The organism is Nocardia sp. NPDC058705 (genome assembly GCF_042749305.1).
Classification (GTDB): Bacteria; Actinomycetota; Actinomycetes; order Mycobacteriales; family Mycobacteriaceae; genus Nocardia.
Map to the genome: position 1 here is coordinate 56,708 of NZ_JBHYRN010000019.1, position 57,671 is coordinate 114,378.

At 67.5% G+C, this 57,671-nt stretch carries 52 protein-coding genes (2 of these 52 running past the window's edge); 30 read left to right on the forward strand and 22 right to left on the reverse strand.

Translation table 11 applies throughout. The annotated features are described in order from the left end of the window. The 5 genes from ftsW to ftsZ form a co-directional block, all read left to right on the forward strand. Positions 1 to 199, forward strand: partial view of a putative lipid II flippase FtsW gene (ftsW, locus tag ACFW6D_RS21305; RefSeq protein ID WP_379330751.1) — the 3' end only. It extends 1,217 nt beyond the left edge of the window; only the last 199 of its 1,416 coding nucleotides appear in the window; its start codon lies off the left edge, out of view; the stop codon is at positions 197 to 199. Then, positions 196 to 1,311 (forward strand): undecaprenyldiphospho-muramoylpentapeptide beta-N-acetylglucosaminyltransferase, encoded by a 1,116-nt coding sequence (gene murG, locus ACFW6D_RS21310; protein ID WP_379330623.1) that lies wholly within the window; start codon positions 196 to 198, stop codon positions 1,309 to 1,311. Before ftsW ends, murG begins: the two co-directional genes overlap by 4 nt. Next, positions 1,308 to 2,822 carry a UDP-N-acetylmuramate--L-alanine ligase gene (murC, locus tag ACFW6D_RS21315; RefSeq protein ID WP_379330624.1) on the forward strand — a complete coding sequence of 505 codons (1,515 nt, stop codon included), beginning with the start codon at positions 1,308 to 1,310 and terminating at the stop codon, positions 2,820 to 2,822. Before murG ends, murC begins: the two co-directional genes overlap by 4 nt. An 8-nt stretch (positions 2,823 to 2,830) precedes the next feature. Then, positions 2,831 to 3,508, forward strand: coding sequence for a cell division protein FtsQ/DivIB (locus tag ACFW6D_RS21320; protein ID WP_379330625.1), 678 nt, complete (start codon positions 2,831 to 2,833; stop codon positions 3,506 to 3,508). A gap of 131 nt (positions 3,509 to 3,639) precedes the next feature. Next, positions 3,640 to 4,902 (forward strand): cell division protein FtsZ, encoded by a 1,263-nt coding sequence (ftsZ, locus tag ACFW6D_RS21325; RefSeq protein WP_379330627.1) that lies wholly within the window; start codon positions 3,640 to 3,642, stop codon positions 4,900 to 4,902. A gap of 64 nt (positions 4,903 to 4,966) precedes the next feature. Here the strand turns inward: ftsZ and ACFW6D_RS21330 are convergent, their stop codons facing one another. Further along, on the reverse strand, positions 4,967 to 5,599 hold the full coding sequence (locus ACFW6D_RS21330) for a hypothetical protein (RefSeq protein ID WP_379330629.1): 633 nt from the start codon (positions 5,597 to 5,599) through the stop codon (positions 4,967 to 4,969). Between the two features lie 93 nt (positions 5,600 to 5,692). On the opposite strand from ACFW6D_RS21330, the gene ACFW6D_RS21335 reads away from it, so the two are divergent. From ACFW6D_RS21335 to ileS, 7 genes are all read left to right on the forward strand, one after another. Further along, positions 5,693 to 9,109 carry an AAA family ATPase gene (locus ACFW6D_RS21335; RefSeq protein ID WP_379330631.1) on the forward strand — a complete coding sequence of 1,139 codons (3,417 nt, stop codon included), beginning with the start codon at positions 5,693 to 5,695 and terminating at the stop codon, positions 9,107 to 9,109. A gap of 134 nt (positions 9,110 to 9,243) precedes the next feature. Further along, the gene (pgeF, locus tag ACFW6D_RS21340) at positions 9,244 to 9,975 is read left to right on the forward strand and encodes a peptidoglycan editing factor PgeF (RefSeq protein WP_379330633.1); all 732 of its coding nucleotides are present in this window, start codon (positions 9,244 to 9,246) and stop codon (positions 9,973 to 9,975) included. Between the two features lie 109 nt (positions 9,976 to 10,084). Further along, complete coding sequence (locus tag ACFW6D_RS21345) at positions 10,085 to 10,813, forward strand: YggS family pyridoxal phosphate-dependent enzyme (protein ID WP_379330635.1); 729 nt, start codon at positions 10,085 to 10,087, stop codon at positions 10,811 to 10,813. A 107-nt stretch (positions 10,814 to 10,920) separates the two neighbouring features. Continuing rightward, entirely contained in the window at positions 10,921 to 11,676 is a 756-nt protein-coding gene (locus tag ACFW6D_RS21350) for a cell division protein SepF (protein WP_379330637.1), read from the forward strand. Between the two features lie 90 nt (positions 11,677 to 11,766). Further along, complete coding sequence (locus tag ACFW6D_RS21355; protein ID WP_379330639.1) at positions 11,767 to 12,051, forward strand: YggT family protein; 285 nt, start codon at positions 11,767 to 11,769, stop codon at positions 12,049 to 12,051. A 78-nt stretch (positions 12,052 to 12,129) separates the two neighbouring features. After that, positions 12,130 to 12,987 carry a DivIVA domain-containing protein gene (locus ACFW6D_RS21360; protein ID WP_379330641.1) on the forward strand — a complete coding sequence of 286 codons (858 nt, stop codon included), beginning with the start codon at positions 12,130 to 12,132 and terminating at the stop codon, positions 12,985 to 12,987. Positions 12,988 to 13,555: 568 nt separating this feature from the next. Beyond that, positions 13,556 to 16,690 (forward strand): isoleucine--tRNA ligase, encoded by a 3,135-nt coding sequence (gene ileS / locus ACFW6D_RS21365; RefSeq protein ID WP_379330643.1) that lies wholly within the window; start codon positions 13,556 to 13,558, stop codon positions 16,688 to 16,690. A 58-nt stretch (positions 16,691 to 16,748) separates the two neighbouring features. On the opposite strand, the gene ACFW6D_RS21370 is transcribed toward ileS, so the two are convergent. Next, positions 16,749 to 17,162 carry an organic hydroperoxide resistance protein gene (locus tag ACFW6D_RS21370; protein WP_379235912.1) on the reverse strand — a complete coding sequence of 138 codons (414 nt, stop codon included), beginning with the start codon at positions 17,160 to 17,162 and terminating at the stop codon, positions 16,749 to 16,751. Positions 17,163 to 17,236: 74 nt separating this feature from the next. Here ACFW6D_RS21370 and ACFW6D_RS21375 point away from each other — a divergent pair, with 74 nt between their 5' ends. The 3 genes from ACFW6D_RS21375 (at position 17,237) to ACFW6D_RS21385 (ending at position 19,568) form a co-directional block, all read left to right on the forward strand. Beyond that, positions 17,237 to 17,770: a TetR/AcrR family transcriptional regulator gene (locus ACFW6D_RS21375; RefSeq protein WP_379330645.1), complete on the forward strand. Its 534-nt coding sequence runs from the start codon at positions 17,237 to 17,239 to the stop codon at positions 17,768 to 17,770. 105 nt (positions 17,771 to 17,875) lie between these two features. Continuing rightward, entirely contained in the window at positions 17,876 to 18,745 is an 870-nt protein-coding gene (locus tag ACFW6D_RS21380) for an alpha/beta fold hydrolase (protein WP_379330647.1), read from the forward strand. Between the two features lie 307 nt (positions 18,746 to 19,052). Then, positions 19,053 to 19,568, forward strand: a complete 516-nt coding sequence (locus tag ACFW6D_RS21385; RefSeq protein WP_379235918.1) for an NlpC/P60 family protein — start codon at positions 19,053 to 19,055, stop codon at positions 19,566 to 19,568. Between the two features lie 146 nt (positions 19,569 to 19,714). Here ACFW6D_RS21385 and ACFW6D_RS21390 read toward each other — a convergent pair whose 3' ends face one another. After that, the gene (locus tag ACFW6D_RS21390) at positions 19,715 to 20,590 is read right to left on the reverse strand and encodes a UTP--glucose-1-phosphate uridylyltransferase (RefSeq protein ID WP_379235920.1); all 876 of its coding nucleotides are present in this window, start codon (positions 20,588 to 20,590) and stop codon (positions 19,715 to 19,717) included. Between the two features lie 179 nt (positions 20,591 to 20,769). Here ACFW6D_RS21390 and ACFW6D_RS21395 point away from each other — a divergent pair, with 179 nt between their 5' ends. The 3 genes from ACFW6D_RS21395 (at position 20,770) to ACFW6D_RS21405 (ending at position 25,963) form a co-directional block, all read left to right on the forward strand. Beyond that, the gene (locus ACFW6D_RS21395; RefSeq protein WP_379330752.1) at positions 20,770 to 22,062 is read left to right on the forward strand and encodes a DNA polymerase IV; all 1,293 of its coding nucleotides are present in this window, start codon (positions 20,770 to 20,772) and stop codon (positions 22,060 to 22,062) included. Positions 22,063 to 22,120: 58 nt separating this feature from the next. Beyond that, on the forward strand, positions 22,121 to 22,618 hold the full coding sequence (locus ACFW6D_RS21400; RefSeq protein ID WP_379330649.1) for a hypothetical protein: 498 nt from the start codon (positions 22,121 to 22,123) through the stop codon (positions 22,616 to 22,618). 105 nt (positions 22,619 to 22,723) lie between these two features. Beyond that, on the forward strand, positions 22,724 to 25,963 hold the full coding sequence (locus tag ACFW6D_RS21405) for an arabinosyltransferase domain-containing protein (RefSeq protein ID WP_379330651.1): 3,240 nt from the start codon (positions 22,724 to 22,726) through the stop codon (positions 25,961 to 25,963). Between the two features lie 14 nt (positions 25,964 to 25,977). On the opposite strand, the gene ACFW6D_RS21410 is transcribed toward ACFW6D_RS21405, so the two are convergent. The 4 genes from ACFW6D_RS21410 to rarD all read right to left on the reverse strand — a co-directional run bounded on the left by ACFW6D_RS21410 (position 25,978) and on the right by rarD (position 28,988). Continuing rightward, positions 25,978 to 26,256, reverse strand: a complete 279-nt coding sequence (locus tag ACFW6D_RS21410; RefSeq protein WP_379330653.1) for an endonuclease domain-containing protein — start codon at positions 26,254 to 26,256, stop codon at positions 25,978 to 25,980. Between the two features lie 128 nt (positions 26,257 to 26,384). Then, entirely contained in the window at positions 26,385 to 26,837 is a 453-nt protein-coding gene (locus ACFW6D_RS21415) for a hypothetical protein (RefSeq protein ID WP_379330655.1), read from the reverse strand. A 206-nt stretch (positions 26,838 to 27,043) separates the two neighbouring features. Further along, on the reverse strand, positions 27,044 to 27,964 hold the full coding sequence (locus tag ACFW6D_RS21420; protein WP_379330656.1) for an ADP-ribosylglycohydrolase family protein: 921 nt from the start codon (positions 27,962 to 27,964) through the stop codon (positions 27,044 to 27,046). 106 nt (positions 27,965 to 28,070) lie between these two features. Next, entirely contained in the window at positions 28,071 to 28,988 is a 918-nt protein-coding gene (rarD, locus tag ACFW6D_RS21425; RefSeq protein ID WP_379330658.1) for an EamA family transporter RarD, read from the reverse strand. Between the two features lie 34 nt (positions 28,989 to 29,022). Between rarD and ACFW6D_RS21430 the strand changes: the two genes are divergently transcribed. Together ACFW6D_RS21430 and ACFW6D_RS21435 are read left to right on the forward strand one after the other, a co-directional pair. After that, positions 29,023 to 31,446, forward strand: a complete 2,424-nt coding sequence (locus ACFW6D_RS21430) for an HAD-IC family P-type ATPase (protein WP_379330660.1) — start codon at positions 29,023 to 29,025, stop codon at positions 31,444 to 31,446. Between the two features lie 98 nt (positions 31,447 to 31,544). Then, positions 31,545 to 31,736, forward strand: a complete 192-nt coding sequence (locus tag ACFW6D_RS21435) for a hypothetical protein (protein WP_379330662.1) — start codon at positions 31,545 to 31,547, stop codon at positions 31,734 to 31,736. A 111-nt stretch (positions 31,737 to 31,847) separates the two neighbouring features. On the opposite strand, the gene ACFW6D_RS21440 is transcribed toward ACFW6D_RS21435, so the two are convergent. From ACFW6D_RS21440 to lspA, 3 genes are all read right to left on the reverse strand, one after another. Further along, positions 31,848 to 32,564 (reverse strand): hypothetical protein, encoded by a 717-nt coding sequence (locus ACFW6D_RS21440; RefSeq protein WP_379330664.1) that lies wholly within the window; start codon positions 32,562 to 32,564, stop codon positions 31,848 to 31,850. An 82-nt stretch (positions 32,565 to 32,646) separates the two neighbouring features. Next, the gene (locus ACFW6D_RS21445) at positions 32,647 to 33,573 is read right to left on the reverse strand and encodes an RluA family pseudouridine synthase (RefSeq protein WP_379330666.1); all 927 of its coding nucleotides are present in this window, start codon (positions 33,571 to 33,573) and stop codon (positions 32,647 to 32,649) included. Next, a complete protein-coding gene (gene lspA, locus ACFW6D_RS21450; protein ID WP_379330668.1) occupies positions 33,570 to 34,187 on the reverse strand; it encodes a signal peptidase II in 618 nt (205 codons plus the stop codon). The genes ACFW6D_RS21445 and lspA overlap by 4 nt, the downstream gene beginning before the upstream one ends. Before the next feature lie 149 nt (positions 34,188 to 34,336). Here lspA and ACFW6D_RS21455 point away from each other — a divergent pair, with 149 nt between their 5' ends. Further along, on the forward strand, positions 34,337 to 35,227 hold the full coding sequence (locus ACFW6D_RS21455; RefSeq protein ID WP_379330670.1) for a hypothetical protein: 891 nt from the start codon (positions 34,337 to 34,339) through the stop codon (positions 35,225 to 35,227). After that, positions 35,224 to 35,946 carry a hypothetical protein gene (locus tag ACFW6D_RS21460; protein WP_379330672.1) on the forward strand — a complete coding sequence of 241 codons (723 nt, stop codon included), beginning with the start codon at positions 35,224 to 35,226 and terminating at the stop codon, positions 35,944 to 35,946. The genes ACFW6D_RS21455 and ACFW6D_RS21460 overlap by 4 nt, the downstream gene beginning before the upstream one ends. 13 nt (positions 35,947 to 35,959) lie before the next feature. Here ACFW6D_RS21460 and ACFW6D_RS21465 read toward each other — a convergent pair whose 3' ends face one another. After that, positions 35,960 to 36,808 (reverse strand): TIGR03619 family F420-dependent LLM class oxidoreductase, encoded by an 849-nt coding sequence (locus tag ACFW6D_RS21465; RefSeq protein ID WP_379330674.1) that lies wholly within the window; start codon positions 36,806 to 36,808, stop codon positions 35,960 to 35,962. A 173-nt stretch (positions 36,809 to 36,981) separates the two neighbouring features. Between ACFW6D_RS21465 and ACFW6D_RS21470 the strand changes: the two genes are divergently transcribed. After that, a complete protein-coding gene (locus ACFW6D_RS21470) occupies positions 36,982 to 37,449 on the forward strand; it encodes a VOC family protein (RefSeq protein ID WP_379330676.1) in 468 nt (155 codons plus the stop codon). Between the two features lie 43 nt (positions 37,450 to 37,492). Here the strand turns inward: ACFW6D_RS21470 and ACFW6D_RS21475 are convergent, their stop codons facing one another. After that, the gene (locus ACFW6D_RS21475) at positions 37,493 to 37,915 is read right to left on the reverse strand and encodes a ubiquinol-cytochrome c reductase iron-sulfur subunit (RefSeq protein WP_379330678.1); all 423 of its coding nucleotides are present in this window, start codon (positions 37,913 to 37,915) and stop codon (positions 37,493 to 37,495) included. 162 nt (positions 37,916 to 38,077) lie between these two features. Between ACFW6D_RS21475 and ACFW6D_RS21480 the strand changes: the two genes are divergently transcribed. After that, a complete protein-coding gene (locus ACFW6D_RS21480) occupies positions 38,078 to 39,340 on the forward strand; it encodes a Fic family protein (protein ID WP_379330680.1) in 1,263 nt (420 codons plus the stop codon). Positions 39,341 to 39,371: 31 nt separating this feature from the next. On the opposite strand, the gene ACFW6D_RS21485 is transcribed toward ACFW6D_RS21480, so the two are convergent. After that, on the reverse strand, positions 39,372 to 40,265 hold the full coding sequence (locus ACFW6D_RS21485) for a LysR family transcriptional regulator (RefSeq protein ID WP_379330682.1): 894 nt from the start codon (positions 40,263 to 40,265) through the stop codon (positions 39,372 to 39,374). Positions 40,266 to 40,458: 193 nt separating this feature from the next. Here ACFW6D_RS21485 and ACFW6D_RS21490 point away from each other — a divergent pair, with 193 nt between their 5' ends. The 4 genes from ACFW6D_RS21490 (at position 40,459) to ACFW6D_RS21505 (ending at position 43,941) form a co-directional block, all read left to right on the forward strand. Beyond that, positions 40,459 to 41,193: an SDR family NAD(P)-dependent oxidoreductase gene (locus ACFW6D_RS21490; RefSeq protein ID WP_379330684.1), complete on the forward strand. Its 735-nt coding sequence runs from the start codon at positions 40,459 to 40,461 to the stop codon at positions 41,191 to 41,193. 43 nt (positions 41,194 to 41,236) lie between these two features. Next, positions 41,237 to 41,860, forward strand: coding sequence for an NADPH-dependent F420 reductase (locus ACFW6D_RS21495; protein WP_379330686.1), 624 nt, complete (start codon positions 41,237 to 41,239; stop codon positions 41,858 to 41,860). A gap of 66 nt (positions 41,861 to 41,926) precedes the next feature. Continuing rightward, a complete protein-coding gene (locus ACFW6D_RS21500; RefSeq protein WP_379330688.1) occupies positions 41,927 to 42,859 on the forward strand; it encodes an SDR family oxidoreductase in 933 nt (310 codons plus the stop codon). A 95-nt stretch (positions 42,860 to 42,954) separates the two neighbouring features. Then, positions 42,955 to 43,941: an NAD(P)-dependent alcohol dehydrogenase gene (locus ACFW6D_RS21505; protein ID WP_379330690.1), complete on the forward strand. Its 987-nt coding sequence runs from the start codon at positions 42,955 to 42,957 to the stop codon at positions 43,939 to 43,941. A 227-nt stretch (positions 43,942 to 44,168) separates the two neighbouring features. On the opposite strand, the gene ACFW6D_RS21510 is transcribed toward ACFW6D_RS21505, so the two are convergent. The 7 genes from ACFW6D_RS21510 to ACFW6D_RS21540 all read right to left on the reverse strand — a co-directional run bounded on the left by ACFW6D_RS21510 (position 44,169) and on the right by ACFW6D_RS21540 (position 51,984). Next, positions 44,169 to 44,789, reverse strand: a complete 621-nt coding sequence (locus ACFW6D_RS21510; RefSeq protein WP_379330754.1) for an LON peptidase substrate-binding domain-containing protein — start codon at positions 44,787 to 44,789, stop codon at positions 44,169 to 44,171. Positions 44,790 to 44,949: 160 nt separating this feature from the next. Beyond that, positions 44,950 to 46,854 (reverse strand): acetate--CoA ligase, encoded by a 1,905-nt coding sequence (acs, locus tag ACFW6D_RS21515; protein ID WP_379330692.1) that lies wholly within the window; start codon positions 46,852 to 46,854, stop codon positions 44,950 to 44,952. A gap of 79 nt (positions 46,855 to 46,933) precedes the next feature. Further along, positions 46,934 to 48,568: a cation acetate symporter gene (locus ACFW6D_RS21520; protein ID WP_379330694.1), complete on the reverse strand. Its 1,635-nt coding sequence runs from the start codon at positions 48,566 to 48,568 to the stop codon at positions 46,934 to 46,936. Continuing rightward, the gene (locus ACFW6D_RS21525; RefSeq protein WP_379330696.1) at positions 48,565 to 48,918 is read right to left on the reverse strand and encodes a DUF485 domain-containing protein; all 354 of its coding nucleotides are present in this window, start codon (positions 48,916 to 48,918) and stop codon (positions 48,565 to 48,567) included. Before ACFW6D_RS21525 ends, ACFW6D_RS21520 begins: the two co-directional genes overlap by 4 nt. Before the next feature lie 152 nt (positions 48,919 to 49,070). Continuing rightward, positions 49,071 to 50,825 (reverse strand): cation acetate symporter, encoded by a 1,755-nt coding sequence (locus ACFW6D_RS21530; RefSeq protein WP_379330698.1) that lies wholly within the window; start codon positions 50,823 to 50,825, stop codon positions 49,071 to 49,073. Beyond that, positions 50,825 to 51,190: a hypothetical protein gene (locus ACFW6D_RS21535; protein ID WP_379330700.1), complete on the reverse strand. Its 366-nt coding sequence runs from the start codon at positions 51,188 to 51,190 to the stop codon at positions 50,825 to 50,827. Before ACFW6D_RS21535 ends, ACFW6D_RS21530 begins: the two co-directional genes overlap by 1 nt. Next, entirely contained in the window at positions 51,187 to 51,984 is a 798-nt protein-coding gene (locus ACFW6D_RS21540; RefSeq protein WP_379330702.1) for a LytR/AlgR family response regulator transcription factor, read from the reverse strand. The genes ACFW6D_RS21535 and ACFW6D_RS21540 overlap by 4 nt, the downstream gene beginning before the upstream one ends. A 217-nt stretch (positions 51,985 to 52,201) precedes the next feature. On the opposite strand from ACFW6D_RS21540, the gene ACFW6D_RS21545 reads away from it, so the two are divergent. Continuing rightward, positions 52,202 to 52,510: a hypothetical protein gene (locus ACFW6D_RS21545; RefSeq protein ID WP_379330704.1), complete on the forward strand. Its 309-nt coding sequence runs from the start codon at positions 52,202 to 52,204 to the stop codon at positions 52,508 to 52,510. A gap of 84 nt (positions 52,511 to 52,594) precedes the next feature. Here ACFW6D_RS21545 and ACFW6D_RS21550 read toward each other — a convergent pair whose 3' ends face one another. Continuing rightward, positions 52,595 to 53,773, reverse strand: a complete 1,179-nt coding sequence (locus tag ACFW6D_RS21550) for a sensor histidine kinase (RefSeq protein ID WP_379330756.1) — start codon at positions 53,771 to 53,773, stop codon at positions 52,595 to 52,597. 156 nt (positions 53,774 to 53,929) lie between these two features. Between ACFW6D_RS21550 and dnaE the strand changes: the two genes are divergently transcribed. After that, entirely contained in the window at positions 53,930 to 57,493 is a 3,564-nt protein-coding gene (gene dnaE / locus ACFW6D_RS21555) for a DNA polymerase III subunit alpha (protein ID WP_379330706.1), read from the forward strand. A 61-nt stretch (positions 57,494 to 57,554) separates the two neighbouring features. Here the strand turns inward: dnaE and ACFW6D_RS21560 are convergent, their stop codons facing one another. Next, a protein-coding gene (locus ACFW6D_RS21560; protein WP_379330708.1) for a Cmx/CmrA family chloramphenicol efflux MFS transporter crosses the window boundary here: on the reverse strand, positions 57,555 to 57,671 show its 3' portion. Its footprint extends 1,080 nt past the window's final position; 117 of the gene's 1,197 nt are visible here — the last part of the coding sequence; its start codon lies off the right edge, out of view; the stop codon is at positions 57,555 to 57,557.

Below are 57,671 nucleotides of genomic sequence, written 5' to 3' on the forward strand. Positions count from 1 at the left end.
CACCCCGCCGAGCGCGCCACGAAAGGCCGCGCCGCGCGCCAGAACCGAACGCCCACGTCAGGCCCCCCGCCGCCAGCCGCCCGCCGACCGTAGGCGACGCGCGCCGGAGAGCCGCGGCACGAGTTCGCTACGGTCGACTAGAGCATGGGAGCCGACTTATCCGATGCCACACGCGAAAGAACGAGGTAGATCCAGGTGAGTAACCCGCGATCCGGGTTGTCGGTGATCGTCGCAGGCGGAGGAACCGCAGGCCACATCGAACCCGCGTTGGCAGTAGCCGACGCGCTGCGCAGACTCGACGATTCGATCCGGGTGACGGCCTTGGGTACCGAACGTGGACTCGAGACGAAACTGGTGCCCGAACGCGGGTACCCACTGGAGCTGATCCCGCCGGTGCCGTTGCCGCGCAAGCCCTCCGCCGATCTGCTGCGGCTGCCCGGTCGGGTCCTCGCCTCGGTCAAGGCCACCAGGGCGGTGATCGACGACGTGCAGGCTGACGTGATCATCGGATTCGGCGGTTACGTCGCACTGCCCGCGTATCTGGCCGCGCGCGGTGGGCTGTTCGGCCGCAAGCGCAAGGTGCCGGTGATCGTGCACGAAGCCAACGCGAAGGCCGGCATCGCCAACAAGGTGGGCGCCAAGCTCGCGGCGAAGGTGCTTGCCGCCGTGCCCGATTCGGGGCTGGCCGGTGCCCAGGTCGTCGGAATTCCGGTGCGCGCCTCCATCACCGAGCTCGACCGTCCGGCGCTGCGGGCGCAGGCTCGCGCCCACTTCGGGCTGCCCGCCGAGGGACCGGTGCTGCTGGTGTTCGGCGGTTCGCAGGGCGCGCGCAGCCTCAACGAGGCCGTGTCCGGTGCCGCACCGCAACTCGCGGCCGCCGGCATCTCGGTGCTGCACGCGCACGGCCCCAAGAACAGCGTCGAGGTGAGCACCGCCGACGCGCCGGCGCCGTATGTGGCGGTGCCCTACCTGTCCCGCATGGACCTGGCCTACGCGGCCGCTGACGCGGTCGTGTGCCGCTCCGGTGCCATGACCGTGGCCGAGGTGTCGGCGGTCGGCCTACCGGCCTTCTACGTGCCGCTCCCGCACGGCAACGGCGAACAGGAATTCAACGCCAGACCGGTGGTGGCCCAAGGTGGTGGCACAATTGTGGCCGACGCCGAGCTGACCCCGAAATATGTGATCGATGAGGTGATTCCGCTGCTGCTCGACCCCGCCGCACTCGCGCACATGAGCCGCGCCGCCGCAGGCGCAGGCCATCGCGACGCTGCCGACACGGTGGCCAGGATCGTCACCGAGGTCGCCCGATGAGCGAGCCCGAGCGCGCTGGTTCGATCGCAGGCGATGCCGCCCTGCCGCCCGAGCTCGAGCGTGTGCACATGGTCGGCATCGGCGGTGCGGGCATGTCCGGCATCGCGCGCATCCTGCTCTCGCGAGGTGGCAAGGTGTCCGGCTCCGATGCCCGCGAGAGCCGCGGCGTGCTGTCGCTGCGGGCCCGCGGCGCCGAGGTGCGCATCGGCCACGCCGCCGAGGCGCTCGACCTGCTGCCCGGCGGCCCGACCGTGGTCGTCACCACCTACGCCGCCATCCCGAAGACCAATCCCGAACTGGTCGAAGCACATCGGCGCAATATCCCCGTCCTGATGCGGCCCACGGTGCTCGCCTCGCTGATGCGCGGGCACAAGACCCTGCTGGTGTCGGGCACCCACGGCAAGACCTCGACCACCTCGATGCTGATCGTCACGCTGCAGCACTGCGGCGCCGATCCGTCGTTCGCGGTCGGCGGCGAGCTCAACGAGGCGGGCACCAACGCCCACCACGGCAGCGGTGACATCTTCGTCGCCGAGGCCGACGAGTCCGACGGCTCACTGCTGCAATACGACCCGGACGTCGCCGTGGTCACCAATATCGAATCCGACCACCTCGACTACTTCGGCACCGACGAGGCCTACATCCAGGTCTTCGACGACTTCGCCGACCGCCTCGCCCCCGGCGGCCTGCTGGTGGTGTGCCTCGACGATCCCGGTTCGCTCGCGCTGGCCCAGCGGGTCGCACCGCGCATGGCCGAACGCGGAATCGCGGTCCTCGGTTATGGATCGGGCGATCTCACCGACGCGCCGGTGACCGTCGGCGCGCGGATGCTCGACTGGCAACCGCGTGACGTCGGCGGCATCGTCGAATTCCAGCTCGACGGCGAAACCACCCCGCGAACGGTGCGCCTGTCGGTGCCCGGCAGGCACATGGCGCTCAACGCGCTGGCCGCGCTGCTGGCCGCCCGTGCCACCGGCGCCGATATCGATGAGATCGTGCAGGGCCTGGAAGGATTCGGCGGCGTGCATCGCCGGTTCCAGTTCACCGGCCGCGAAAACGGCGTGCGCGTGTTCGACGACTACGCCCACCATCCCACCGAGGTCAGGGCCGTGCTCGAGGCCGCCGCGCAGCTCGTCGCCCAGGAAGCGCGCGACGGCGCCCGCACCCGCCAGAGCCGGGTGATCGTGGTGTTCCAGCCGCACCTGTACAGCCGCACCGCCACTTTCGCCACCGAGTTCGGCACCGCGCTGAGCCTGGCCGACGAGGTGGTCGTGCTCGACGTCTACGGCGCCCGCGAGGACCCGCTGCCCGGCGTCAACGGCGCGCTGGTTGCCCAGTCGGTGACCAAACCCGTGCATTTCCAACCCGATATGTCGAAGGTGGGCAAGCAGGTCGCCGGGCTCGCACACGATGGCGACGTCGTGATCACCATGGGCGCGGGCGATGTCACCATGCTCGGCACCCAGATCCTCGACAGCCTGCGGGCCAGGCCGCAACAGGGCGGCCGGTGAGGTTGCCGATGCCCGCCGCGCGCGGGTGGCACGGCTACCGACTCTGGACGGTGGTCGCAGTGGTCGTGGTGAGCCTGCTGGTGGTGCTGGCCTGGTTCACCCCGGCGCTGTCGGTGCGCACCGTGCAGGTCGACGGTCTGTCCGCGGTGCCGGAGGCCGAGGTGCGCGGTCTGCTCGAAATTCCGGACGGCCGTTCGATGTTGCGCATCGACACCACCGCGATCGCCCAGCGCGTCGCCGCGATCCCGAAGGTGCGCTCGGTCCGGGTGCAACGTAAATTCCCCTCGACAGTGCTGGTCACCGTCGTGGAGCGAACACCGGTGGTGTACTTCGACGCACCGGACGGCGCGCACCTGATCGACGCGGAGAGTGTCGAATTCGCGATCGAGCCCGAACCGCCCATCGGCGTGCCGAAACTGCTCACCGAGGGCTCGTTCACCGGGCCCGCGGCGGCACGGGCCGCGGTGGACGTGCTGGTCACCCTGCCGCCCGCACTGTCGGTGCAGGTGGGTGAGGTTGTCGCACGGTCGATTTCGGACGTCTCACTGAGCCTGCGCGACGGACGGAAGGTAGTGTGGGGCGGCACGGGCGACGGCGAGCGCAAAGCCGCTGTCGTATTACCGCTTCTGACCCGTGAGGGGACCGTGTTCGACGTATCGAGTCCGAATCTGGTCACGGTAAAGTGAGCGAAACTACGGCGCGCCTGCGCCGGGATCGCAGTGGCTGCGAATAGCGTTCCGCAGCAGTCGGATACTTGACATAACGCCAACCCTATGGTTGAGGTTGAGGGTTTAAGATCGAAGGAAGGCGAGAGCCCATGACGCCCCCGCACAACTACCTTGCAGTGATCAAGGTCGTCGGTATCGGCGGCGGCGGCGTGAACGCCGTCAACCGAATGATCGAACAGGGACTCAAGGGAGTCGAGTTCATCGCGGTCAATACCGACGCCCAAGCCCTGCTGATGAGTGACGCCGACGTCAAACTCGACGTCGGACGCGAACTCACCCGAGGTCTCGGCGCCGGAGCTGATCCGGAAGTCGGCCGAAAAGCCGCCGAAGACCACAAGGACGAGATCGAAGAGGTGCTCAAGGGCGCCGACATGGTCTTCGTGACGGCGGGCGAGGGTGGTGGCACCGGAACCGGTGGCGCCCCCGTCGTCGCCAGCATCGCCCGCAAGTTGGGCGCCTTGACTATAGGGGTCGTCACCCGGCCGTTCTCCTTCGAAGGAAAACGGCGCGGGAACCAGGCCGAAGTGGGCATCAACCTGCTTCGCGAGTCGTGCGACACCCTCATCGTCATTCCCAACGACCGGCTGCTGCAGCTCGGCGACGCGGCGGTGAGTCTCATGGACGCCTTCCGCTCCGCGGACGAGGTGCTGCTCAACGGTGTTCAGGGCATCACCGACCTGATCACCACCCCGGGTCTGATCAACGTCGACTTCGCCGACGTCAAGTCCGTGATGTCGGGTGCCGGTTCGGCGCTGATGGGCATCGGTTCGGCGCGCGGTGAGGGCCGTTCGGTGAAAGCCGCGGAGACGGCGATCAATTCGCCGCTGCTCGAGGCCTCCATGGACGGCGCGCACGGCGTGCTGCTCTCGATCGCGGGCGGGTCCGATCTGGGTCTGTTCGAGATCAACGAGGCGGCCTCGCTGGTGCAGGAAGCCGCCCACATCGAAGCCAACATCATCTTCGGTACGGTCATCGACGATTCGCTCGGCGACGAGGTGCGGGTCACCGTCATCGCCGCCGGATTCGACGGTGGCGGCCCCTCGCGGCGCAGCCTCGAGAACACCGCGGCACCGACGAGCCGCACCGGGGCAGGCCCGATCGGCTCCGGCCGCGCGGGCGAGATCGGCCAGGGGCGCGCCCCCGAAGCACCGTCTCGGCCCACCGAGCCCGCCACGGCCGGGGTGTCCGGTGGCCGGGCTCCCGCGCCGAACTACCGCGACACCGAGCGGTACCGGGAGTCGGAGCGTCAGCGGGTCACCGAGCGGGCGATGAACGAGGTCAACAACTCGGTGCCGCGTGACGACGGCGACGATGACGACGACATCGAGGTCCCGATCTTCATGCGCCGCTAGCGCTGGACACACGAAAGCGCCCGAACTCTGGTCGAGTTCGGGCGCTTTCGCGTTGTGCGGGCGATCAGCCCTTCGCGCTACCGAGGCAGTAGGTGATCTTCGGATCGTTGACCACCAGGACCGAGTCGGCGTCCTCACCACACAGCTGCTCGTCGACCTGGCCGTCGACCCGGCTGACGACCTTGAAGCTGGCGTCGGTGGCGGTGCACGGCACGAACTTGTAGCCGGTCATCATGCCCTCGTTGTAGCAGCTGCCCTCCTTGAAATTGGGGGCCAGACAGAGGAAGGCGAGCGTGCCGCCGCTGCCGTAGGTCTCCTCGTAGGAGGTGTAGTCCTCGTGGCAGTCGACCTTCTGCTCGTGGACCTGGACCACCTGGTAGACGGCGTTCTCGGCCGAGCAGGGGACCGGCTCGGTCTTGGAGTCGATCATCGACGCCGAGATCACGTTGATGCAGTCACCGACCTTCGCGCGAGCGGTATCGGACTTGCTCGCGTCCTTGGCCGCGTCGGCGACCTTGTCCACGGCCGAGCAGCCGGCGGTACCGAGTGCCGTAACCGCGAGCAGTGCGAGCGAGAAGCGGGAAACCACGCTCTTGCCGGTGAACATCATGCGAACCTTCTTTCTGCGCAACCGCACCGCGGACCCTTCAGCGGTGTCGGCCCCGACCACCCAACCCGAACCCGTCCCGGCGAGCATCCGGGAAACCACGGTATTCGCGCGTCGGCGGCGCCCGTTAAGCTCTGATCCGGCCGTGTTCGGCCGATCTCGCCAGTGAAGGACGCCAGTGCCATGTTCGAACGCGCATTCGTCGGACGCGCCGCCGAACTGGCCGCGCTGACCACGACGTTCGCAGCCCCCGACGCGCCCTGGTTGCTGCTGGTCGACGGACCGGCCGGAATCGGCAAGTCCCGCTTGATCGCCGAGTTCGCGGGCGCGGCACGCTGTCGGGTGCTGATGGTGACCGGCGCCGAAGACGCTCGCGCCCAGCCGGGCTACCTCGCCGCCGACATCGTCGAGCAGTTGGCCGACAGCACGGCCGACGACGCCGCCGCATCGACAGCGGACCGATCGGCGGAGCCGGGCCAACGGAATTGTGCCGAGGGCGCGGGCTCCTCGGCGGACATGATCGCGTCGGGAGCGATCGGCGACACCGGGGTCACGGCGATGCGGCGCGCGCTCGGCGCGGTCGAGACCCTGCTCGTCGTCGACGATCTCCAGTGGGTCGACCCGGAGTCGTTGCGACTGCTGACCTTCCTGATCCGGAACCCACCCGCACGCGGGTTCCGGCTGCTGCTCGCCTTCCGCACGGGGACCTGTCCGCCGTCGATCGCGCGGCTGACCCGCGCGCCCCAGGTACGAACCGTGCGGATGCGGGTGCCCCCGTTCACCGAAGCCGATGTCGACCAGTTGTTGCCCGCCGAAAACCAGCGCAGGCGAGCCAGATTGTTCAGTGCCTCCCAGGGCAATCCCCTGTACCTGACGCTGCTCGCCGACCTCCCCAACCGCGAATTGGACCGGGCGATGCGCGGTGACGACCCCGCGTACAACGACGCGGTGGCGGCGGACCGCGCGGTGCCCGGTGGCGGCTCCGTGACATACGACGTGGTTGCGGCGGATCGCGTGTTGGCCGGTGCTGGCCCCGTGACGAACGACGTGGTTGCGGTGGACCGCCTTTTGCGGGGTGATGGCGCCGTGATGGACGACATGGCGGCGGCGGACCGTCTATTGCGGGGTGATGGCCCCGTGATGGAGGACGTGGTGGCGGCAGACCGCCTGTTGACGGGTGCTGGCCCCGTGGCGGACGAGGGGGTGGCAGCGGGTCGCACGTTGCCCGGTGGCGGCTCCGTGACATACGAAGTGTTTGCGGCGGACCGCGCGTTGTCCGATGACGGCCCCGCGTCGAACGACTATGCGGCGCTGGACCGGACGATTCGCGCCGAGTTGGCTCAGCTCCCGGTGACCGCGCGGCTGGTCGCGCAGGCCCTCGCGGTATGTGGTGTCCCTGTCGACTTCGAATTGCTGTGCGCGACGGCAGATCTCGATGCCGGTTCGGCGGTAGAAGCGGTGGACGGACTGGTCGAGCGCGGGGTCGTCGATGTGTTCGACGGCGCCGTGACTTTCGCCCACCCGCTGATCCGAACCGCCGCCTACCGCCTGGCCGGGCACGGCTGGCGAGCCATGGCACACCGGCGCGCCGCCATCACCCTGCGCGCCCGCGACGCGCCGATGCCCGCGCGCGCCCGGCATCTCGAGCACGCACTGCTCGGCGCCGACGAGATCGCGGCCGCGGAGCTTCGAGTGGCCGCGGAGCAGGTGCTCGCCGACGCGCCCGCGGCCAGCGCGCGCTGGTTCACGGCCGCCGCGCGCATCTCCCGACCGGTCGCCGACCCACTGGCTGACGCGTTGTCGCTCGGCCGCGCGCAACTGCTGTCCGGCGCGGCCGCGGCAGCGGGGGAGACGCTCCGGCCGGCCGCCGCCACTGCGGGTCCGCACCAACTGGAAGCACTCCTGCTGTCGGCTCGATGCGCGCGCATGCTCGGCCGCGTCGACCGCGCGCGAACACTCCTCGCAGTGGGCGCCGACCTGCCCCGCCGCCCCGGCGACGGCCCGGTGCAACTGGAACTCGCGATCCTGGAAATGCAGGACCATCGCGATGTCGAAGGCCGCGCTCGCCTGTCCGCCCTGTTCGACTCCGACGCCGTCGACGACCCAGCCATCCGCGCCGCCGCACTGGCACTGCGCTGCCTCGGCCTGCTCGCCGACGCGCGCATCACCGACGCCGCCCACCTCTTCGACCCCTGCGACCATGCCTTCGGCCGCCTCTGCGACACCGACCTGCGCGAAATAGTCCACGCCGCACCGGCTTTCGGCTGGTGCGCCTACTTCCTCGACCGCGACGCGCAGGGCCTCGACCACCTCGACCGCGCGATCGCCGTAGCCCGTCGCTTCGGCCGCACCTACGCCCTCGCCGAACTCCACACCGTCCGCGCGTACTCCCTGGCGAAACTCGGTCGCCTGCACGACGCCATCGCCGCCGCCGACGAAGCCACCGACGCCGCCACCACCTTCCACTACCCCGACCTGCTCTCCTTCGCAGGCGCCCTGAAACTGCGCACCCTCCAACTCACCGCCCCGCCCGCAGCGGTCGCCGCCCAGTGGCTCACCGTCGCCGCCCTCCCACGCCCCATCATGCGCTGGTGGCGACAGGTCGTGGAAACAGCCCTCGCCGACACCGCCGGAACCCTCCCCACCTCGTCACCACTCGCCCCCCACTCGCCACCGTTCGACAACCGCCCCGGCCCCCTCTACCCGACCCATCTCGCCCGAGCCGCACACGCCGCCATCATCACCGGCGACTTCTCCACGGCTGACATCTTGATCACCCGAGCCGAGGCCGCCGCGGCAACAGGCGCTGTCCACGACGTTCGCGCCGACGATGCCCGTGTTGAGGTCGCTGCGGCGGCGGGCGCTGTCCACGACGTTCGCGCCGACGACGTGCGCGCCGACGACCCCCGCGAGATATCGGCCCAGCTCGGTGCCGCGACCATCGACGCACAGTTGTCGCCGACATCCGACAACCGCGCGAGCGGCAGCGTCGAGCAGTTCGCCGCCGCCTCCCTCGTGACCGGCGACCGGGTCGCCCCCGACGATTCGCAGGTCGACGTACCGCTGAATCGGTCGATCCACGGTCTCGGCAGCCAGGTCGGAGTGGCAGCACTAGCCCGCGCCGTCTACGCGGCGGCCATCGGCGACACCACCGGGGCTACGGCGGCCGCCGAGGTGGCGATCGCGGCGTTCGCGCGGGCCGGGATGGTGGTGAACGGTGCGCAGGCCGAGTTGTTCGCCGGTGTCGTCGCGGGCAGGCGCGGCGATTTCGGCGCCGCGACCAGCCGATTCGCTTGCGCGCGTGTGGTTTTCCTCGCGACCGGGGCCACCCGCCTGCTCGACGAGGTGACCGTCGAACAACGCCGACTCGCGGGCCTCCAGCGCGTCGGCACGCCGACCGCCCTGACCAGGCGCGAGCGCGAGGTCGCCGAGTTGGCCGCCCACGGCCACACGAACAAGGCCATCGCCGAGCACCTCTACCTCAGCCCCCGCACCGTCGAGGACCACCTGAGCCGAGTGCTCCGCAAGCTGGGACTGACCGGTCGCGCGGGCATCAGCCGCAAGCTCGGCGAACTCGACGCCGCGCGATCCATGGTGTGAGCGTCGGACGGATCGGGTCGCCGTCGTCGAATCCAGCGGCCTGCCCGGCTCGAACGCATCACCCGCGCATCGGCTTGACCGATGTCACTGTGCGCGGTGACCGGACGACCTCGTGACCGCACTACCCTCGAACCATGACTTCCGCACCTCCTACCGTGACCGTTCGCCGGGTGACCACCACCCGCGCCGGTGGCTTCTCCGCCGCGCCCTACGACTCGTTCAACCTGGGTGACCACGTCGGAGACGATCCGGAAGCGGTGCGCCGCAACAGGATCCGGCTGGCCGAGGGCATCGGCCTCGCCCCGGACCGCCTCGTGTGGATGGAGCAGGTGCACGGGCGCACCGTCGAGATCGTCGACGGGCCGCGCGCCGAACCGGTGCCGGTGACCGACGCACTGGTCACGACCGTGCCTGGCCTGGCCCTGGTTGTGCTCACCGCAGACTGTGTGCCGGTCCTGCTCTCCGACGACGAGGCGGGCGTGATCGCCGCCGTCCACGCGGGTCGCATCGGCGCCCGCATCGGCATCGTGCCCCGCGTACTGGAGGCGATGGTCTCGGTCGGCGCTCGCGTGGATCGCATCGGCGCCTTCCTCGGCCCCGCGGCCTCGGGTCGCCAGTACGAAGTCCCCGCCTCGATGCGCGCCGACGTGGAAGCCCACCTGCCCGGCAGCGCGACCACCACCGTCCGCAAGACCCCCGGCCTCGACCTGCGCGCGGGCATCCGTCGCCAGCTCACCGAAGCGGGCGTCGCAGGCATCGCCGTGGACCCCCGCTGCACCATCGAGGACAAAACCCTGTTCAGCCACCGTCGCGGCGCCCCCACCGGCCGCATCGCCGGCGTGATCTGGATGGAGCCGACCGCATGAGCCGCCGCGCCATCGCAGGCCACATGACCGTGCTCGCTTCGGTGCGGGAGGCCCACCACATCGGCATGACGGTGGCCGGTGCCGCCCGCAGCGCACTCGGAGGCGCCGCATGAGCACGCCGGACCCGGCACGCACCACCGAACTCTCCGCCCGCCTCGACGGCCTGCTCGCCCGCATCGACGCCGCGGTCGAATCCGCAGGCCGCCAACAGGGTTCGGTCCAGCTCCTGCCGGTGACGAAGTTCTTCCCCGCCTCCGACGTCGCCATCCTGCATGCTCTCGGCCGACGCGAATTCGGTGAGTCCAGGGAGCAGGAAGCGTCCGCGAAGGTCGACGAACTCGCCTACGACGATGTCGAGTGGCACATGATCGGCCGCTTGCAACGCAACAAGGCGCGCGCGGTGGCCCGCTGGGCGCACACCGTGCACTCGGTCGACAGCGAACGTCTGGCAAACGCCCTGGACAGAGCCGCGCAGGACGCACTGGCAGCCGGCGAGCGTATCGCGCCGCTGCGGGTACTGCTGCAGGTGAGCTTGGATACCGACCCCGGACGCGGGGGTGTCGCGCCCGCCGATCTGCTCGCCCTGGCCGACCTGGTAGCGAAGGCGCCCGGACTGCATCTGGCCGGTCTGATGGCGATTCCGCCCCTTGACAGCCCCGCGGATGTGTCGTTTGCGAATCTTGCGAAGTTACACACTTCGCTACTCGCGCAACACGCCGAAGCCACCGAACTTTCTGCAGGTATGTCGGGTGATTTGGAGATTGCGGTCGAACACGGTTCGACGTGTGTGCGTGTCGGAACCGCCTTGATGGGCGCCCGACCGATAACCTCGGCGTAGCAAAGAAACCTCATCAGTCACATTCGACACATACGATTGGGCCGAAGAGGCGCTGCGCAAGAACTTCAACACCCGGCCGCCACCGGGGCCGAAGGAAGGTCGACCAGATGAGTACCCTGCATAAGTTCAAGGCGTACTTCGGCATGGTTCCGCTCGATGAGTACGAAGACGACTACGTCGACGATCATGCCCCTCGCGGCGCCGAGGAGCGCGCGGACCGTGTCCGCCCGCGCAGCTACGACCGTTATGCCGAAGACCGTTACGGCGCAGACCGTTTCGCCGACGATGTCGACGACTTCCCGCAGCCGGCCTACAAGTCGGCCTACCAGGCGCGTCGCGACGACTATGTCGCCGACACCTACGCCGACGATCGCTATGAGACGCCGCGTCGCCCCACCAGGATCGAAACGGCGCCGTCGTCGGGCCGGTCCTTCCGGGCAGGCGGTGTCGCACCAGGTATGCGTGGCTCCACTCGTGGTGCGCTCGCGGTCGATCCCGATGCCGAGGAGCGCAGGATGGAGGAGCGCTTGCGCCCCGAGCCCGCGCCCGCGCGGCGTCCAGGGATCTTCGAGGACGGAGGTCCCTTGTCCAAGATCACCACGCTGCGTCCGCGCGACTACAGCGAGGCCAGGATCATCGGTGAGCGTTTCCGCGAAGGGAATCCGGTCATCATGGACCTGGTCGACCTGAGCAACGCCGATGCGAAAAGGCTGGTCGATTTCGCGGCCGGACTCGCGTTTGCGCTGCGTGGTTCGTTCGACAAGGTGGCGACGAAGGTGTTCCTGCTCTCACCCGCCGACGTCGACGTATCAGCCGAAGAACGCCGCCGGATCGCCGAAAACGGCTTCTACAACCAGAAATAGCGACCGCATACCGACTGCCGAGATGGCCGCCCGCGCACCGCGCGGCGCGGCCATTTTGCACGCCGCCGGTTTTACGGCAGAGTTGTCGGCGTGGCCCTGTTCGCGGTTCTGTACTTCGTGCTGTACGTATTCTGGCTGTTGCTCATCAGTCGGGTGATCGTCGAGCTCATTCGCAGTTTCGCCCGCGACTGGCGTCCGTCCGGTGTCGTGGCGATCGTCCTCGAGTCGGTCTTCACAGTGACAGACCCGCCGGTGAAACTCCTGAGGCGGTTGATACCTCCTGTGAAACTTGGGCAGGTCAGTCTTGATCTTTCGATAATGGTCCTGATCATCCTGGTCATCGTTCTGATGAATATCGTGGGTACGCTCGCTTAGACCGTGACCTCCGTGTGACACAATGAATCGAGAAGACCGCTTGCTAGTTCTCCAAAAGACGCGTGAAGGGATCCTTCGATGCCGCTGACTCCTGCCGATGTGCACAACGTCGCGTTCAGCAAACCGCCGATCGGTAAGCGCGGCTACAACGAGGACGAGGTCGATGCTTTCCTGGATCTCGTCGAACAGGAGCTTTCGCGCCTGATCGAGGAGAACGCCGACCTGCGTCAGCGGGTCGCCGAACTCGACACCGAGCTGGCCGACGCCAAGAAGAACCGCGGGCCCGCCCCGGTCAACGCCGCGAAGGCGCCTGTGCAGCAGGCTCCGCCGCCCGCCCCAGAACCTGTTCCGCAGCCGGTTCCGGTCGCGCCGCCCGCTCCGATGCCCGTCGCGGCGCCGGTGCAGAACAGCGGCCCGGACGCGAACATGCAGGCCGCGAAGGTGCTCACCCTGGCGCAGGAGATGGCCGACCGCCTCACCACCGACGCCAAGACCGAGTCCGAGGGCCTGCTGTCGAACGCGCGGGCAAACTCCGAGCGACTGGTCGGCGACGCCCGCACCCGCTCGGAAGCGATGATCGCCGACGCGCGTCAGAAGTCCGACGCGATGCTGGCCGACGCGCAGAACCGCTCCGACACCCAGATCCGGCAGGCCAAGGACAAGGCAGAGGCGCTCACCGCCGACGCCGAGCGTCAGCACGCCGAGATCATGGCCACGATTACCCAGCAGCGCACAGTGCTGGAAAGCCGCATCGAGCAGCTCAAGACCTTCGAGCGCGAGTACCGCGTGCGCCTGAAGTCCTACCTGGAATCGCAGCTGGAAGAGCTCGAGAACCGTGGGTCGGCTGTGCCGGTCGACGGCGGCGAGTTCGCGGGCGAAACCAACGGTTCGGCCAACAGTCTGGCTCCCGCTTCCTTCGCCAAGGGCGGCAAGTAAACTGGTTTCCGGGTCGCGCGACGCAGCGCGTCGCGTGATTCGGGAACGCCCAGTTTTCGTCGGGCTGCTCGGTTGGCTTGGGAGTCACCATGCTCGTCTTGACGCTTGTTCTTGCAGCGATCGGTTTCGGACTGTTGGTCGCAGCCCTGGCCACCGGTTCGGTGGTCTGGGCGTGGGGATGCATTCTGATCTGTGTGGTCGGTGCCGCGAGTTTGCTCGTGAGCGCACTGGCCACGCGAAAACCCGAAAGCGAAGCGGCCCCACCCGGCCGACACGCCCGGCGGAACTGAACGGGCGCGAAATATCGGCTGGACGCGCCCGGTTAGAATTGCAGTACACATGACGTTGATCCGGCTATCACCGGGGAGTCTTCGGAAGAACAGCGTTCGCGCTCAGTAGAACCGAACGGGTGAGCCCGTCACAGCTCACACAACGAGAGGCTCGGTCTGTTCCCTCGGGAAAAGGCCAGGCAAACGGGGTGGTACCGCGGTACGGCGCACCGGCGCCGACATCGTCCCCGTGCCCACATTCCGCGCTCACAGCGCGGCGGCACGAGGAGCAATCCGCGATGGCGGACGAGACAACTACCGGTAGCGCATACCCCCGGGTCGACTTCGGCGCGGCCGCGGGCGCGTCCTTCCCGGAGCTCGAAACCCAGGTGCTCGACTACTGGGCCCGCGACGACACCTTCCGCGCCAGCATCGCCAACCGCGACAGCGACGAGGAGTTCGTCTTCTACGACGGCCCCCCGTTCGCCAACGGTCTGCCGCACTACGGCCACCTGTTGACCGGCTACGTCAAGGACCTGATCCCGCGCTTCCAGACCATGCGCGGCAAGAAGGTCGACCGCCGTTTCGGCTGGGACACCCACGGCCTGCCCGCCGAGATCGAGGCCGAGAAGCAGCTCGGCATCACCGACAAGGCCCAGATCGAGCAGATGGGGCTGGCCGAGTTCAACGCCGCCTGTAAGTCCTCGGTGCTGCGCTACACCAACGAGTGGCGCGAGTACGTCACCCGGCAGGCCCGCTGGGTCGACTTCGACAACGACTACAAGACCCTGGACCTGGACTTCATGGAGTCGGTCATGTGGGCCTTCAAGTCGCTGCACGACAAGGGCCTGATCTACCAGGGCTTCCGCGTGCTGCCCTACAGCTGGTACGAGCAGACGCCGCTGTCGAACCAGGAGACCCGCCTCGACGACGCGTACAAGATGCGTCAGGACCCCGCGGTCACCGTCGACATGCAGTTGACCGTCGCGGCCGAGCACCCCCTCGCGGCCCTGGACGGCGCGAACGCGCTGATCTGGACCACCACCCCGTGGACCCTGCCGTCCAACCTCGCGATCGCGGTGCACCCCGACGTGCGCTACGTGCACGTGCGCGGCGCCGACGACAAGCGCTACCTGCTTGCCGCGGAACGTCTTTCGCACTACAGCCGCGAACTGGGCGACGAGCCCGAGGTGCTCGGCGAGTACGACGGCGCGGCCCTGGCCGACCTGTCCTACGCCCCGCCGTTCGACTTCTTCGTCGGCCACCCCAACGCGCACCGCGTGCTCACCGCCGACTACGTCACCACCGACTCCGGCACCGGAATCGTCCACCTCGCACCGGCTTTCGGTGAAGAGGACATGGACGTGGCCACCGCCAACGGCATCGACATCGTCCAGCCGCTCGACCCGGCGGGCAAGTTCACCTCGATGGTGCCGCCGTACGAGGGCCTGATGGTGTTCGACGCCAACCCGGTGATCATCAAGGATCTCAAGGCCGCCGGAAAGCTGTTGCGGCACGAGACGATCGAGCACTCCTACCCGCACAGCTGGCGTTCGGGCCAGCCGCTGATCTACATGGCCGTGCCGTCGTGGTTCGTCGCGGTCACCAAGTTCCGTGACCGGATGGTCGAACTCAACCAGCAGATCAGCTGGGTGCCCGAGCACATCCGCGACGGCCAGTTCGGCAAGTGGCTCGAAGGCGCGCGCGACTGGAACATCAGCCGAAACCGCTACTGGGGCAGCCCGATCCCCGCCTGGGTGTCGGACAACCCGGCCTACCCGCGCGTGGACGTGTACGGCTCGCTCGACGAACTCGAAGCCGACTTCGGCGTGCGCCCCACCGACCTGCACCGCCCGCACATCGACAACCTCACCCGGCCCAATCCCGACGACCCGACCGGGCAGTCGACCATGCGCCGGGTGCCCGAGGTCCTGGACTGCTGGTTCGAGTCGGGCTCGATGCCCTATGCCCAGGTGCACTACCCGTTCGAGAACAAGGAGTGGTTCGACAGCCACTTCCCCGGCGATTTCATCGTCGAATACAACGGGCAGACCCGCGGCTGGTTCTACACGCTGCACGTGCTCTCGACCGCGCTGTTCGATTCCCCGGCGTTCAAAACCGTTGCCGCGCACGGCATCGTGCTCGGTGAAGACGGCCTGAAGATGTCGAAGTCGAAGGGCAACTACCCCGACGTCAACGAGGTCTTCGACCGCGACGGCTCCGACGCCATGCGCTGGTTCCTGATGAGCTCGCCCATCCTGCGCGGCGGCAACCTCATCGTCACCGAGCGCGGCATCCGCGAAGGCGTGAGCCATGCCATGCGCCCGCTGTGGAACGCGTGGACGTTCCTGCAGCTCTACGCCTCGAAGCCGGGTGTGTGGCGTACGGATTCGCCGAATGTGCTCGACCGGTACATCCTGGCCAAGCTCGCGGTCACCCGCGACGTGGTCACCGAGGCCTTGGAGACCTACGACATCGCCGGTGCCGCCGACGAGCTGCGTGGTTTCGCCGACGCGCTCACCAATTGGTATGTGCGCCGGTCGCGTTCGCGCTTCTGGTCCGAGGACCGCGACGCGGTCGACACCCTGCACACGGTCCTCGAGGTGGTCACCCGCCTGGCCGCACCGCTGCTGCCGCTGATCACCGAGGTCATCTGGCGTGGCCTGACCGGCGAACGGTCGGTGCACCTCACCGACTGGCCGACCGAGACCGAGCTGCCGCACGACCCCGAACTGGTCGCCGCGATGGACGAGGTGCGGGTGGTCTGCTCCACCGTGCTGAGTCTGCGCAAGGCCCAGAACCTGCGGGTGCGCCTGCCGCTGGCCGAGGTCACCATCGCCGCGGCTGACGCCGAACGGTTGGCTCCGTTCACCGAGCTGATCGCCGACGAGGTCAACGTCAAGAAGGTCGACCTGACCACCGACGTGTCCGCGCACGGCCGCTTCGAACTGGTCGTCAACGCGCGTGCCGCCGGTCCGCGCATCGGCAAGCAGGTCCAGACGGTGATCAAGGCCGTCAAGGCGGGGGAGTGGAGCGTGTCCGCCGACGGAGTCGTGTCCGCCGCCGGGATCACCCTGCTGCCCGAGGAGTACACCCAGCGCCTGGTGGCCGCCGAACCCGAGTCCACCGCCGCCCTGCCCGGCAATGCCGGCTTGGTGGTGCTGAACTCGGTGGTGACCGAGGAACTGGAGGCCGAGGGCTGGGCCCGCGACCTCATCCGCGACCTGCAGGAGACCCGCAAGTCGCAGGGCCTCGAGGTGTCCGACCGGATCAGCGTGGTCCTCGACGTTCCCGCCGAGCGGGCGGAGTGGGCGGCGACCCACCGCGACCTGATCGCCGGGGAAATCCTCGCTACCGCACTGACTTTCGGTGACGCCGGTGCCGACGCTGCCGAGATCACCGGCGGCGTCAAGGTTTCGGTCGCCAAAGTCTAGGACTCGCGACAGCGAAAGGGCGGGACCAACTGGTCCCGCCCTTTTCGCGTGAATTCTGTTACTCCACAACAAGTTCCACCGGGATATTGCCCCGGGTGGCATTGGAGTATGGGCACACCTGGTGGGTGGTCTCGATGAGCTGCTGCCCCTGCTCGTTGTGTAGGTGCTCGGGCAGCTCCACCCGCAGCACCACCGAGAGCCCGAACCGGCCGCCTTCGAGGGGATTCAAACCGACCTCGGCAGTCACCGACGCATCGTCGGCATCGACCTTCATCCGCTTGGCGACCAGCTGCAGCGCACTGGCGAAACAGGCCGAATACCCCGCCGCGAAAAGCTGCTCCGGGTTGGTGCCCGCGCCGTCGCCGCCCATCGCCTTGGGGCGGGCGAGCGTCAGATCGAGCACGCCGTCATCGGTGTACGAACGGCCGTCGCGGCCGACCGAGGTGGCGATCGCGGTGTAGATGGGAGCCATGGGTGTCCTCCTAGACAGACTTGTCTGTTCACTTGCGATCGAGAGTAGACAGACCTGTCTGCTACTGTCAAGGAGTGAGCGCAGCCCGTGTCCGTCTACTCGAAACCGCCACCCGATTGTTCTATGCCGAGGGAGTGCACACGGTCGGCATCGACCGGATCATCGCCGAGGCCGGTATCGCGAAGGCCACGTTCTATCGACACTTCAAAACCAAGGAAGACCTGGTCGTCGCCTATTTGGAGCGTGAATACGGGCGCCAGCGCGAGGCGCTGGAATCGGTCGAGGCGCACGGCTTCGACGGCATCGTCACCATCTTCGGCACGCTCCGCGACATCAGCTGCGGCCCCGGTTTCCGCGGCTGCCCCTTTCTCAATGCCGCCGTCGAATTCCCCGACCCGACCCATCCGGTCCGCCGCGTCGTCGACGACTACCGCACCTGGTTCCGCGAGCTGATGGCCGAACGTCTCCGCGCGGGCGGCCATCGGGCGCCCGACGAAGCCGCCCGTGTCCTGCTCATGACCCGCGACGGCGTCACCATCAGCGGCGGCGTCGGTGACAGCGAGACAGTCCGCGCGGGCATCGCGGCGGCGATGAACCAGATCGCCTGATCGCGGGCACGTTGCTCGCAGCGGGAAACCCTTGCGCAGCAGCGGTTTCCGGGGCATTCGCGCAGCGGCCGATGAATTCTCGCCGTTGGGCGCGTCAGAACGTGCATGACGACGCACACACTCGAACTCCCCGACGCAACGCTCACCTACGACGTCCACGGGCCACTCCCGACCGCCGATGGGCGCCCGCCGCTGGTCATGATCGGTCTGCCGATGGACGCGAGCGGCTTCACCGCGCTCGCCGCGCATTTTCCCGATCGCACGGTCGTCACCTACGACCCGCGCGGCCTCGGGCGCAGCGTCCGCGCCGACGGTGAGGTCGACAATGTCCCCGCCGTCCACGCCGGCGACGTGCACGCCATCATCGAGGCCATCGGCGCCGGTCCGGTCGAGATGTTCGCCAGCAGCGGCGGGGCGCTCGTCGCGCTGGCGCTCGTCACCGCGCATCCCGCCGACGTGTCCACGCTGGTAGCGCACGAACCGCCGCTGCTGACGGCACTCCCCGATGCCGCGGCGGCCGACCGCGCCGCGTCCGGATATCGCGACGCCTACGCGGCGAAAGGGTTCGGTGCGGGCATGGCGACGTTCATCGCGATGACCTCCTGGCAGGGCGAATTCACCGAGGAGTACTTCGACGCGCCCGCCGCGGACCCCGCGCTGTTCGGCCTGCCGGTCTCCGACGACGGCGTCCGTGACGACCCGCTGCTGTCGCAGCGTTCCCGACCGGTTCTCGGCTACCGCGCCGACATCGCGGCGCTGACCGCCGCACCGACCCGGATCGTGCTCGGCTACGGCGAGGAGTCGAAAGGCACAGTCACCGAACGCACCTCGTCGGCACTCGCCGACCAGCTCGGCCACCAGCCGGTGCTGTTCCCCAGCCACCACGGTGGCTTCACCGGTCCTGAGTCCGGCTACCCGGGCCAGCCGGAGGCTTTCGCCCGCACCCTCCACGGCGTCCTCGACCGGATCAACTGATCTTGTCCGGACCCCTCACCGGCGAAGAGTCGCGACGAATCGAAAATGATGCTGGAAAGTTGCTGAACTTTGTGACATCGGCGACCGTATCCGGCACAATCGTGATGTTACTGCTGATGCGCATGGAACCGCTGAGGTGACAGTAACTGCTCGTGACGATTGTCCTGTGGAAACGGTGCCGCGCCGACGGTAGTGATACCTCGGCGCGCCACCGGATCAGTGGGTGGTCCATTCGTGAATCAGGCGATGCCGCCCGATAGCCGACCAGCCGGAAGCCTTGCTACCGGCCGTGAGGAAGGGCGCGCACTTGAAGCGAAAAGTTCTGCGACGATTAGCCTTCGGATTCGTCGCCACCATCGCCACCACTCTTTTGATGGCAGGCCCCGCGTGGTCACAACCCGGTAGCTCGTCGGGTTCGGGCGAATCGGGTTCGTCATCGGGCAGCTCCAGCGGCTCCGGCATGATCCCGTTCCCGAGCGCCACCGGCATCGGCGCGCTCACTGCGGCCATGACCCAGATCGGCAAACCCTACGAGTGGGGCGCCAACGGCCCACACGCCTGGGACTGCTCCGCCCTGGTCCAGTGGGCGTTCCGCCAGGTCGGCGTCACCCTCCCACGCACCACCTGGGAGCAGGCGAAAGTCGGCCTCCCGGTCACCTTCGGCGGTCTGGCCCCCGGCGACGTCGTCATCCTCAACGGCGACGGCTCCCACGTCGGCATCTACGCAGGTGGAGGCCAACTCCTGGACGCCCACGACTGGGGCGTGCCGGTCGGCCTACATCCTCTACGCGAATTCGACATCTTCGCGATCAGAAGGTTCTGAATTCTTGGCGGCTGGCCCCGCAATCGCGGCCCTTCGGGCCCCGATTCTTCCCTCCCGGCGGGCACTCCTTCGTCGCAGGAGTGATGGTCAGCTCTAACCCGGGACCCTCTGGTCAGTCCAGAATCGGGCGGGCCGCGAGAAAGACCTCAGTCCACCAGCGCGCGCAGTAGCGGCCCGTATTCGGGGTGGGCCAGGGCCGAGGCGAACTGGGCCACCAGGTAGTCGGCCGGGTTGCCGGTGTCGTACCAGCGACCCTGGATGACCTGGCCGTACACCGCATGCTCGGCGGCGTAGTTGTTGATCGCGTCGGTCAGGTACACCTCGCCGGTCTGGTGGGTGTACCAGTTCTCGGTCTGGGTGCGCAGCTCGTCGATGATGCCCGGCGTCACCACATACCCACCGATCGCCGCGAAGGCCGACGGCGCGTCTTCTGGCTTGGGCTTCTCCATCAGACCGGAGATGCGCAGCAGCCCGTCGTCGAGGTCCTCGCGGACCACCGGCACGCCGTAGCGCTGCGATTCACCCGGCGACATCGGCAGCAGCGCCAGCACCGGGCACCCGGTCGATTCGTAGGCGGTGATCAGCTGCTGGGCGCGCGGTACCTCGGCGACGAACACATCGTCGGGCCACAGCACCAGCATCGGTTCGTCGCCCAGATGCCGGGCGGCGTTGAGCACCGGCGTGCCGTTGCCGTACGGGCCGTGCTGGTCGAGGTAGGTGATGTGGCCCTCGCGGGAGAGCTCACCGACCTCCTCGACGGCGTCGGCGTAGGCGGACTTGCCGTCGGCGCGAAGCTGGGCGACGAGCGCCGGATTCGGCCGGAAGTGATCCTGGATCAGCGACTTGCCGCTGCTCACGACGATGGTGATGTCGGTGATCCCGGATGCCACCAACTCACGCACCGTGTGCTCGATGACCGGTTTGTCGCCGACCGGCAGCATCTCCTTCGGCGTCGCCTTGGTCAGCGGAAGCAGCCGGGAGCCGATTCCCGCCGCCGGAATGACAGCCTTGCGGATCTTCATCCCTCGATCATCACATATTTCGCTGTGTCATCGGTGTGCCACCGCTGGGAACGGGCTGTGCGGAGTTGTCGGTGGCCCGGCGTAGATTGCGCGTCGTGAGCACCCACAACCCGGCCGCCGGTGCCCCGGCCAGGCCCGATGCGGCGGTTACCGCCCGTCGCTGGGTGCTGCACATCGATATGGACGCCTTCTTCGCCTCGGCCGAGCAGTTGACAAGGCCCACGCTGCGTGGCCGCCCGGTCCTCGTCGGCGGGGCTACTCAGCGCGGTGTGGTCGCGGGGGCCAGTTACGAGGCTCGGGTCTACGGCGCGCGCTCGGCGATGCCGATGCATCAGGCCCGGCGCCTGATCGGTGTGTCGGCCGTGGTCGTGCCGCCGCGTGGCGCGCTGTACTCGGTGCTGAGCGGGAAGGTGTTCGACGCGTTGCGCAGCTGTGTTCCGGTGCTCGAAACGCTGTCGTTCGATGAAGCCTTCGCCGAGCCTGCCGAACTGGTCGGCGCGAGTGTCGCCGAGGTCGAGGACTACTGCGCGATGCTGCGCGCTCTCGTTCTGACCCAGACCGGCCTCACCGCCTCCGTCGGCGCGGCCACCGGCAAACAGCTCGCCAAGATCGGCTCCGGCCTCGCCAAACCCGATGGGATGCGGGTCATTTCGCCCGCGGAACAGGGCGAGCTGCTCGCCGCGCTGCCGGTGCGCAAACTGTGGGGGATCGGCCCGGTCGCCGAATCCAGGCTGCGCAGCCTCGGCATCGAGACGGTCGGCGCGTTCGCCGCACTGCCGGAATCGGAGGCCGCCTCGATCCTCGGCGGCAGCATGGGCGCCGCACTGCACCGGCTGGCGCGCGGGATCGATGACCGACCCGTCACCGAACGCGCTGAGGCCAAACAGATCAGCGCCGAGAACACCTACGAGCGCGACATCGTCACCATGGCCGAATTACGTGCCGCCGTCACCGCGATGGCAGCGTCGGCACACCGCAGACTCGAACGCGACGGCCGCGCGGCCCGCACCGTGGTCCTCAAACTCAAGAAGTCCGACATGGGCATCGTGACCAGGTCGTTCACCCTGCCCTACGCCACCGCTGACCTGACCACCCTCGCCGCGGCCGCACAGCGCTCCGCGATCGACCCCGCCGAGCTCGGCCCGATCCGCCTCGTCGGCGTCGGTTACGGCGGATTGTCTTTGGTGCGCCAGGAATCGCTGTTCCCCGAACTCGATCAGGCCGTGCCGGAGGATCTCGGAACCGTCACCGAACCACCACCGGAAGAACAGCCGAGTCTGCTTGCGGGACTGTGGTTTCCGGGAATGGATGTGAGTCATCCCGAATTCGGGCACGGCTGGGTGCAGGGTGCCGGCTACGGCGTGGTGACCGTGCGTTTCGAGACCAGCTCGACAGGTCCCGGTGCGGCGCGTACCTTTCCAGCCGACGACACGGGGCTGACACGGGCCGATCCGCTGGCCAGTCTCGCGTGAGGAGTAGCCTCGGCTACCGCGATGGAACGACTCCCCCTCGAACGCAAAGGACGAGCAGTTGAAGCTTCGTACGACCGGACGTGTAGCGATCGCCGGACTGGCTGTGGTCGCCGCCCTCGGCCTGAGCGCGTGCAGCGACGACAAGGGTGACAAGCCCGCCGCCAAAACCACCACCAGCATGAAGACCACGGCCGCGGCGGCCGCGGACCTGCCGCCGGTGCCGACCGTGGAGCAGCTCAACGAGCAGCTCAATACCGCGCTCGACCCGTCGGTGCCCAACGATCAGAAGCTGGACTTCGTGCAGGGCGGCGAAGCCGACCCGGAGCTGCCCAACCGCTTGGCGCAGGCCGCGAAGGACGCAGCCGTCCAGGTCCAGGTCACCGAGGTGACCTCCTTCGGTGACAGCGTCAACGCGAAGGCCAACTTCACCCTCAACGGCCAGACCAATGTCGTCGACGTGCCGTTCGTGGCCGAAGACGGCAAGTGGAAGGTCCAGAAGTCGTGGGCCTGCGGCATGATGACCAATCTGGGTCAGACCTCGGTCGCCTGTCCCTGATCCACCCCGCTCGAGCCCCGTTCGGACGTTTCCGGACGGGGCTTTCGCGTGCCGGTCGTGACGGTGTTTCGCCTGCTGCCGACGACGCGGCTACTATCGGGCCCCGTGGTAGAGACGATCGTGCGGCAGGGGCATCCGCCCAGGGATGTGTCGGAGCCGGTGCGACGTGATCGCGCGGGGTGGGCGCGCATCGTCGCGATCGTCGCCGGACTGATCGGCATTCTCAGTGCCGCGGTGATCCCGTTCCTGCCCGTCCGGGTCGACGCCGCGACGGTGTCCTGGCCCCAGCAGGGCTCGCCCGCCGCGGTCGAATCGCCGCTCATCGCCTACGCGCCAGCCGCCCTGACGGCCACGGTGCCGTGTGCCTCGTTGAGTTCTCTGTCCGCCACCGGCGGCGTCGCGGTCTCGACCGTGCCGCGTCAGTCGGCCGACATGGAGAAGTACGGCTTCGTCGTCAAGGTGGTCGCCGACACCGCCGAGCGTCCCGGCCGGGTCGACGTCGTCTCGCGCTCGACGCTGATCTGGACGGCACCGCTCGCGCAGGTGGTCGGGAGTTCCTGCGCGCTGGCGATCGCGATCACGCCGCAGGAATCCACCGTCACCACAACAGGTCTCGGTCAAGGCGCCGCCGTAGCCGCCGATCTGCGACCCCAGGTCGTCGGCGTGTTCAGCGAACTGACCGGCGCCGCCCCCGCCGACCTCGCGGTCCGCGTCGACGTCGACGCCCGCTACACGTCCTCGCCCACCTGGCTCAAACTCGCCGCGATCGTGCTGTGCCTGCTGGCCACGGCGCTGTCGCTGTTCGCCCTGCACCGCCTCGACGCCCTCGACGGCCGCGCCGCGCGCCGATTCCTGCCGCAACGCTGGTGGCGACTGCGCCCCGTCGACTGGCTGGTGTTCTCGGTCCTGCTCGTCTGGCACTTCATCGGCGCCAACACCTCCGACGACGGCTACATCCTCGGAATGGCAAGGGGCGCGCAGAGTTCGGGCAACATGTCCAACTACTACCGCTGGTTCAGCGTCGACGAGGGCCCGTTCTATACCCCCTATGTCGACATCATCGGCTGGCTCACCCACATCTCCGCGGTCAGCCCGCTGGTCCGCCTGCCCGCCCTCGGCGCAGGCATCCTCACCTGGTGGCTGATCAGCCGCGAAGTGCTGCCCCGCCTCGGCGTCGCGGTGCGGCGCGAACGCGTCGCCACCTGGACCGCGGCCTTCGTCTTCCTCGCCTTCTGGCTGCCCTACAACAACGGCCTGCGCGCGGAATTCGTTGTCGCACTGGGCGTTCTGGTCACCTGGGTCTGTGTCGAACGAGCGATCGCGACCCGTCGCCTGCTGCCGTTCGCGTTCGCGGTGATCGTGGCGGCGTTCACCCTCACCGGCGCGCCCTCGGGCCTGATCTGCCTGGGCGCGCTGGTCGCCGGTGCGCGGATCGTCACCGCCGTGATCGTGAAGCGAGCGAAGACGGTGGGATACCTCGCCCAGTTGCTCCCGATTCTGGCGGCCGGTGCTGTCGTGATGACCGTGGTGTTCGCCGACCGGACCTTCGCGGGCGTGCGGGAGATGTTCGCCGTGCACAGCGTGATCGGGCCGGGGGAGTCCTGGTTCTTCGAATTTCTGCGCTACCAGTTCCTGCTGCAACTCAATGCCGACGGCTGGCTGACCCGACGCTTCGGCGTGTTCGTGATGCTGCTCGGTCTGGTCGTCTGCATCGCCATCATGCTGCGTCGCGGTGGGCATATCCCCGGCACCGCGGTCGGCCCGACTCGGCGCATCCTCGGAATCACCGCCGCTGCCATGGTTTTGATGATGTTCTCGCCCACCAAGTGGACCCACCAGTTCGGCGTGTTCGCCAGCTTGGCTGCCTGTGTTGCCGCAGTGACCGCAGTGGCCGTGAGTCCGAACGTGTTGCGTCCGGTGCGTAACCGCGCGCTGTTCGCCGCCGCCCTGTTTTTTGCGCTCGCTGTGACCTTCGTTGGTGCGAACGGCTACTGGTACGTCTCCGCGTGGGGCATCCCGTTCTGGGATAAGCCGCCGACCGTCGCGGGGTTCGGCATCTCGACCGTGTTCGTCGGCCTCACAGTGTTGGCACTCGCCGTCGCCGCGTGGTTCCACATCCACCCTGATCCGAAGCCAGGGCGACTGACCGGGCGAATAGGCGGGTTGCCGGTACTCGCTGTCGCGGCCGCGATGATCGTGCTGTTCGAGGTGGCATCCTTCGCGAAAGCCACCGTCGCTCAGTATCCGGCCTACTCGCTGGCAAGTTCCAACTTCTCTGCGGCCTTCGCCGGTGGGTGCGCCATGGCTGACGAGGTCCTCGTCGAAACGGATCCGAATGCGTCGATGCTCGCGCCGCTGAACGGTGATCTCGCGACCGCTATGGGAGGAACAGAGTCGGCCGGCTTCCAAGTCGACGGTGTCGCACCGGTACTCGTTTCCGACGAAGTGGAATCGACGACAGGTCAGGCGAACTCGGTTTCCGACGATCCGGACAAGCTTCGTGACGCGTCGACCTCCGCGGGCTCGGAATCACGGCGGGGATCGCTGCAACTGCCGTTCGGCCTCGACCATGCGACGACCCCAGTCATGGGTAGCTATCGACCCGGTACACAGGAACCTGCTTCGTTGACCACCGGCTGGTTCCGTTTGCCCGACGGCCCGCGTGGCCCGCTGCTCGCGCTGTCGGCGGCAGGCCGGATTCGTTCGATCGATGCCGACGGCGTCGTCCGCCCCGGCCAGGAACTCGCCGTCGAGTACGGAACCACGGCGGCGGATGGCTCCGTCGCCATCTCGGGTCAGGTATCCCCGATCGATATCGGCCCAGCTCCCATGTGGCGCAACTTGCGCGTTCCGATGGACCAGTTGCCCGCCGACACCGACGTCATCCGTCTGGTTGCGACCGACAGAGATCTCGGCGCGGATCAGTGGCTGGCCGTCACCCCGCCGCGCATGCCGCAGACCACCACCTTGAGTACCGTCGTCGGTCGCACCAGCCCCGTGCTCTTGGATTGGGCTGTGGGACTGCACTTCCCGTGTCAGAACCAAATGCCCACCTACAACGGTGTCGCCGATCTTCCTGAATTCCGAATCCTGCCCGACCGCAATACGGCCACCATCACCAACCTCTGGCAGGGCCACGACGGCGGCGGCCCCCTCGGCTGGACCCAACTCCTCTTCACCGCCCGAACCCTCCCCACCTACCTCAACAACGACTGGGACCGAGACTGGGGCTCCCTCGAGCAATACCTCCCCCTCGACACCACCGCCACCCCGGCCAAGGTCGACATCAACCCCCAAACCCACTGGGGCACCTGGACCCCCGGCCCCACCATCACCGCCTGGTGACACCCATTTCAAGATCACCATGTCTTGGTGCTGGTCGGCTCTCGGCCGATGCTCGCACCATGACATGGTGATCGTCCGTCCAGTCGAGCTCCTCGGGATGTGAGGGCGGTGTGGACTCGGGTCAGGAGGGTGTGGGGGCGGTTGTGGAGTAGGTCGGCGCTTACGCGGATGATGTGCCAGCCGTGTTCGGTCAGGGCTGCGTGTCTGTCGATGTCTTTTGTTCGTTGTTTCGGGTCGGTCCAGTGTTGGGCGCCGTCGTATTCGACTGCTACTCGCCATTGTTTCCAGCCCATGTCGAGTCGGGCTATGAATGCACCGGTGGTGGATCGGACTACGACCTGGGTGGTTGGCGTGGGGAGGCCGTGATCGACCAGGAGTAGGCGGGTCCGTGACTCCGGTGGTGATTCTGCACCGGGATCGATCAGGGGAGTAGTGCGCGTAGCTGTGCGCAGCCGCGTGCGCCGGGGTGTTCGTCGGCGAAGGCCGAAATCGTGCTCGGCGCCAATTTCGTTGCCCGGCACAGTGCATCGATGACCTGGACGGCGCGATCGCGCTGGAGCCGACATCCCAGGTCGAACGCGGTCCGCACCGGTGTCGTCACCGGAAACCCGTTCACCTCGCATCGTTCGTGTCGGGCGATCCGCGCCTGGATCACCCGGATCCCCGACGGCGCCTTGCGCGAGTTCGGCAACGCCACCTCAGCGGGAGAATCAGCCTCGATCCACGCGGTTCCCCACAACACCGCAGCGGACAGGCCGACCAGAACCCCGGCCCCCTTGGTCCAATGCACCGCAGCCTGAGCCCGCCCAACCGCATCCAGCGGAATCCCCCGACGCGCATAGACATCAGGTGCGATCTGCACGAAGTCGTGCACCAACTGCCACCTCGTAACCAGACCCGCCGCAACCGCCCACGACCCGACAAAAGGCCCCACCAATACCCCCATACGACCCATAGTCCCCCACCCCACCGACACCGCCGCACACCCCGACACTGGACATTTGATCACCATGCCCTGGTGCAAGCATCGCCCGAGAGCGGACTGCACCAGGACATGGTGATCAATGGTCCAAGTTGGGGTTAGTGGGAGTTGGTGGCTATGCGGAGGGCGAGGTCGGGGAGGTCGGCGCCGGTGAGGCCGGGGTAGCCGTGGAGGAGGGCGCGCCAGGGGGCGGGGACGGCGGAGGCTCCCCAGCGGGCGCCGAGGAGGCCGCCTGCGATGGCGGCGGTGGTGTCGGTGTCGTTGCCGGCGCGGACACACGCTTCGAGGGCGAGCGGAAGGTGTTCTGGTGTCGACTGGTCGGTGGTCGTGATCGCCCACCACGCGGTCTGCAGCGCGTGCACCACCCACCCGTTGTTCGGGAAATCGGCGGGCGTGCCCTTCTCCGCCTCGTCGAGCCGCTCGGTCCAATACGCCGATTGCGGTGAGCCGCTCACATATTCGCGAACCCCGTCGAAATCAGCGTTCAGCACAGCATGCCGAATCGCGTAGGTCCACACCTTGCACGCCTCGACCGCATGCTCGTCGTAGTGCGTGAGCAACCCGACCCGACCTGCCGCCGCCACACATTCCTCGGCATCATCGAGATAAGCCAACGCCACCGGCGCAGTCCGCATCAGCGACCCGTTACCCCCGGTTCGCCCCGTCAGCGACATCGCCACGGCTTGCATATCCAACGCGGAGGAAGGCCTGGTGGACAACACAGTTCGAGTCTGATTCCCGATGTCGGGCGGCTTCGAGTCGAACCAGGACACGAACCCCGCCGCGACCGCATCGAGATCGATCCCCGGTCCACCCGCAGCAGCCACCGCGACCGCCAAAGCCATCGACGTATCGTCGGTCCACTCACCCGGCGCCCAGTCGAACACACCACCACCGACCATATCGATCACCACATCCGGCCCAGGATGCGTGAACTCGTACCCGGCCCCCAACGCATCACCAGCCGCAGTCCCGACAAGCACCCCAGCGACCCGATCCGTGTACCCCGCGTCATGCACGAAAACCCACCCCTTTCGGGCGCCCACTATCCGATTGTCCAGTTATCGAGCCTACCGGTCGGCTTGCGAACTACGACGTTTCTCGCCGGTGCGACACCGAATCGAGCTATTGCGCGATGACGTCCGTCGGCTCGGCCACAGAGGGCTGACGGCTACGGCGAGCCCGGAGCAGGGCGTCGGTGGTGAATACCGCGAGGGCTGTCCAGATCAGGGCGAAGCCTGCCCAGCGGGAGGCGGGCATGGGTTCGTGCATGACTGCTACGCCCCAGGCCATCTGGAGGGCGGGGGTGAGGTATTGGAGGATGCCCATGGTCGAGAGCGGGACGCGCTTGGCGGCGACGGCGAACAGGAGCAGCGGGAGCAGGGTGACGGGGCCGGTGGCGAGCATGAGGCCGAAATGGGCGGGGCTGGAGGTCATTTCGCTGCGGCCGGTGGCCATCAGGACGATCAGGAACGCCAGCGCGAACGGCACCGCCACGATGCCCTCGGCCGCGATGCCGGGAAGCGCATCCAGGCGGATCACCTTCTTCACCAGCCCGTAGGCGGCGAACGAGCAGGCCAGGATCAGTGCGATCACCGGCGGCCTGCCGTAGTCGACGGTCAGCACCACTACCGCCAGCGCGCCGAGCCCCAACGCCACCCACTGCGCCCTGGTGAGTTTCTCGCGGAACAGCAGCACACCGATGGCGACGGTGACCAGCGGGTTGATGAAGTAGCCGAGCGCGCATTCCACGATGTGGCCGGTGGTGACGCCGAAGACGTACACACCCCAGTTCAGCGACAACGCCGCCGAGGCCGCCGCGGCCAACCGCCAGGTCCTGGCATCGATTCCGCGCAGGCTGCCCAGCCGTCCGGTCAGCGTGAGCACGGCCAACACCACGACCAGCGTCCAGACGATTCGTTGCGCCACCACTTCGGCGGGTGAGGCAAACGCCAGCAGCCCGAAGAAGGCGGCGAACGACCCCCAGATGAGATAGGCCCCCGCACCGAAAACGACACCGGGCGGGGACGGGCTGCGCTGCATTCATCCCATGATACGACCGACTAACCTGACGGTCATGTCCATTTCCGTGCAGGAGCCCGCGGCCGCCGGGCTCACCGCCGCACAGGTCGACGAGCGCCGCCGCGACGGGCGCACCAACGACGTCCCGGCCAGAGCGAGTCGTTCGGTCGGCGAGATCGTCCGGGCGAATGTGTTCACCCGCATCAATGCCATCCTCGGTGTGCTGTTCCTGCTGGTCTTGTCCACCGGCTCGATCATCGACGGCATGTTCGGCCTGCTCATCGTGGCCAACAGCGCGGTCGGCATCATCCAGGAGGTCAGGGCCAAGCGGACTCTGGACGAGCTGGCGATCGTCAGCCAGGCCAAGCCGACGGTCCGCCGTGACGGCGTGGCGAAGCAGGTCGCGCCCGGCGAGGTGGTCCTCGACGACCTGATCGAGCTCGGCCCCGGCGACCAGATCGTGGTCGACGGCGAGGTCGAAGAAGCCGCCGCACTGGAAATCGACGAGTCGCTGCTCACCGGTGAGGCCGACCCGATCGACAAGGGCGTCGGCGCGCCGGTGATGTCGGGCAGCTTCGTGGTGTCGGGTTCGGGCGCCTACCGTGCCACCAAGGTCGGCAAGGACGCCTACGCCGCGAAACTGGCCGAGGAAGCCAGCAAGTTCACGCTGGTGCACTCCGAACTGCGCTCGGGCATCGACAAGATCCTGAAATTCATCACCTACCTGCTCATCCCCGCAGGCCTGCTCAGCATCTACAACCAGCTCGTCTCGAGCGGCGAATCGTGGCGTCCGGCCGTCACCGGCATGGTTGCCGCACTGGTGCCGATGGTCCCCGAGGGCCTGGTGCTGATGACCTCGATCGCCTTCGCGGTCGGTGTCGTGCGCCTCGGCAAACGCAAATGCCTCGTGCAGGAACTGCCCGCGATCGAGGGCCTTGCCCGGGTCGACGTGGTGTGCGCCGACAAGACCGGCACCCTCACCGAGAACGGCATGCGCCTGGCGCAGGTCGAACCCCTCGGCGCCTTCGACGAAACACAGGTGAAGGCAGTCCTGGCCGCGCTTGCGGGCGACGACCCGCGCCCCAACGCCAGCGTCCAGGCCATCGCCGAAGCGCTGCCCGACTCGCCCGCCTGGTCGCAGACCGCTATCGCCCCGTTCTCCTCGGCCAAGAAGTGGAGCGGCATTTCCTATGGCGCCCACGGTGATTGGCTGCTCGGCGCCGCCGACGTGCTCCTCGACCCCGCCTCCGCCGATGCCGCCCACGCCGAGCAACTCGGCTCCTCGGGTCTGCGTGTGCTGCTGCTGGCCCGCAGCGACCGTCCGGTCGACGCCGACGACGCGCCCGGTCAGGTCGAGCCCGCCGCGCTGGTCGTCCTCGAACAGAAGGTCCGTCCCGACGCCAAGGAAACCCTCGAATACTTTGCGAGTCAGCAGGTTTCGATCAAGGTGATCTCCGGCGACAACGCGGTCTCGGTCGGTGCGGTCGCCTCCTCGCTCGACCTGCCCGGCGGCGACCACGCCGTCGACGCCCGCACCCTGCCCGACGACCAGGCAGCCCTTGCCGACGTGCTCGATCACGAAACCACCTTCGGCCGTGTGCGTCCCGACCAGAAGCGCGCCATGGTCGGCGCCTTGCAGTCGCGCGGCCACACCGTCGCCATGACCGGTGACGGCGTCAACGACGTGCTCGCGCTCAAGGACGCCGACATCGGTGTCGCGATGGGCGCGGGCAGCCCGGCCACTCGCGCGGTGGCGCAGATCGTGTTGCTGGACAACAAGTTCGCGACCCTGCCGTATGTGGTGGGGGAGGGTCGCCGGGTGATCGGCAATATAGAACGCGTCTCGAACCTGTTCCTCACCAAGACCGTGTACTCGGTGCTGCTGGCGTTCCTCGTCGGCATCGCGGGCGTCGGTTCGCAGATCTTCGGCTACGACCCCATCGGCTATCCGTTCCTGCCGCGCCACGTCACCATCGCGGCCTGGTTCACCATCGGCATCCCCGCGTTCGTCCTCTCGCTGGCCCCCAACAACGAGCGCGCCCGCACCGGCTTCGTCGGCCGCGTGATGCGTCTTGCGGTGCCCTCGGGCGTGGTGATCGGCATCGCGACGTTCGTGGCCTACCTCATCGCCTACGCCGGACCCGAAGCCACCGAAACCCAGAAGGTGCAGGCGGGCACCACCGCGCTGATCACGCTGATCATGATCGCGGTGTGGGTGCTGGTGCTGGTGGCGCGACCGTATGTGTGGTGGAAGGTGGTGCTGATCGCGGTCTCGGTGCTGGCCTACGTGGCGCTGTTCACGATCCCGTTCACCCGCGAATTCTTCAAACTCGATCCCACCAACCCGCGGCTCACCCTGGCCGCGGTGGTGTGCGGTGTGATCGGCATCGCGCTGGTCGAACTGGCCTGGTGGGTGCAGGCGCGGCGCACCGCCGGTGCGGGCAAGCTCTTTCCGCCGGTGGGTGCGCAGGGGGCGTGATCGATCGCTGACCCGGGCCGGAGCGGCTTCGAGAACCCTTGCGCCGGACGAACATTCGGTGTTGGAGTACCTTTGCCGGTTATGGAGGTAACGCTGTCGTGCTCGCACCGTCTCGGGACCACCCGGTGACCCCCGACGAACTGGACGATCTGTTCTCCGACCTCATCGGAGAGATCGATCGACTCGACGTCGATGCGCTGGAATTAATGGCGGCGGCGTACGACCAGGCGGGAGATGTCGATCGGGCCCGCGCACTGTGGGAGCTGGCCGAGACGCGCCGCGCGATCTGACCGCACCGGGGCGCGACAGTGCTGTGCGAGCTGATTATTTCAGCGGCACAGGGTAATCGGTGGTCTCGGTTCGGGTGTGTGCGACTCCCACGGTCGCGGCTCGCCGGAGATCTACTCGGAGGGAACAGGGCCGTCGTCGGGATTCGGTGTGACGGTATTGCTGCTGCCGGGCAGCAGTGGACTCACCGCGAATCGGCCCGCGACGGCGTCGGCCGGGAGCGCCTGCACCGCCCTGATGTCGGGTTGCGTTGCGAGGTCACGTAATTCGGGCAGGGAACCGCGTACCACGATCCCGGCCGTGCACGCGCAGCCGGCCCGCAAGCGGCTCTCGGTGAGGCGGGCGATTTCCGCGCTGCGCTGATCGCGGACCTGTTGTGCCGCAACCAAACCCGCGGCGGCCTCGCCGGACTTCACCGCGGGCTCGTCACCGCCGGGGGTCGCGACGGTGATCACCGGTGTCTGCACTCGATCGACCGGCACGTGCTGGATCACCCCGGAGATCCGCAATCCCTCGGCCGCGGCCGGAAGCTGTTGGGGCGTCAGGTATTCGGTGAACGAAACGAGTGCCCAGTGCGGGTCGGTGTCGCCGCCGTCGAGGGAGGTCCGTGCGTCGGCCAGGTACTGCTCGACCTGCTCACCCGGCGCGGGCCCCAGCCGATCGGTCGTCACCGCCGAGGCGGGCGCCGGTTCCCGGAACGCGACCACCAGCAGAATCACCGCACCGATCGCCGCGATCCCGTAGACGGCGGCATTACGCATCGAGAATCGACTCTCGTCGGCCTGCGACCCCGCCGCCGGCATGTTCTCGAAGGACGCGCTGTCGTCCACTGTCGCTCCCGCCTGTTCGGCAGGCGGTTCCCCGCGGTCGTCCGGCGCCGTATCCGGCGCCGGTTCGGACGACCGCGGGTCGTCAGGCATTACGTAATACGTCCAAGGCGCCCGCCAGATCGGCGGGGTACTCGCTGGTGATCTCGAGCCAGCGACCGTCAGCGGGATGGTGGAAGCCGAGCTGACGCGCGTGCAGCCACTGCCGTTCCAGGCCGAGACGCTTGGCCAGCGTGGGGTCGGCGCCGTAGGTGAGGTCACCCGCGCAGGGGTGGCGCACCGCCGAGAAATGCACGCGGATCTGGTGCGTGCGGCCGGTTTCGAGGTGCACATCCAGCAGACTGGCCGCCTGGAACGCCTCGATGGTGTCGTAGTGGGTCACGCTGGGGCGACCGTCGCCGGTCACTGCGAACTTCCAGGCATTGCCCCGCGCACGCCCGATCGGCGCGTCGATGGTGCCGCTGCTCGGATCCGGGTGTCCCTGCACGAGTGCATGGTATTGCTTGTCGACCGTGCGTTCCTTGAAGGCGCGCTTGAGCATCGTGTAAGCGTGTTCGGATTGTGCCACCACCATCACACCGGAGGTGCCCACGTCGAGCCGGTGCACGATGCCCTGGCGTTCGTGCGCGCCCGAGGTGGAGATGCGGTAACCCATCGCCGCCAGCCCGCCGACCACGGTCGGGCCGGTCCAGCCCACACCGGAGTGCGCGGCGACGCCGATCGGCTTGTCCACCGCGACGATGTCGTCGTCGGCGTAGAGGATGTTCATCCCGTCGACGGGGGTGGCCTCGACGGTGAGTTCGCGCTTGGGTTCGGGGAAGATCACTTCCAGCCACGCGCCTGCGGTGAGCCGGTCGGACTTACCCGCCGCGACTCCGTCGATCTGTACCGAGCCGTCCTCGGTGAGCGCGACGACCGCGGTCCGCGACAGCCCGAGCAGCCGGGCCAGACCGGCGTCCACCCGCATCCCGTCGAGTCCGTCGGGCACGGGCATGGTCCTGGTTTCTCTCAATGGGTCTCCTCAGAATGTTTGCGACCGCTGCGGGTGCCGTCCGGTTCGAAACCGAACACGGTGAGCGCGACCAGCAGGATCGCCCCGCACACGATGGCCGAGTCGGCGACGTTGAAGACCGGCCACCAGCCGATGGCGACGAAGTCGACCACATGGCCCTGCAGCGGGCCCGGGTAGCGGAAGAGCCGGTCCACCAGGTTGCCCAGCGCGCCACCCAGGACCATGCCCAGGCCGATGGCCCACCACAGCGAACGCAGCGTGCGCCCGATCCGGATCACACCGATCACCACCGCGGCGGCGATCAGGGTCAGCAACCAGGTCATGCCGGTCGCCATCGAGAACGCCGCGCCCGGGTTGCGCACCAGGGTGAACCGTGCGAAATCACCGATGATCGGCACCGATTCGCCCGGTTGGATGAGGGCCACCGCGAGGCATTTGGTCAGCAGGTCGAGCCCGAACAGCACGGCGGCGATGATCAGCAGCGTCGGCAAACGGCGGCGACCAGCGGGTTTCGCCGTCTCGGTGGTCTCGGGCACAGCAGCGGCCGACTGCGGGGCTGCGTCGTCGCCGGTCTCGGGGACGGCAGCGTGGTCGGTTGGCCGGTCTTCACTCACGCACCCATCATTCCCTAGTGGTGATCTGGCCTGCGCCGCGGTGCCCGGGGAGTCCCAGGTATTACTCAGGAAGCGGTCGTACCCTGATGCCTGTGACGGTGTTGTCTAGATCTCGCTTACCCCGCATCGCGCGCCCCGGGGTGTTACTGGTGGCGCTCGTGCTCGGGTTCGCGACCTTCGGCGCCGGGTGCGCCGACCGCTCGGCCCCCGCCGCGGAGGTCGACGGCACCGAACCGCTCGGCATCGGCAAGGAAGTCACCGTGCCGATCTCGGCGGCGGTCACCACGATGATCTCGCCCGGCGAGGAGCCGCGCGATCTGCTGCGCCCGCGCTACGGCCTCGGCACCACCCAGGAGGTGACGCTGCGCACCGACTACCGAATCCAGCAGCAGGTCAACGATCAGCCCGTCCGCGACTTCTCGCCCGCCGCGCTCACCATCCCGATGGTCGCCCGCGCGGGCACCGGCGGCGTCGACCTCACCGTCGGCGCGGTCACCACCCCCGACCCCGCGCTCAACAAGGCGTTCACCGCTGCCGACGGTTCGCAGGCCGGGCTGGGGATGAGCGACCTCGGCGCGATCACCGAGTTGCGCATGGCCCCGTCACCGGATACCCCGAACAATGCGCGGGCGGCGCTCGAACAGGCTTTCTACCAGGCGGTGTACCAGTCGATCGCGTTCCCGGATCAGCCCGTCGGGGTGGGTGCGGTGTGGACGGTGCATCAGAAGATCACCGGCGGGGTCACCCTGGACCAGATCGCCACAGCTACCCTCACCAGCCGCGAGGGCGACCGCCTCACCATCGATCTACAGGTGAATCAGACGCCCACCGACCTGGTGTGGGAGCTGCCCAACGACGCGGGCGAGCTCGACATCGACGGTTACGTGATGGAAGGCGTCGGGTCGATCACCATCGATCTCGGTATGCCGCTGCCGGTTTCGGGTTCGATCGAGATCGGTGGTCAGCAGACCTATCGCGACGCGCGCAGCGTGAGCACCCTGGTACAGACGCAGTCGACGCGCGTTTCCTGGACGGAATGATGCGGGGGAGTCTGCTGCGCGCGAGCGCGGTTGTTTCGGCGTGCGTGGGATTGTCGGTGCTCGCGGGCTGTGGGTCCGACTATGAGGAGTGCCCCTCGGGGGCTGCGTGCGTGCCGTGGACCGGGCCGGTAACCGCTGCGCCCGGCAGCGGCAATGTCGTGCGGGACCCGGCACAGCTGTCGGCGGGCCTGCTCGCCGCGACGGATCTCCCCGGTGATTTCGCCGTGGTGCCGCCGAGCACCGAGCCCGACGGGCCCGCGGTCCCTGAGAAGGCGCTGACCGACCCGCCGGACTGCGCGCGTCTGCTGTCACCGATCTCGCAGCAGTGGCCCGGATCGGCTGCCGCCGCGTCGGTGCAGTTCGCGGGACCGAGTTTCGCCACCATCGACATCGATGCCGCGAGCTATCCGGACACTGCCTTGGCACCCGCGTTCGACGCGCTGCAAGCCCAACCTCGGCGCTGTGCCAGCTATTCGGGTGAAGACGAGGACGTGCGCATCGAGTATCGAGCCGCCGCGTTGAGCCAGCCCTCCGCCGGTGACGCCGGCACGGCATTCACCGTGACCGCCACCAGCGAGGGCCTCACCCTCACCTCCGCAACCTCGATCGTCCAGGTGGGCAACACACTGGTTCAGGTCGTGGTCACGGCGCCGGAAGTCGTCGATCCCGGCGTCCTGTCCGACCTCACCGCAGCTCAGGTACGCAAACTCCGCGGCTGAGATCTCTTCGGGCTCACGCCGATACGGCGAGTTTCCCACCGAGGTGACCGAGATATCCACGAACCTCGTCGGCGCTCTTGTCGGGCAGCCCGAAGACCACCTCGGTGACACCTTGGTCGGCCCAACTCGCGAGCTGCTCGGCGTTGTGGCGTCCGGCCAGCGCGATCACCCGCGGCGTGCCGTCGCGGCCTGCTTCCTTCCAGACCCGGTGCAGCAGTTCGATTTTGGCCCCGAGGTCACCTTCGGTCGGCGTGGTTATCCAGCCGTCCGCGTTGTCGGCCAGCCAGCCGAACGTCTTCTCGGTGCCGCCCGCTCCGAGCAAGACCGGAACCCCTGCGCGCACCGGCTTCGGCCACGACCAGCTCGCGCCGAATTCCACGAAATCACCGGCGAATTCGGCCTCCTCCTGCGACCACAGCGCCCGCATCGCGTCGAGGTGCTCGCGCAGCACTGTGCGTCGCTTGTTCGCGGGCACGCCGTGATGGGCGAGTTCGTCGGTGTTCCAACCGAATCCGACACCCAGCTCCACCCGCCCACCGGACAGGTGATCGAGGGAGGCGATGGTTTTGGCGAGGGTGATCGGGTGGTGCTCGGCGGGCAGCGCCACCGCCGTCGACAAGGTGATCCGCTCGGTGACCGCGGCGGCGGTGGCCAGCGCGACCCACGGGTCGAGCGTGCGCAGATACCGGTCGTCGGGCAGTGAGGAGTCACCGGTCTGCGGATGGGCCGCGGCCCGCACGACCGGGATGTGGGTGTGCTCGGGCACGTAGAACGCGTCGAACCCCGCGTCCTCGGCCGCCTTGGCCGCGTCGGCGGGCGTGATGCCCCGGTCACTGGTGAACAACACAACCCCGTACCGCATGTCCCGGCCTCCGACATCGACAGCAAAACTGAAACAGGTTCTACAACCTGAACCAAGTTCTACCAGTCGCGTGGCTCGACCGAAAGGCCACAGCCGCGACGACCTTTCCCCGGCTGTGTCGGGGGAATAGGCTGGGGGTCGTCCGAGCATCACTCTCGACACGGAGGTATCCGATGTCTGATGTTTCTCCCTTCCCCGAGGGCTATCCGAGGATCTGTCCCGGTCTGGCCTGCGTGGGAGCGGCCGCCGCGATCGACTTCTACACCGCGATCTTCGGCGCCACCGTGCGCATGAAGATGGACGGCCCCGGCGGCACCGTCGTCCACAGTGAACTGCTCGTCGGCGACTCGGTACTGATGGTCGGCGACCCCGTTCCCGAGATCGGTTTCAGCGACCCGAAGGCCGTCGGCGGCTCCCCGGTGAACCTGATGGTCTACGTCGCCGACGCCGACGCCGCCTTCACCGCGGCCCTCGCTGCGGGCGCCACCGCGATCACCCCCATGACCGACCAGTTCTACGGCGACCGCAGCGGCGCCTTCGAAGACCCGTGGGGTCACCGCTGGACGGTGGCCACCCACATCGAAGACGTCTCGCCGGAGGAAATGGACCGGCGGATGGCCGAAATGATGGACGCGGGCTGATCGGATCGCCACGGCCTGCCGGTGCGGGGCGTGGCGCGTTCGGTTACGCAGGAACGATCGAATCCCCTTCGACGCGAACAGGTTTGGTGGACAGTGGCTCGTTGGCGGGTCCGTTCTTCACGGTGCCGTCCAGATTGAAGCGGCTGCCATGGCACGGGCAATTGATGGTCCCCTTGGCCACGGTCGCGACCTTACATCCGGCGTGCGTGCAGGTCGACGACAGCCCGACGAAAGTGCCCGCGGTCGGCTGCGTAACGACGGTGTCGCCGACGATCACCCCACCGCCCACCGGGACATCCGCCGCCTTGGTCAGCGCGCCCGCCGGTGCGCCGGGTTCCGGTGGTGCGGCGGGCGCGGTGTCGTCCTTCCCGGAACTACTGCACGCGGCGAGCGTCGCGGCCGCGGCCAAGGCGCCCGCACCCACGACGACAGTGCGACGGTTCAGCGAGAAATCATGGACAGTCATCGGTCGTCTCCGATTCAGTTGGTGTGATGCCGTCACGCCGACCGGCTCCTCTCCTGACAACGAACCATGCGCCCTCCCGGTTCGACCGAATCCGCCACCAAGTGAGCACTTCCCGCCTTCCTTATTAAAGGTTAGCTGCTAACCTTTAATAAGGAGGTTCGCATGGCCGAACTGTTGCGGTGTCTCGGGGAGAGCTCTCTCGATCGTGGCGGGTTGTCCCGACGTGATCGCAGCGCCGGTTCTTTCGACACGTATGTTCCAGATCTGCTGGTGGGCAGAGCATTCACACTCGACGGACCAACCGCGGCCGATGTCGCGGATGCCGAGATCGCCATTGCCCGGCTCGATCGGGACGCGACAGCGCTGTCCGACACCGAGGTGCTGTCACGCCTGTTGTTGCGCGCCGAGGCGGTCGCCTCATCCCGCATCGAAGGGCTCGAGATCGGCGCGCGACGATTACTCCGAGCAGAGGCCGCCGCGGCCTTCGACGGCCGGTCCACCGACGTCACCGCAGTGGAAGTGCTGGCGAACATCGACGCGCTGGCCTTGGGCGTGCGGTCGGTTTCGCGCGGTCAGGAGATCACCGCCGAAGTGCTGACCGATGTGCATCGGCGACTGATGGCGGGCACGAACCTCGCCTCCCACGGCGGCAGCTACCGGGATCAGCAGAACTGGATCGGCGGCAGTTCCTCCAACCCGCGCTCCGCCTATGTGCCGCCGCCCCCGCGCTACGTCGACGCGTTGATGGCGGATCTGATCGCTTTCGCCAACACCGACGACCTGCCCGCGGTCGCACAGGCGGCGATCGCACACGCCCAGTTCGAGACGATCCACCCCTTCGTCGACGGCAACGGCCGCGCGGGACGAGTCCTGATCCACCTCGTGCTCCGTCGCCGAGGACTCTCCGAACGGGTGATCGCCCCGGTTTCGCTCGTGTTGGCCACGGCGACCCGCAGCTACATCGATGGCCTCACCGGTTTCCGTCATCTCGGCCCACCCGACTCCGCAGCGGCTATGGAAGGTGCGAATGCCTGGATCGGCAGCTTCGCCGCAGCGTGCACACAGGCGGTCGCCGACGCCGCGGTGTTCGAGGTGAGAACCTCCGCGCTGTTGGCACGATGGCGCGAGCGAGTCGCACCGCTACGAGCGGATTCAGCTGCCGCCCTGCTACTTCCGCATCTCATCGGTGCGCCGATTATCACCGCCACGACCGCCGCCGCTCTGGTGCAGCGCAGCTTTCCTACCGCCAACGCCGCGATAGACAGACTCGTCGACGCCGGAATTCTTCGACAGCTCACCGTCGGCCGTCGCAACCGCGCATTCGAGGCCCCCGAGGTATTCGAAGCGTTCGGTGCGCTCGAACGGTGTTTTGCGAATCCCGACGGCGAGGCACATTCGCCCCAGCGTCCAGTGCCACGCGGGTAGCTTCGAATCTGCCATGAAACCTCCGCACCGACTACCGTCGGCTGCTCGAATGCGCCTCATAGTTCCCGCATTCGGCCGTGATCGCGGCAGTCGATTGCGCCGCGGCGAAGAAGTCGTCGGTCAGCGGCGACGTGCGTGAGGTCGCCATCGCGAGGCACACCTGGTCGGGCGCGAGTTCCGGGATGGGTACATAGCTGATGTCCGGACGTGAGTAGAACAGTGTCTCCGATCGCGCCACGAACGAGATGCCACGGCCTGCCGCGACGTGCTCGAGCTTCTCCTCCACGTCGCGCACCCGGAGCCCGGAGTCGGGGTGCGGGTGTCTGGTGGGCTGGGTGCTCGGGTCGGCATGCCAGACCAGCGGCTCACCGGTCAGGTCGGCTTCGGTGACCTCCTCCTTGCCTGCCAACCGGTGGCTCGCGGGCAGCGCCACCAGGAGCGGCTCGCTGAACAGCGGGGTTACCCGCAGACCGGTCTCGTCGATGGGCAGTCGCACATAGCCGATGTCGATGCGGCCGTCGAGCAGCATCGGGGCCTGGTCGTCCCATTCGATCCGCTGCACGTCCACGACCACGTCCGGATGTCGAACGCCGAACGCCTTGGCCGCCGGGATGACCGGGATACCGGTCCGGAAGCCGACAGTCAGCCGCCGACTGCCGCCAGCGGCCACGGTCACCCTGCGGCGGACCGCGTCCGCGGCGGCCAGCAGCGGACCGGTGTCGGCCAGCAGCTGTCGGCCCGCGTCGGTCAGCGCGACGCCGTGGCGATCCCTGGTGAACAGCGAGGCGCCGAGATCCTGTTCCAGCGCGCGGATCTGCCGACTGAGCACCGGTTGCGCGATGTGTAGTTCTTCGGCGGCGCGGCCGAAGTGCAACCTGTCGGCGACGGCGAGGAAATAGCGCAATTTGCGCGGGTCCAGATCCATGGAAACCTCCCGATCCGTGATGCCTTCAAGGTATCACCACGGCCGAAAAGGGTCTTGGACACCAGCTCGGGCCAATGGCATCGTTCATGGGGCGCAAGCGAATTGAGCCCGTCCATCACGTCATTCGACGGCGAATCCGGTGTAACCGAGAACCGAATTGTTTCGGATATTCAATCAATTGAACGGAGTGATCGTGGGAAAGCTCGATGGCAAAGTAGCGGTAATTACCGGCGGGTCCACCGGAATGGCACTGGCCGGCGCCGAACTGTTCGTCGCGGAGGGAGCGCACGTCTTCATCCAGGCGCGGCGGCGGGAAGCACTCGACGACGCCGTCCAGTTGATCGGCCGCAACGTCACCGCCGTCCAGGGTGACGCGGCAGACCTGGACGATCTGGACCGCTTGTACGACACCGTCAAACGGGAAAAGGGCTCGATCGACGTACTGTGGGCCAACGCGGGGACGGGCGAACCCGCCGTCCTCGGTGAGATCACCGAGGAACAGTTCCACCACGCCTTCTGGCTCAACGCACGCGGCACCCTGTTCACCGTGCAGAAGGCACTGCCGCTGATCAATGACAACGGCTCGATCTTCATGACCGGATCCAACGCCTCCCTCGGCGCCTTCCCCGGCTGGAGCCTCTACGCGGGAAGCAAAGCGGTCCAGCAGGCCTGGGCCCGCGTCTGGCTCAACGAACTGCGCGACCGCAAGATCCGGGTCAACGTCCTGACCCCCGGCCAGGTCGCCACCGCCAAACAGGAAGAACTGTTCGACGAGGCGACCAAGGCCGCATTCGAGTCCCTCATCCCCCGCGGAAAGATGGGCCGTCCCGACGAAATCGCCGCTGTCGCACTGTTTCTCGCTTCTGACGACTCCAGCTACGTCAACGGCCTTGAACTGGTCACTGACGGCGGCACCACCGCCCTCTGAACCACACACCAATGCCGCCGACTCACAAGAGAGAGCACACCTCATGAGCAGCATCACCATCATCGGTACGGGGAACATGGCTCGTACCATCGGCACGCTCGCGGTAGCGGGCGGCAACTCCGTCGAGATCATGGGCCGAGATCAGTCCAAGGCCGATCACCTGGCCAAGGATCTCAGCGGCGGCACGACGGCGGGAGAGTGGGGCGCCGTCCCGGCCGGGGACATCGTCATCACGGCCCTGCTGCACGACGGTGTCGTTCCGGTCGTCGCCGAGTACGGAGCGGCCCTCGCGGGCAAGGTCATCGTCGACATCAGCAACCCCTTCAACGTCACGTTCGACGGACTGGCCCACCGCGAGGAGACCTCGATCGCGCAGGAAGTCACCAAGGTGGCGCCGGCAGGCACAAGCGTGGTGAAGGCATTCAACACCATATTCCGCAATGTCTTGGAGAAGGGCAGACCCAATGTCTTCATGGCCGGCGACAATGCGCAATCCAAGGCGGACGTGGGGGCATTCATCGAGAGTCTCGGGCTGCGCCCTTTAGATGTCGGCGGCCTGAAAATGGCGCACTGGCTGGAAGGAATGGGCCTGGTCACGATGGGGCTCGCCGGAAACGGGCTCGGCCACTGGGATTTCGCCCTCGGCGTCAACGAATTCACCGGCTGAGCACACCCGCACCACCACTTCTCGCTAGAGGTACAGCTTCCTCCCCATCCTCAGAAGGACAGCAGCATGCGCGTTTTCGTCACCGGCGGGACCGGCCATTCCGGTTCGTACATCATCCCCGAGCTCATCACCGCCGGGCACGAAGTCACCGGCCTGGCCCGCTCGGACACGGCCGCGGCGGCCTTGTCCGCGCTCGGCGCGACGGTGCGTCGCGGCGACCTCGAGGATCTCGACGGGCTGAAGGAGGCGGCTGCGGATTCCGACGGCGTCGTTCACGTCGCGCACAGGCAAGACCTGCTTGCGTCCGGCGGGATCGACGCCGTGGCCGCCGCGGAGCTCCCGATCATGCTCGCGTACGGCGAGGCACTCGCGGGAACCGGAAAGCCGCTGGTCGCGGCAGGAAGTATCGGCTCGTCCGGGAACCTGGGCCGACCCGCAACCGAGGCCGACCCGGCCCTTCCCGGCGGCGTTGAGTACAGGGGAACCCTGCGGGTTCGCAACGTTGTGGAAACCGCCGTAGTCGGCCTCGCCGAGCAGGGAGTGCGGTCGTCGGTCGTGCGAATTGCCAATATCGCGCACAGCACGACCGATCGCGCCGGCTTCCTCGTGCAGCTCATCGCGCTCGCGAAGGAGAAGGGCTACGTCGGTTACCCCGGCGACGGCGCGAACCTGTGGAACGCCGTGCACATCCGTGATGTCGCGTCCGTGTTCCGCTTGGCGCTGGAGAAGGGCGAGGCAGGCAAGTATTGGCACGCGGTCGGGGACGGGGCCATCCCGCTCCGCGACATCGCCGAAGCCATCGGCAGCCGACTTGGCCTGCCCGTCGTGAGCGTTCCCGCCGACGTCCTGATGGTGCCGGGATACTTCGGGTTCCTCGCGAACATTGTCACGCAGAGCTACCCGGCGTCCAACGGCATCACCCGCGCAACCCTCGGCTGGGAGCCGGCTGAGCCCGGCCTGCTCGCCGATCTGGACAACGGCCATTACTTCGGCGGCTGACCGCAAGACCCGAATCGCCAGGAGGCGGAATCTCCGCCGCGCATCAGGGGATTCCCTGATGTGGGTGGTTGGTGGGGGCGCCTAGCGTTGTCGGGGTGAAGGCGATTGTGCAGCGGGTATATGGGTCATCGGCGACGTTGGCGGAGGCGGAGGTCGCGCGGCCCGTCGCTGGGGCGGGGGAGGTGCTGGTTCGGGTTCGTGCCGCGTCGGTGAATGCGCGGGATTGGCATGTGATGCGGGGGGATCCGAAGATCGCGCGGTGGATGGATCGGTCGGTGTTCGGTCGTCGGGGGCCGACCAATCTTGTGCAGGGTGGGGATTTCGCGGGAACGGTCGAGGCGGTGGGGGATGGTGTCACAGACCTGGTGGTGGGGGACGAGGTGTTCGGGGAGGCGGTCAGTGGGGCGTTCGCAGAGTACGTCGCGGTGCCGCGCGGGTTGCTCGACCTGAAACCGGCGAATGCAAGTTTCGAGCAGGCCGCATCGGTGCCGTTGGCGGGCAACACCGCCCTCACCTGCCTGCGTCATCTCGGCTATGACGATGAGCGTGTGTTGATCATCGGTGCCTCGGGTGGCGTCGGCACCTTCGCGATCCAGATCGCCTGGGCGCGGAGTGCGGTGGTCACCGCAGTGTGCAGCACCCGCAACGTCCAGGCCGCCCGAGGCCTCGGCGCCGAGTATGTCATCGACTACACCCGCGAAACCATCACGGGCCGCTACGACACCGTCCTCGACCTCGCGGGCACCCGGACCCTGCGCGAGCTGCTCCGCTTGGTCGAACCCACAGGCACCCTGGTGCTGTCCGGGGGCGGCAACTTCGACGGCGGAAGCTGGTTCGGCCCAGTCGGCCTGCTCGCACGCGGTCAGCTTGCTCGACCGTTCGTGAAGCCGGCGATCCGCGTTCCCACGGCGAAGCAAACCTCGGAGTCGTTGACCGAACTCCGTGACCTGATCGAAGGTGGCTTCGTCCGCCCGGCCATCGACCGCACCTATCCGTTGGACGAAACGGCCGCCGCCATCGAGTACATGGAGACCGAACACGCACGGGCCAAGATCGTGATCACCGTCGTGTCGCCGGACTGATCGGCGCGCCATCGCTCACCGAACCCGTTGTGGCCCTGAGAAGATCAGTCCGCGGACCTGGACTCGGGCGGACCGGCCGGATCGAGCACGCCTCGCCGCCTGCCCGTCACGCTGCGCGCAACCGCCCGGTCGACGGTGCCGTCGTACACCACAGCAAGCAGAACGCCATCATCGCGATCGCGTCGTCGACCGCAGTCTTCGCGTGCGGGCCGTCGGGTGCGCTGCTGTCAGAGCAGGCGGAACTCCATCATCGCGATCGCGTCGTCGACCGCGGTGGTGAGAGCGGTGAGGCGGCTGTACGGGTCCGGGGCCGACAGGGCCGCCTGGCGGTCGGTCGGGCCGATCGGCAGGCGGGCCGCGAGCTCGTAGGAGCGGGTGGTCGGGTCGTCGGACAGCCCGTCCAGCGACGCCGACGGTGGTGGGCGGCGGATGCCGTTGCGGCGCGCGAACTGGGCGGTTAGGGTGTGCAGGCGGTCCGCCCGTTCACGCAGGCCCGCCAGCAGCGCACTGTCGTCGGCACCGGGACCGTCCGGCCAGAGCTCGGTGTCCGCCCGGGGATACGGGTCGTCGTCGAGCCACTTGTCGATGCGAAGACGCTCGGTTCCCTTGCAGCGCAACCGGTATCGCGAACCGGGCAGTTCGATGACCTCGCTGATCCGGGCCAGGGTGCCCACCTCCGTGCGCACCTCACCGCCACCCACCTCGTGCCCGCGCGCGATCAGCACGACACCGAATTCCGGCTCCCGCAGCCCGTCCATGCAGTCGCGCACCAGTGCCACATAGCGCGGCTCGAAGATCTGCAACGACAGCGGCTCGCCGGGTAGCAGCACCGCACCCAGCGGGAACATTGGTATCTCCACCGTCCCAGCATGCCCGGTGGCACGCGGACTACGCCCATCCGGCGCGCTCACCTTGTGTCCTTTCGGCAGGTTCGGGCCCGCTCGTCGGTGATGTGCGCCAGTCGCCATCGTGCGCGCCGCGCGGCGGTGGTGGCTGGCGTCGCGCCTCTCACGCGGTGGCGATCGATTCGAACACCGTCGGGTCGACCAGCGTGGAGGTGTCGCCGAGTTCGCGCCCTTCGGCGACATCGCGCAGCAGTCTGCGCATGATCTTGCCGCTGCGTGTCTTGGGCAGCTCCGGGACGATATGGATCTGGCGCGGCCGCGCGATCGGGCTGATCTCGAGCGAAACCGCCGCCTTGAGTTCGGAGACGAGCGCCTCGGCGGCGACGGCCGACTCGGTGAGGATGACGAAGGCGACGATCCCCTGCCCGGTGGTCTCGTCGGACGCACCGACCACCGCGGCCTCCGCGACAGCGGGATGCCCGACGAGCGCGGATTCCACCTCGGCGGTGGAGATGCGGTGACCGGACACATTCATCACATCATCGACACGCCCCAGGATCCACAGGTCGCCGTCGGCGTCGAGCTTGGCGCCGTCGCCGGCGAAATACCAGCCCTCGGAAGCGAAACGCTGCCAATAGGTTTCGCGGTAGCGGCCCATGTCGTTCCAGATACCGCGCAGCATCGACGGCCACGGCTGATCCAGGACCAGCAGCCCGGATTCGTCGGGGCCGAGCGGTGCGCCGTCGTCGTCGACGACCTTGGCAGAAATGCCGGGCAGTGGGCCCATCGCGGCGCCGGGCTTGGTGGCGGTGACGCCGGGCAGTGGCGAGATCATGATGGCGCCGGTTTCGGTCTGCCACCAGGTGTCGACGATGGGAGTCTTGTTGGCGCCGAAGACTTCTCGGTACCAGCGCCAGGCTTCGGGGTTGATGGGTTCACCGACCGAGCCGAGCAGTCGCAAAGTGCTCAGGTCGTGGGCGTCGGGGATTTCGCGTCCCCATTTCATGAACGTGCGGATCAGGGTGGGTGCGGTGTAATAGATGGTGACGCCGTATTTTTCGATGATCTCGAAGTGGCGGTGTTCGTTGGGGGAGTTGGGTGTTCCTTCGTAGACGACCTGGGTGGCGCGGTTGGCGAGGGGCCCGTAGACGATGTAGCTGTGTCCGGTGACCCAGCCGATGTCGGCGGTGCACCAGTAGACGTCTTGTCCTGCTTTGTGATCGAAGACGTTGTGGTGGGTGTAGGCGGTTTGGGTGAGGTAGCCGCCGGTGGTGTGCAGGATTCCCTTGGGCTTTCCGGTGGTGCCGGAGGTGTAGAGGATGAACAGGGGATGCTCGGCGGGGAAGGCCTGCGCCTCGTGTGAAGGCGAAGCGACAGCGACGGTTTCGTCCCACCACAGATCGCGCACCTCGGTCCACGGCACATCGAGCCCGACCCGGCGCACCACCAGCACATGCTCGACACTCGACGGATCCGAACCCAGCGCCTCGTCCACGGCGTACTTCAGCGCGGCCGGCTTCCCGCGACGCCACTGCCCATCGGTGGTCACGATCAACCGTGCCTGGGCATCGTCGACTCGCTGACGCAAAGCGGTGGGCGAGAATCCCGCGAACACCACCGAGTGCGTGAGCCCGAGCCGCGCGCACGCCAGCATCGTCACAATGGCTTCGGGCACCATCGGCATATAGATGGCGACACGATCACCGGCGACGAGCCCGAGCTTGATGAAAGTGTTTGCCGCCCTGCACACTTCATCGAGCAATTCCGCGTAGGTGATCGCGCGTGCGTCGCCCGGTTCGCCCTCCCAGTGGATGGCGACCTGGTCGCCGTGCCCGTCGATGACGTGGCGGTCGAGGCAGTTGTAGGCGACATTGAGCTCGCCGTCGCCGAACCAGCGCGCGACCGGTGCGTCGGTCCAGTCGAGCACCTCGGTGAAGGGCTTGTGCCAGTGCAACCGGTTGGCCTGCTCGGCCCAGAAACCGTCGCGATCGGCGCGCGCCCGCTCGTACAACGAGGCATCGGCATTGGCCGACGCGGCGAACTCGGGGGCAGGCGGGAAACTGGTCACAACAAACTCTCCTTCGAAAAGCCTTGGGGTACAGCCCGTGCCGGTGGGGCGAACCCACCGGCACGGGCAGGGGTTGGCGCTAGTGCGAGATCGCCTTCTCCGCACCGACGCCGGTGAGCGAGCGGACTTCCATCTCCGCGGCCTTGGCCTTGTCGACCTGCTCGCCACGGCCACCAAGATAGGTGCCGAGTACCCCGAGCAGGAACGCCAGCGGAATGGACACGATGCCCGGGTTGGCCAGCGGGAACCAGTCGAAATCGGCGCCCTTGATCATCGCGGTCTTGTTGCCCGACACCGCGGGCGAGAACACGATGAGCACGATGGTCGAGATCAGGCCGCCGTACATCGACCACAGCGCGCCGGTGGTGTTGAAGCGCTTCCAGAACAGCGAGTACAGGATGGTCGGCAGGTTCGCCGCCGCTGCCACCGCGAAGGCCAGTGCCACCAGGAACGCGATGTTCTGGCCGTTGGCGAGGATGCCGAGACCGATCGCGAGCACACCGATTACCACCGCGGTGATCCGCGAGACCCGCACCTGTTTGACCTCGTCGACCTTGCCCTTCTTGAGCACGCTGGCGTAGATGTCGTGCGCGAACGAGGCCGACGCGGTGATGGTCAGCCCGGCCACGACCGCGAGGATCGTCGCGAACGCCACCGCCGAGATCACCCCGAGCAGAATCACCCCGCCCAGTTCGAACGCCAACAGCGGCGCCGCCGAGTTCTGCCCACCCGCCGCGGCGAGGATCTTGTCCGGGCCGACGATGGCCGCCGCACCGTAACCGAGCACCAGGGTGAACAGGTAGAAGGAACCGATCAGCGCGATCGCCCACACCACCGAGCGCCGTGCCTCTTTCGCGGTCGGCACGGTGTAGAAGCGCATCAGCACGTGCGGCAGACCCGCGGTGCCGAGCACCAGCGCCAGACCCAGCGACAGGAAGTTCAGCTTGGACATCTCGCTGCCGCCGTATTGCGCACCGGGCGCGAGCACGTCACGGGCAGCGACCGCCTTGCTGGTGGACTCGCTCACCGATTCCTGTGCGGCACCGAGGATGTCGGAGAAGTTGAACCCGTACTTCGACAGCACCATCACCGTCATCAGGCCCGCACCCGCGATCAGCAGCACCGCCTTGATGATCTGCACCCAGGTCGTGCCCTTCATGCCACCGACCAGCACGTACACGATCATCAGCACACCGACGGCAGCGATCACGACGGATTGTCCTGCGCGACTGGAGATATCGAGCAGCAGCGCGACCAGACCACCGGCGCCCGCCATCTGCGCGAGCAGATAGAACAGCGACACGGTGAGGGTGGTCACCGCGGCCGCGGTGCGCACCGGACCTTCCTTGAGCCGAAAGCTGAGCACATCGGCCATCGTGAATTTGCCGGTGTTGCGCAGCATCTCGGCCACCAGCAGCAGCGCGACGAGCCAGGCGACGAGGAACCCGATCGAATACAGGAACCCGTCGTAGCCGTAGACGGCGATCGCGCCCGCGATGCCGAGGAAGCTCGCGGCCGACAGGTAGTCACCGGCGATAGCGATGCCGTTCTGCGGGCCGGAGAAGCCGCGCCCACCGGTGAAATAGTCTGCGGCACTGGCGTTGTTGCGGCTGGCGCGGATCACCACGACCATGGTGACCGCGACGAACAGCAGGAAAATGGCGATATTGGCGATGGGATTGCCCACCGTCGACGACGCGGCAAGGGCGCTCATACTCGCTCCCCCTCGAGTTCTTCGCGAATGGCCGCGGCGCGCGGATCCAGCTCACGGTTGGCGAAACGGACATAGAGCCCGGTGATGAGGAACGTGGAGACGAACTGCCCGAGTCCGAGCAGCAGCCCCACATTGATGTTGCCGAAGACCTGCTGTGCCATGAAGTCGTGCGCGTAGGCGCCGAGCAGCAGATAGCTCAGGTACCACACCAGAAACAGTGCGGTCATCGGGAAGATGAAGCGGCGCAGCCTGTTCCGCAGATCTTGGAATTGTGGACTCGCCTGTACCGCGAGCCATTCATCGGCACTCGGCGTGCGCGGATCTGGCGCCTGCGTGTCGGTTTCGGTCATGCCGGTCGTCCTAGCGTGAAGGGGGGTCGTGCGTGGAGATGACGGTAGGTCCCCGGACGTGGGCGCATGATGATGTGGCGTGGGTCACTCGGTGAAGGTGGCCGCCCGTGCGGTGAGCGGTCGGTGTGGTGCGACGAACGGTCGGCGCGAGATCACCGCGCGGCGGCGGTTTCGGGGTCGCGGTCGGCGCTCATGCCGAGCCGTTCGGGGGCGTGCATGCGCAGGAAGACTCCCGCTACCGTCCGGGGATCCTGGCCCGTGGTGGCGAGGCTGGCCAGGATGGTCACCGCGAAAGCCAGTGGCACGCACACTGCGCCCGGGTAGTCGACGATGGCGGCGGGCCAGCCGTTGGCGAGGTCGGGGGAGACACCGCCGAGCACCGCCAGAACAGTCGCGCTACCCGCGGTGATGCCGCCGGTGAGCATGCCCGCGGCCGCGCCGGTGGCGGTGAGCCCACGCCACCAGATGCCGAGCACGAGCAGCGGGCACAGCGTCGAGGCGGCCACCGAGAAGGCGAGCGCGACGGTCCGTGACAGATCGAGCGAGGCAACGGTCACTGCGAGTGTCAGCGGGACCAGGCCGGCGACGAGGGCGGCGAGCCGGAAGTCGCGGATCCGCCCACGCAGCACATCGGTACTGAGCACCCCCGCCAAACTGACCAGTAGCCCCGACGACGTCGACAGGAAGGCCGCGATCGCCCCGGCCGCAGCCAACGCTGCTAGGAGTTGGCCACCGAGCCCGCCCAGCACCGCGCCGGGCAGCAGCACGACCGCCGCGTCGGAGGCGCCGGTGATCAGCAGTTGGGGCACGTAGAGGCGGGCGAAGACGCCGAGCAGGATCGGGAACAGGTAGAAGACGCCGACCAGTCCGATCACCGTCAGCGCGGTCCGGCGCGCGGACGGTCCGTCGCGGTTGGTATAGAAGCGGACCAGCACATGCGGCAGCCCCATGGTGCCGAGGAAGGTCGCCACGATCAGCGAGAACACCTGGTACTGCGGGTGTTGTCCGCCGAAGCCGCCACCGGGCGCGACCCAGCTCGCGCCATCGGCGGGGGCACCGGCGACCACCGGAACGGCTGAACCGGGGGCGAGGATCAGTTCGGAACCCTCGGCGAGGGTGTGATCGCCCGGTGTCAGCACGACCGGTCCGTCGACAGGCTGTCCGTCGAGGGTTCCGGTGATCGTGGCCTGTTGCGAAACGTCCAGGTGCACTACGACATCGGTGGAGATATCGACGGTGGTTCGCTCATCGACAGTCGGTGGAGTGGCGGCGCCGACCGGTCGTTCGTCGGCGAGGAAGTGCATTCCGAGCACCAGTGCGGGCACCGCCACCGCGGTCAATTTCAACCAGTATTGGAATGCCTGCACCAAAGTGACAGAACGCATTCCGCCGCCGATCACATTCGCCAACACGATCGCGCCCACCGAGACCGCGCCCACCCAGGCGGGCACGCCGAGCAGAATGTGCAGGGTCAGTCCGGCGCCTTGGAATTGCGGAATCAGATATACCGCGCACACCAAGACGACGAGACCGGCCGCCATGCGCCGCAATCGAATAGACCCCAACCGGAATTCGGCGAAGTCCGGCACGGTATACGCACCGGACCGGCGCAGCGGGGCGGCCACGAACATCAGCAGGCCCACATAGCCCGCGGTGAATCCCACCGGATACCAGAGGGCGTCGGCACCGTATTTGGCGATCAATCCGGCGACGCCGAGAAAGGAAGCGGCGGAAAGGTATTCACCGGAAATCGCGGCTGCGTTCCACCGTGAACCCACGGTGCGTGACGCGACGAGGAAGTCGGAGGTCGTGCGGGACAGGCGAACTCCGTAGAATCCGATGCCCACCGTGGCGAGCGCCGCCAGCAGCAGGGCAGCGACCGTGAGCGCGGGGGTGCCGGAGCTCATCAGTCCCCGGCCAATTCCAGGAAGTCGTCCTCATTGCGTTGCGCGAGGCGAACATACAACCACCCCACCGCATATAACGCCGGGAACGCGAGGACCCCGAGAATCAGCCACGGCAGCCGAATCCCGAGCACTGCGGCTTCGGCGATCGCATCGATACGGAACAGCACCGGCAGCGCACCGAACCCGACCGCCACCACCAGTCCGAGGCGCAAGGCCAGACCCAACTGCGCCCGGATCAACCCACCGATCAACGCCGCACCCAGATCGGTCTGCTCGACCATCTCGGTCCGGGTCCGCACCTGCCGCGCGCCCCGCCGCTGCGCCAACACCACCCGCTCGCGCGGCGGCCGCTGCGGACCCGTCACCGCTGCGACCAATTCTGTCGAGGCCCGTGCACCAGCCGCTGTTTCAACTCCCGCACCTGTCGTCGACTGACCGGCAACTCCACCGCACCTGCGGCCCCCTCGGCCCGCAAACAGACCACCGTCGCGTTCCCCGCGCTCCGCAACCCGGTCACCAACCGCAACGCCACCAGATACGACCTGTGCACCCGCAGAAAACCGGCGTCCTCCCACCGTGCTTCCAACGCCGACAACGGAATCCGCACCAGATGCGACCCACTCCCGGTATGCAGCCGCGCGTAATCCCCATCCGCCTCGACCCATGCCACATCCGCCCGATGCACCAACGTGGTCACCCCACCGAGTTCCACCGGAATCACCTCGCTCGGATGTGCCGACTCCGTCACCGCCGCCGCCGGCACCGAAACCCGCGCGGCCAGAATCCGCCGCACCGCCTCACCCAGCCGCGCCTCGCGCAACGGTTTCAGCAGATAATCCACCGCCCCCAAATCGAACGCCGCCACCGCGTGATCATCGTGCGCGGTCACGAAAACCACCGCGGGCGGTTCCGCGAATTCCGACAGAATCCCCGCCAATTCCATCCCGGTGAGCCCCGGCATATCGATGTCGAGGAACACCGCATCGATCGGGTGCGCCCGCAACAACCGCAACGCCCCCGTGGCCTCGCTCGCCCGGTGAATCTCCCCGACCCCGGCCTGCGCGCTCAGCAGATACACGAGCTCGTCCAGCGCCGGTTTTTCGTCATCGACAGCAAGCACCCGCAGCGCGGTCGAGGGTTCGTCAGTGTTCCAAGTCACAACCCATCCATCGTAACCGCCGCGTTCGGTGATCACACTGCCCAGCGGCGCGTCCGGTTCGGTGTGATGCCGTCGGCCCGCACCGGAATACTTTCTGTGTTCCTGAGGCAGGTGGGCGGACTCAGGTCTGGTTCGGTTGAGGGTCGGAGTCGGGGCACGTGGGTGCCACGATCGAGGGGGGCGGAATTCGCCGTCGCCGATGACGACAGGAATGCACATGAGCACAATGCGGGTACTGGCTGTGGCGGTGGCAGCGGCGGCGGGAATCGCGGTGGCCGGCGGCGGCATCGCCACTGCGGACACCGGCTCGGCCAGCGGTTCGGCGGAAGTGAAGAAGATGCTGGGCGGCTTGACCAGTGGTTCCGGCGAGAAGGATGTGTCGAGCGCTGAGTCGGGTTCGGGTTCGGGTTCCGGCGAGGAGGATGTGTCGAGCGGTGGATCGGGTTCGGCCTCGGGGTCTGCCGAGGGCCTCATGGAAAAGGCCGAGGCATTCGTGCAGAGTCTGACCAGCGGATCAGGGAAATAGGCTCGTCGCGGTAGCGAGGCCAACTGAAGGAGTCGCGCACCTTTTGTGTGCGGCTCCTTTCTCTTTCGTGCGCGCACCAGTGGTTCAGGCGCGAATCCCGGCACGGAATTTGGGAACCCGCATGCTGACTTTGGTCCCCGCGCCCGGTGCGGTCTCGACGACCAACCCGTAGTCGTTACCGAACGCGGCGCGCAGGCGGTCATCGACATTGGCGAGGCCAACATGGGCCGCCTCGCCGGTGCGGGCGGGTCCGGCACCGGTGTCGACGGCATCGAGCGCGCCCGAGCGCAGCAGATCGGGATCCATGCCGATGCCGTCGTCTTCGACGCTGATCAGGCAGTCTGTGCCCGCGTCGGTGGCGACGATGCTGAGTTGGCCGCCGCGGCCACCACCGGCGAGGCCGTGCCGGACCGCGTTCTCTACCAACGGCTGTAGAGCCAGGAACGGCAGGACGACGCCGAGAACTTCCGGTGCGATCCGCAATCGAACATCCAGTGCGTCACCGAAGCGAGCCTGTTCCAACGCCAGATACCGCTCGATATTGCGCAATTCGTCGGCCAGCACGGTGAATTCGCCTGCGGCACGGAAGGAATAGCGCGTGAAGTCGGCGAATTCGAGAATCAGCTCCCGTGCCCGATCCGGGTCGGTACGGACGAACGAGGCGATCGTATTGAGCGCGTTGTAGATGAAATGCGGACTGATCTGAGCCCGCAGAGCGCGCAGTTCCGCCCGATCGACCCGAGCTCGCGAGGCATCCAACTCGGCCAGCTCCAACTGCCCACACGCATACCGCGCCACCTCCGCGGCCGCCCCGAGCATCCCTGGCCCCGGCTTACCGGTCGTCACCATCCCCAGCGCCCCGACCGCCGCCCCCGCGTCGATCAACAACGGTTGCGCGATCAACGTGTGCTCGTCACCGGCAACCAGCACCGGACGCTCATCGGCAACAGCGCGTCGCGCCGCATCGGCGAACAGCGCGTGCATTCCCGTGTGCGGACCGTCCCAGGCCAGCAATGTCGCCTCGGCGTCGGCCACACCCAGCGCCTCGGCGCCGGCGAGCGCGCGCAGGTGTGGCGCGGCCTCGGTCGCCGACTCTTCGGTGAGCCCGCGCCGCAACGGCACCGCGGCCAGCGACGCGGTGTGCAGCGCTTGGTGAACGGCCCGCTGCGCGGGCGTGGTGACGACCCGCTGGGTCCGCCGCCACACCAGCAAAGCCACGATCAGTAGGGCGAGGGCCGCGGCGGTCACGATGAAGGTGGTCAACGAGTGGGCCGTTCCGAGTGCACCCACCGATTATGTCGGTGACCTTCACCACGACACGCCGCCCCACGCCGAGGTGCGGTTCGGGGCGCGCGCGCCGAGTGGCAAATGTGTCGGACCCCCGTGCATAGAATGCCAAGGCCAACCCCCGCCGACTCTATGGGAGGAAGGACCGTCTTGGCTCCGTCCGGATCGTTCGTTCACCTGCACAACCACACCGAGTACTCGATGCTCGATGGAGCGGCGAAGATCTCGCCGCTGTTCGCGGAGGCGGATCGGTTGGGCATGACCGCGGTCGGTATGACCGACCACGGCAACATGTACGGCGCCTCGGAGTTCTACAACAGTGCCAAGAAGGCCGGCATCAAGCCGATCATCGGCATCGAGGCCTACATCGCACCGGGCTCGCGTTTCGACACCAAGCGCGTGAAGTGGGGCGACCCCGGCCAGAAGGGCGATGACGTCTCCGGCTCGGGCGCCTACACCCACATGACGATGGTCGCCGAGAACGCGACCGGTCTGCGTAACCTGTTCAAGCTGTCGAGCCTGGCCTCGATCGAGGGCCAGCTGGGCAAGTGGGCGCGCATGGACGAGGAGATCATCGCCCAGCACGCCGAAGGAATCATCGCCACGACCGGCTGCCCGTCGGGTGAGGTGCAGACCCGTCTGCGCCTCGGCCATGATCGCGAAGCCCTCGAAGCCGCTGCGAAGTGGCAGGAGATCTTCGGCGCCGACAACTTCTTCCTCGAGGTGATGGACCACGGTCTGTCGATCGAGCGGCGGGTCCGTGAGGGCCTGATCGATATCAGCTCCCAGCTCGGTATCCCGCCGATCGCGACCAACGACTGCCATTACGTGACCAAGGACCAGTCGGTCAACCACGAAGCGCTGCTGTGTATTCAGACCGGTAAGACGCTCTCGGACCCGACCCGGTTCAAGTTCGACGGTGACGGCTACTACCTCAAGTCCGCCGCGGAGATGCGTGCCATCTGGGACGCCGAAGTCCCCGGCGCCTGCGACAACACCGAACTCATCGGCGAGCGCGTGCAGCCCTACGACGACGTCTGGGAACACCGCGACCGGATGCCGGTCTTCCCGGTGCCCGAAGGCCACACCCAGGCCACCTGGCTGCGTAAGGAAGTCCTCGACGGTCTCGATCGCCGCTTCCCCGACGGTCCCTCGCGCGAATACCTCGACCGGGCCGACTTCGAACTCAACGTCATCTGCGAAATGGGTTTCCCCGCCTACTTCCTCGTCGTCGGTGACCTGATCAAGCACGCGCTCGAAGTCGGCATCCGGGTCGGCCCTGGTCGTGGTTCGGCCGCCGGTTCGCTGGTCGCCTACGCGATGGGTATCACCAATATCGACCCCATCCCGCACGGGCTGCTGTTCGAGCGATTCCTCAATCCCGAGCGCGTGTCGATGCCCGATATCGATATCGACTTCGATGATCGCCGCCGCGGTGAGATGGTCCGCTACGCCACCGAGAAGTGGGGCAGTGACCGGGTTGCGCAGGTGATCACGTTCGGCACCATCAAGACCAAGGCCGCGATCAAGGACTCCGCGCGAGTGTTGTTCGGCCAGCCCGGTTTCGCTATCGCCGATCAGATCTCGAAGGCGTTGCCGCCGCCGATCATGGCCAAGGACATCTCGGTCGCGGGTATCACCGATCCGGATCATGAGCGGTACAAGGAAGCCGCCGAGGTTCGTGAACTGATCTCGTCCAATCCCGATGTCGCCAAGATCTACGAGACCGCGAAGGGTTTGGAAGGCCTGATCCGTAACGCGGGTGTGCATGCTTGCGCGGTCATCATGTCCTCGGAGCCGCTGACCGACGCGATCCCGGTGTGGAAGCGCGCGCAGGACGGTGCGATCATCACCGGTTGGGATTATCCGTCGTGTGAGGCCATCGGCCTGTTGAAGATGGACTTCCTGGGTCTGCGCAACCTCACCGTCATCGGTGATGCCCTGGAGAACATCAAGGCCAACCGCGGCATCGATCTGGACATGGACAACCTGCCGCTCGACGACCCGGCCACCTACGAATTGCTCGCCCGGGGTGACACTCTCGGCGTGTTCCAGCTCGACGGCGGTGCGATGCGCGACCTGCTGCGCCGCATGCAGCCCACCGGTTTCGGCGATATCGTCGCCGTCCTCGCGCTGTATCGCCCCGGCCCGATGGGCATGAATGCCCACAACGACTACGCCGACCGCAAGAACAACCGCCAAGAAGTCAAACCGATCCACCCCGAGCTCGAAGAACCACTGAAAGAGATCCTGGCCGACACCTTCGGCCTGATCGTCTATCAGGAACAGATCATGCAGATCGCGCAGAAGGTGGCCGGGTACTCGCTCGGCCAAGCCGATATCCTGCGCCGCGCGATGGGTAAGAAGAAGCTGTCGGTGCTGGAAGAGGCTTATGCCGGCTTCCGTGACGGCATGCTGGCCAACGACTTCTCCGAACCCGCCATCAAGGCGCTGTGGGACACGATTCTCCCGTTCGCCGGTTACGCGTTCAACAAGTCGCACGCCGCCGGGTACGGCCTCGTCTCCTTCTGGACCGCCTACCTCAAGGCCAATTATCCGGCCGAGTACATGGCCGGTCTGCTCACATCGGTCGGTGACGACAAGGACAAAGCCGCGATCTACCTGTCGGACTGCCGCAAGATGGGCATCACGGTGCTGCCGCCCGATGTCAACGAATCGGAGCTGAACTTCGCCTCCGTCGGCACCGATATCCGCTTCGGCCTCGGCGCGGTCCGCAATGTCGGCACCAACGTGGTCGGCTCGATCATCGCCGCGCGCAAGGAGAAGTCGAAATTCACCGACTTCTCCGACTACCTCAACAAGATCGACGCGATCGCCTGCTCCAAGAAGGTCACCGAATCCCTCATCAAGGCAGGCGGTTTCGATTCCCTCGGGCATCCGCGCAAGGGCCTGCTGTTGATCCACTCGGATGCGATCGACGCGGTGATGTCGACCAAGAAGGCCGAGGCGATCGGCCAGTTCGACCTGTTCGGTGGACTCGGTGACGGCGACGAATCGATGGCGTCGGTGTTCAATGTCAAAGTCCCCGAGGACGAATGGGAGACCAAGCACAAGCTCGCCCTCGAACGCGAGATGCTGGGCCTCTACGTGTCCGGGCATCCGCTCAACGGTGTCGAGCACGTGCTGGCCGCCCAGGTCGACACGCCCATCCCGGCGATCCTGGAAGGCGACGTCAAGGACGGCGCGCAGGTGACCATCGGTGGCATCCTCGCCTCGGTGAACCGCCGCATCAACAAGAACGGCCTGGCCTGGGCTTCGGCCCAGCTGGAGGACCTCACCGGTGGCGTGGAAGTGCTGTTCTTCCCGCAGTCGTACTCGGTGTACGGCATGGATGTGGTCGAAGACGCCGTGGTGCTGGTGAAGGCCCGCGTCTCGGTCCGTGACGACCGCATCTCGCTGATCGCCAACGACCTTGTCGTACCGGACCTTTCGGCCATCGGCGTGGCCAAACCGGTGTCGGTCGTGATGACCACCCGCATGTGCACACCCGACAAACTCGGCGAACTCAAGAAGGTCCTCACCCGCCACCAGGGCACCTCGGACGTCTTCATCCGCCACGTCGGCGCCCGCGAGAAAACCACCATGCTCAAACTCGACGACGCCTGGCGGGTCTCCCCGTCCTCGGCATTGATGGGCGACCTGAAAGCACTGCTCGGCCCGGGCTGCCTCGGCTGAGTGAGCCCGCAACGGCGAAGCCACCCGCAGAGCTGCGAGCGGCTTCGCCGACTGGTCCGGGCTACAGAGTGGTGAACTCGGGCGTCCGAGCCACGGAAGAGACAGCGGCGGTGCTGGGTTCACGCTCCAGCCGGTGAGACACCGCGACGGTGGCGAGCATTGCCAGACCGAAGGCTGC

Coding starts and splice junctions, on each gene's coding strand:
- murC (WP_379330624.1), top strand. CDS start 1,308: ATGAGCGAGCCCGAGCGCGCTGGTTCGATCGCAGGCGATGCCGCCCTG.
- ACFW6D_RS21320 (WP_379330625.1), top strand. CDS start 2,831: ATGCCCGCCGCGCGCGGGTGGCACGGCTACCGACTCTGGACGGTGGTC.
- ftsZ (WP_379330627.1), top strand. CDS start 3,640: ATGACGCCCCCGCACAACTACCTTGCAGTGATCAAGGTCGTCGGTATC.
- ACFW6D_RS21330 (WP_379330629.1), bottom strand. CDS start 5,599: ATGCTCGCCGGGACGGGTTCGGGTTGGGTGGTCGGGGCCGACACCGCT.
- ACFW6D_RS21335 (WP_379330631.1), top strand. CDS start 5,693: ATGTTCGAACGCGCATTCGTCGGACGCGCCGCCGAACTGGCCGCGCTG.
- pgeF (WP_379330633.1), top strand. CDS start 9,244: ATGACTTCCGCACCTCCTACCGTGACCGTTCGCCGGGTGACCACCACC.
- ACFW6D_RS21345 (WP_379330635.1), top strand. CDS start 10,085: ATGAGCACGCCGGACCCGGCACGCACCACCGAACTCTCCGCCCGCCTC.
- ACFW6D_RS21350 (WP_379330637.1), top strand. CDS start 10,921: ATGAGTACCCTGCATAAGTTCAAGGCGTACTTCGGCATGGTTCCGCTC.
- ACFW6D_RS21360 (WP_379330641.1), top strand. CDS start 12,130: ATGCCGCTGACTCCTGCCGATGTGCACAACGTCGCGTTCAGCAAACCG.
- ileS (WP_379330643.1), top strand. CDS start 13,556: ATGGCGGACGAGACAACTACCGGTAGCGCATACCCCCGGGTCGACTTC.
- ACFW6D_RS21370 (WP_379235912.1), bottom strand. CDS start 17,162: ATGGCTCCCATCTACACCGCGATCGCCACCTCGGTCGGCCGCGACGGC.
- ACFW6D_RS21380 (WP_379330647.1), top strand. CDS start 17,876: ATGACGACGCACACACTCGAACTCCCCGACGCAACGCTCACCTACGAC.
- ACFW6D_RS21390 (WP_379235920.1), bottom strand. CDS start 20,590: ATGAAGATCCGCAAGGCTGTCATTCCGGCGGCGGGAATCGGCTCCCGG.
- ACFW6D_RS21395 (WP_379330752.1), top strand. CDS start 20,770: ATGGACGCCTTCTTCGCCTCGGCCGAGCAGTTGACAAGGCCCACGCTG.
- ACFW6D_RS21410 (WP_379330653.1), bottom strand. CDS start 26,256: ATGGGCTGGAAACAATGGCGAGTAGCAGTCGAATACGACGGCGCCCAA.
- rarD (WP_379330658.1), bottom strand. CDS start 28,988: ATGCAGCGCAGCCCGTCCCCGCCCGGTGTCGTTTTCGGTGCGGGGGCC.
- ACFW6D_RS21430 (WP_379330660.1), top strand. CDS start 29,023: ATGTCCATTTCCGTGCAGGAGCCCGCGGCCGCCGGGCTCACCGCCGCA.
- ACFW6D_RS21460 (WP_379330672.1), top strand. CDS start 35,224: ATGATGCGGGGGAGTCTGCTGCGCGCGAGCGCGGTTGTTTCGGCGTGC.
- ACFW6D_RS21465 (WP_379330674.1), bottom strand. CDS start 36,808: ATGCGGTACGGGGTTGTGTTGTTCACCAGTGACCGGGGCATCACGCCC.
- ACFW6D_RS21470 (WP_379330676.1), top strand. CDS start 36,982: ATGTCTGATGTTTCTCCCTTCCCCGAGGGCTATCCGAGGATCTGTCCC.
- ACFW6D_RS21475 (WP_379330678.1), bottom strand. CDS start 37,915: ATGACTGTCCATGATTTCTCGCTGAACCGTCGCACTGTCGTCGTGGGT.
- ACFW6D_RS21480 (WP_379330680.1), top strand. CDS start 38,078: ATGGCCGAACTGTTGCGGTGTCTCGGGGAGAGCTCTCTCGATCGTGGC.
- ACFW6D_RS21485 (WP_379330682.1), bottom strand. CDS start 40,265: ATGGATCTGGACCCGCGCAAATTGCGCTATTTCCTCGCCGTCGCCGAC.
- ACFW6D_RS21495 (WP_379330686.1), top strand. CDS start 41,237: ATGAGCAGCATCACCATCATCGGTACGGGGAACATGGCTCGTACCATC.
- ACFW6D_RS21500 (WP_379330688.1), top strand. CDS start 41,927: ATGCGCGTTTTCGTCACCGGCGGGACCGGCCATTCCGGTTCGTACATC.
- ACFW6D_RS21510 (WP_379330754.1), bottom strand. CDS start 44,789: ATGTTCCCGCTGGGTGCGGTGCTGCTACCCGGCGAGCCGCTGTCGTTG.
- ACFW6D_RS21520 (WP_379330694.1), bottom strand. CDS start 48,568: ATGAGCGCCCTTGCCGCGTCGTCGACGGTGGGCAATCCCATCGCCAAT.
- ACFW6D_RS21525 (WP_379330696.1), bottom strand. CDS start 48,918: ATGACCGAAACCGACACGCAGGCGCCAGATCCGCGCACGCCGAGTGCC.
- ACFW6D_RS21530 (WP_379330698.1), bottom strand. CDS start 50,825: ATGAGCTCCGGCACCCCCGCGCTCACGGTCGCTGCCCTGCTGCTGGCG.
- ACFW6D_RS21545 (WP_379330704.1), top strand. CDS start 52,202: ATGAGCACAATGCGGGTACTGGCTGTGGCGGTGGCAGCGGCGGCGGGA.
- dnaE (WP_379330706.1), top strand. CDS start 53,930: ATGGGAGGAAGGACCGTCTTGGCTCCGTCCGGATCGTTCGTTCACCTG.